Here is a 57671-nt window from a genome sequence, read left to right as displayed (position 1 = left end):
TCGGTCACCGCGCACACGGGTGCGTTCGTGCGGCCGGTCTGGCACGCGGACCTCGACTGGCTCGAGGCCCCGGTGTCGCGCGACCAGGACGGGCTCGTGGTCGTCGACCGGCTCGGCCGGACCGGCGTCCCCGGCCTGTACGCGGTCGGCGACGTCACGCCGCCGGGGCCGGAGCAGCTCATCGTCGCGGCCGGTCACGGTGCCTCGACGGCGGCTGCGGTGCACCGAGATCTCGTCGGTGGTCTCGAGGACCTCCGGGATGCTGTACAGTAGTTGATCGTGCCCCGGACAACGGGGAACGAAGGCCGCGAGGCCTTTGGGGTATGGTGTAATTGGCAACACAGCGGTTTCTGGTACCGTCGTTCTTGGTTCGAGTCCAGGTACCCCAGCAGATTCGAGAAGGCCCCCGGGATGTCCCGGGGGCCTTCTGCGTTCCCGGGGGCCTTCTGCGTTCCGGAGCGGGACCGCACGGCGGCCGACGCGCGCGCGCGTCCCGCCGCGGGACACGCCCGACCTGCCCGCCGACCGCAGATCGCACGCGGGCGGTGCGCCTCCTGACGGTCGGTGGTGCGGTCGGGAGGCGCGTGGCGGGCTGGTGCTGCGCCTCCTGTCCGGCGTGGGGTGCGGTCGGGTGGCGCGTGGCGGGCTGGGTGCACTCCTCCTGACGGTGGGCGCTGCCCACCGGCGCTGCGGGGCGGGCCGGTGGCGCGCCTCCCGGCCGGGTGCGGACCCGCACCCGGTTGCGGGTTTCCGTATCGGGCACCGGGGTGCCGCAAGGCGGTCGTCCGCAGATTGACCGTCCTGCGCGCCCCCGCGAGGGTGGGGAGCACGGACGAGGCGTACCCCCTCGTCCGGTCTCCCGGCGGCGTCGTACCCGCGCCTCCTGCCGGGCACCGGCGCCGCGCTCGCGGTCGACCGGCCTCCGGGGACCAGCGCGCTGCGCGGCCGTCCCGACCCGCAACCTGAACCCGACAGGAGCACCTCCCATGTCCGTCAGCACCGTCCGACCCGCAGACCCGCGCGTCTCCGTCGTGATCCCGGCGCGCAACGAGGCCCGCAACCTCGAGATCATCCTCCCCAAGCTCCCGCCGGTGTACGAGGTGATCCTGGTCGACGGCAACTCCGTCGACGACACCGTCGCCACAGCGCAGCGGATCATGCCCGACATCCGCGTCGTGCACCAGACCCGCAAGGGCAAGGGCAACGCCCTCGCGTGCGGGTTCGAGGCGGTCACCGGCGACGTCGTCGTGATGTTCGACGCCGACTGCTCGGCCGACCCCGACGAGATCCCGCGCTTCGTGCAGGCCCTCACCGACGGAGCCGACGTGGCGAAGGGCACCCGGTACTCGCTCGGCGGCGGCAGCGACGACATCACGGTGATCCGGAACCTCGGCAACCGCGGCCTGAACGTGCTGTGCAACATCATCCTCGGCACGCGCTACAGCGACCTCTGCTACGGCTACAACGCCTTCTGGGCCGACACGCTGCCGAAGATCGGCCTGCTGTCCTCGACGCTGCCGAAGCCGGCCGACGGCGGGATGCTCTGGGGCGACGGCTTCGAGATCGAGACCGTGCTGACCTGCCGGTGGTCGGCGGCCGACCTGCGCATCAGCGAGGTGCCGAGCCACGAGAAGCTCCGCGTGCACGGCACGAGCAACCTCAACGCCGTGACCGACGGCATCCGCGTGCTGAAGTCGATCATGCACGAGCGTCGCCGAGCCGCGACGGCGAAGACCCGCGCGGCGGCGGTGTTCGTGGGCGGTGCCGCACCGGTCTCGCCGGTGGACGCGCCGACCGCGCCGATCCTCGGTCTCGGTGCGTCGGCCGAGCCGGTCCGCGTGGACGCCGCGCGCGCCCGCGCGCTCGAGGGCGACGTCGTATGACGACCGTCGCGGTCGTGATCTGCGCCTACACGCAGCTGCGCTGGGGCGACCTGCAGGACAGCGTGGAGTCCGCCCGACGCCAGCCGGAGGCCCCCGAGGTCGTCGTGGTCATCGACCACGAGCCCGAGCTGTTCGCCCGGGCGCGCGCACGCTGGCCCGAGCTGCTCGTCGTCGAGAACACCGAGGACCGCGGCCTGTCCGGCGCGCGGAACACGGGCGTCGCGAGCACCGAGGCCGACGTCGTGGCGTTCCTCGACGACGACGCGACGGCCGACGCCGACTGGCTCGGCCACATGCTCGCCGCGCTCGAGGACCCGCAGGTCGTCGGGGTCGGCGGACACGCGACGCCGTCCTGGCCGACCACCACCGGCTCCGGGCCGTACGTCGGCGAGCTCCTCTGGATCGTCGGGTGCAGCTACACCGGGCTGCCCGAGGTGGCCGGGGACGTCCGCAACGTGATCGGCGCGAGCATGGCCTTCCGACGCGAGTCGATCCTGCGCGCGGGCGGCTTCCGGTCGGGCATCGGCCGGGTCGGCAACCAGCCGCTCGGCTGCGAGGAGACGGAGCTCTGCATCCGCATCGCCGCGATCCAGCCCGGTGCCCGGATCCGGCACGAGCCGCGGTCGAACGTGTCGCACCGGGTCTCGCCCGACCGCGTCACCATGCGCTACCTGCTGCGCCGCAGCTACTACGAGGGCATCTCGAAGGCCGTCCTCAGTCGCCGGGTCGGGACCGGGGACGCGCTCTCGAGCGAGTCCACCTACCTGACGCGGGTCATCCCGCGTGCCGTGCTCCGCGAGCTCCGGCACGTGGGGCGCGGCGGGCTGGGTCGGGCCGGCGCGGTCGTCGCCTCCGTCGTCACGACGATCGCGGGCTACGCGGTCGGTCGCGTCCTCGGCGGTGTCGTGGTCGCCGCACCGGCCCCGCAGCCGGTGCGTCAGCCGATCGGCACACCGTGACCCGCTCGACCGTCACCCGGGAGCTCCGTCCCGTCGTCCACAGCGCGCTCGTCCCGACCTGGGACGGTGCGCTGTGGGTCGGCGAGGTGGACCGTGCGGACCTGCGGGCCGCCGGGCCGCGGGACGCCATCGCGCTGGAGGGCGCCGCCGGCTACCGTCGGGCGCGCCTGCTGGTCCGTGACCACGGCGAGCCGGTCGGCTTCGTCGAGACCGACGTCGTCGCACGACGTCGCACCGGGGCGTCCCTCGACGCCCGCAGCCTCGAGCGAGCGGCACGGCACCTGCCCGTCCCCGCCCGACGGCCGGCCGCTGATCAGGCGTTGCCGTCCGTCACCGCGGTGCTGTGCACCGACGGGGCCGCCGCGGACACCATGCGGTCGGTGCTCGAGAGCACGGGCGTCGACCTGGACGTCGTGGTCGTGTCCGCACGAGCCGACGGCCCCGGGACGACGACGATCGACGGGCGCCGGGTCACCACCGTGCCGGCGCCGGCCGGCGGTCTCGCGGCCGCCCGCAACGCCGGCCTGCTGCTCGCGGAGGGAGACGTCGTCGCGTTCGTCGCCGAGGGCGCGCTGGTGGACCCCGCGTGGGCGTCCGCCCTCGCCACCGCCTTCGCCGCGGACCCGGACGTCGCCTGCGTCACCGGCCCCGCGCCGAGCGCCGAGCTCCGCACGCCCGCACAGCGCTGGCACGACGAGCACCACGGCGGCGGCCGGACCGTCGCGCGCCGGGTGTTCCGCGCCGAGGACGAACGCGGCACCGGTGCCCGGCACCCGTTCGCCGCGGCCGACTACGGGACCGGCGCGAACCTCGCGGTCCGCCGTCTCGCCGCCCTCGGGATCGGCGGGTTCGACACCGCCTTCGGTCCCGGCACCCACGTCGGTGCCGGTGACGACCTCGACCTCTTCACACGACTGCTCGTCGCGGGACACGCGATCGCCGTCGAACCCGCCGCCGTCGCCTGGCAGCGGACCCCGGACGACGTCGCGTCGCTCCGGCGGACCGCCGCGGCGCACGGCCACGGACTCGGAGCCTGGATGACCAAGAACGCCCTCGACCGCGACACCCTCGTCGCCACGGTCGACGCCGCCCCCGACGCGCTGAGCGCCTTCGCACGCCTCGGGCTCGCACCCGCCGGCACGCCCGCCGGGACCACGGACGTGGTCGGCGGTCGAGCCGTCGGCGACGACGGGGTCGAGGCCGAGTACGCCGCGACGAGCCGTCGCCTGCGCCGCGTCGAGCAGCGCTCGGTGGTCACCGGCCCGGTGCGCGCGCTGGCCGAGCGCCTGCGCGGCGGGGGGACCCTCGCCCGCACCGCACACGGTCGCCACGGGCTGGCCGAGGCCGGAGCCGAGCTGCCACGCGCCGCCGGGACCATGGGGCCGCTCGCCCGGCTCGTCGCCGCCGCGGTCGTCGTGCTGACCCTCGTCGCCGCGGCCGCCGGCGCGGCCCTGGAGATGCCGACCCTCCGGGGCGCCGCGATCGGCACGTTCCTGTTCGCCGTGGTCGGGGTCGCGCCGGTGCTCCTGCTGCGCCCGATGCCGCTCGCCCGCTTCGCGTTGTTCTCGGTCACGACGTCGATCGTCGCCACGATCGCGATCGGCTACACGATGGCGACCGTGGGCGTGTGGGTGCCCGCGGTGCCCTTCGCGGTGGTGGTCGTCCTGACGGCGGCGATCGTCGCCGGCACCGTGCTCCGCGACGCGCAGGACCTGCACCGGGTGCTCCTCGCGCGTTCCGTCGCCGGCCGCGCGGGCAGGACGGTCCGGTCGTGGTGGGGGACGTGGACGACGACCCGCTCGGTCACCGTCGCCTCGGTGGTCGGCGTCGGGATCGTCGTCGTCGCCGCGCTCACGCACGTCGGGGACCCGGTGCCCGCCGGCCTGTTCGGTTCGCTCGGCATCGGTCTGCCCGTCGGCCTGGCGGTCCTCGTGGCCGCCGCGGTCGTGGCGATCGTCCGTGGCCGCGGCGCCGCCGTGCCCGTGGTCGCGCTGGGCGGGGTCGTGCAGCTGGCGCAGGCGATCACCTACGGCATGCCGACGGTCACCGCGGCCGCGCGACACATCGGTGTCCTCGAGTACATCCGGCAGTTCGGGCGCACGAACCCCGCCGCCGACATCTTCCAGACGTGGTCCGGCCTGTTCGCCGGCGGCGCGTGGGTGGCCGACGTCGGCGGCATCGTCAACGCGATGACGATCGCCGCCTGGGTGCCCGTGCTCCTGGCGTTCGCCACCACGCTCGGCATCGGCGTGCTCGCGGCGAACTGGCTGCCCGGCACCCGTCGCCCGTGGGTGGCCGCCCTGCTCACCGCGATGACCGGGTCGCTCAACACGACCTACTTCTCGCCGCAGTCGACCGGCATCCTGCTCTCCGTCGTCGTGCTCGTGCTCGCCACCGGCCCCCTGCGCCGCGTGACGGTGACCGGCCGCGACGGGACGCCCGTGAGCGCACTCCGACCCCGCGCGGTGACGGCCTCGCGCGTCGTCGGCATCGCCCTGATCAGCGTCGTCCTCGCGGTCACGCACCAGATCTCGCCGTACCTCACCGTCGCGGCACTCGTGACCCTGCTCGTGTTCAAGCTCACGAAGCCGTGGTGGCTGCCGGTCGTCGTGCTCGTGCCGGCGGTGGTCTTCGCGGTGCTGAACGGCAGCGTCCTCGACCGCTTCCTGTCGCTCGCCGCCGTCGGGCGCGTGCTCGACAACGTGCAGCCGCCGTCGCACGACATGACGGTCCTGCCGAAGCCGCTCGTGACCCGGTTGGCGTTCGACGTGCCCGCCGCGGCGCTCGTGCTGCTCGGGATCGCCGCGGTCGTCACGGTGCTCGTCCGGCGTGACCGCCTGCACTGGGGCATGCTCGCGGCTGCTGCGAGCCCGATCTCGCTGCTCGTCGCCACGAACTACGGGCAGGAGGGCATCTTCCGGGTCGTCCTGTTCGCCACGCCGTGGATCGCGGTGCTCGCCGCCGCGCTGCCGGGCCCGTCCGGCCGCTTCGCCGGGGTCGACCGCGTCCTGCGCCGTGCGGCACGGCCGGTCGGTGTCCGCTTCGCCGCGGTCGGCGCCGCGGTCGCGCTGCTGGTCGCCGTGGGCGCCTTCGGGCAGACCGCCCTCGACTGGAACCGGGTGATGACCCGCAGCCAGTCCGAGGCGACGCAGCTGTACGACCGGACCGCGCCGAAGGGCTCGGTGATGCTGCTCACCGGTTCGGCGAACGCCGTGCCGAGCAACACCGGCGCCCGGTACTTCGACGTCGGCTACCTGTCCCGCGAGGCGCTCGGGCCGTACCCGTCGGACACCGACTACGACGCGCAGCAGGACGTCTCGGACCTGACCCGGCGGCTCGTCACCGACTGGACCGCGACGAAGTACTACGCCCTGGTCGCCCAGCCCTTCGGCGCGTACGACGAGCGTTACGGCTACCAGTCCGAGGCCGACTACCGCGAGCTGGCCGACGCGATGGCCTCGTCGCCGTACTGGGAGCGGGTCTGGTCGTCCGGTTCGACCGCGATGTACGAGCTCACCCCGGCCGGGATGCGGCATGCCGCCGAGTGAGTCGGCCGCCGTGTCGGCGAGTGCGTCGGCCGGCGCGCCGGCGAGTGCGTCGGTCGCCGTGTCGGCGAGTGCGTCGGTCGGAGTGCCGTCGCGTGCGTCGGTCGCGGGACCGCACGGCCGCCGTCGGGCAGGGCTCGCGTCCCTGCTCGGCGCGGTCCTCGCGGCGACCGCGCTCGTCACGGCCCTGGTCGTGGGCGTGCCCGGAGCCGCCCAGCGGGCCGACGCAGCCGCCGGTGCGAGCTGCGCCGCCGGCTCGGTGCTGAACGTCGTCGCCCACCCCGACGACGACCTGCTCTTCCAGGGCACCCAGCTCCGCTCCGACATCGAGGCGGGCCGGTGCGTCCGCTCCGTCGTGGTCACGGCGGGGGACGCCGGGTACCCGCGCTGGTACTGGGGCGAGCGGCAGACCGGCCTGATGGCGGCGTACGCCGGCATCGCCGGTGTGCCGTCCGACTGGACGACCGGGTCGACGGTCGTGGCCGGACACACCGTGCACACCGAGACGCTCACGGCGGCGCCGCGGATCAGCCTGGTGTTCCTCGAGCTGCCGGACGGCAACGTCGAGGGCAACGGGTTCTGGGCCGACGGCTACCAGAGCCTCGAGCACCTGTACGAGGGGTCGCTCGACGCGATCGACTCGGTCGCCGACGCGACCCACCCGACGTCGTACACGCTGTCCGACCTGCGGGCGACCCTGCTCGCGCTCGTGCGGTGGACCGCGCCGTCGTCGATCCACACGCTCGACCACGAGGGGTCCTACGGCGACGGCGACCACAGCGACCACCACACCGTCGCGTACCTGACCGACGAGGTGCAGCGGGCGTCCGGCACCTCGCACGGGTTCACCGGGTTCATGGGCTACCCCATCGCCGACCGGCCGGCCAACCTGACCGCTGCGCAGACGGACGCCAAGGCCGGTGCGTTCTTCACCTACGCGGCCCACGACGACCAGACCTGCACGTCGCGTGCCGCCTGCGCGGACCGCTGGGAGGACGCCTGGTTCAGTCGCCAGTACACCGTCGGCACGCCGGCGACCGACCCGGGCACGACCCCCGACCCCGGTTCCGGGTCCACGCCCGGGACCGGGACGGGCACCCCGGGGACGCAGCCGACGACCACGAACGTCGCCGGCAGTGCAGTCGTCACCGCGAGCGCCGAGAACCCGGCCGACGGGCAGACCGCGCGCGGGGCCGTCGACGGCGTCGTGAGCGGGTACCCGGAGGCCCCCACCGCCGAGTGGGTGGCGCCGGGCGGGGGAGCGGGGACGTGGATCCAGCTCGACTGGCCCGCGGGGACCGCTGGCGGTGCCGGGGCCGCGGGGACCGCTGCCGGTGGCGCCGGTGGCACGGGTGGCACGGCTGCCGCGGGCGTCGCCCTGCAGGCGGTCGAGCTCGCGGACCGTCCGAACACCGACGACCAGGTCACCGCCGGGACGCTGACGTTCTCCGACGGGTCGAGCGTGGCGGTCCCGTCCCTGCCGAACGGCGGCACGGTGCAGCGCGTCAGCTTCACCTCCCGCCAGGTGACCTGGGTGCGCTTCACGATCACCGCGGTGAGCGCGACCACGAAGAACACCGGCCTGGCCGAGCTCCGAGCCCTCGCCGCGACCACCACCGCCACCGAGCCGACGCCGTCGACCCCGTCGGTGAACGCCGCCCGCACGGCCGTCGTGACCGCGAGCGCCGACAACCCGGCCGACCGACAGACCGCCGCGAAGACGGCCGACGGCGTCGTGTCCGGGTGGCCCGCCGACCCCTCCGCCGAGTGGGCGGCACCGGGCGGTGGCGTCGGCACCTGGGTGCAGGACGACTGGCCGTCGGGCGTCGCCCTGCAGTCCGTCGACCTGGCGGACCGTCCGAACACCGACGACCGTGTCACCGGCGGGACCCTCACGTTCTCGGACGGCTCGAGCGTCGCGGTCCCCGCCCTGCCGGACGACGGCACCGTGATGAGCGTCGCGTTCGCCGCGCGCCAGGTCACCTGGATGCGCTTCACGGTCACGGGCGTGAGCGGCACCACGAAGAACACCGGTCTCGCCGAGCTCCGGGCCTGGACCGTCCCCACCGGCACCGGCACCGGCACCGGCACCGGCACCGGCACCGGCACCGGCACGGGGTCGACACCGCCGTCCTCGACGCCGCGTGACGTCACGGCGGCCGCCGCGCCGACCGCGTCGTCCGACAACCCGGCCGACGGCCAGACCGTCGCGAAGGCGGTCGACGGCGTCGTGTCCGGGTGGCCGGACCGCGCCGACGCGGAGTGGGTCGCGCCGGGCGGCGGGACCGGCACGTGGCTGCGCCTCGACTGGACCAGCCCGGTCGCCCTGCGACGGATCGTGCTGCACGACCGTCCGAACACCGTCGACCGGGTGACCGGCGGCACCCTGACGTTCTCGGACGGCACGAGCGTCGCGGTCGGCGCACTGCCGGACGACGGGGCGCCCGCCACCGTCGAGTTCACCCCGCGCTCGGTGACGTGGGTGCGGTTCACGGTCGACCGGGTCGCCGCCGGCACGGAGAACGCCGGGCTCGCCGAGTTCCGCGCCTGGGCGGCGTCGTGAGCGACCGGACCGACACCGGGGCCGCGACGGGTGACGTCGAACTCCCGCCGCCCCCGACACCAGGACCGGCCGGGGCACGCGTCGACGGCGACCGCGCTCCCGCCGCCCACGGAGCGGGGTCGACCCGGCACGGACGCGGACGCCGACGCGGCGCACGACGGTTGGCGCTCGCCGCGGGGGCGCTCGTCGTCGCCGCCGGATCGGTCGTCGCGGCCACGACCGGCGGCGGGACCGCGGCCGACCCGAGCGGCGAGGCGATGCCCGCGGCCGACGGCGGCGACTGGCGGCGGGTGTTCTCCGAGGACTTCGCCACACCCACCGCGACCGGCGCGTTCGAGTCCCGGTACGGCGAGCGGTTCTCGGTGTACCACGGCTTCGCGGACACCGCGGGGACGGGCCGGTACTCCGCCTCGGCGCTCACCGCGCGAGACGGCGTGCTCGACGTCCGGCTGCGGACCACCGCGGCCGGCACGCCCCTGGCCGGCGGCATCGTCCCGCTCGTCGACGGTCGGTGGGGCGGCCAGACCGCCGGACGGTACAGCATCCGGATGCGGAGCGACCACGTCGACGGCTACGGGGTCGCGGTGCTGCTCTGGAGCGACGAGAACGTCTGGGCCGACGGCGAGATCGACTTCCCCGAGGGCGACCTCGGGACGCCGGCGTTCCTCAACGTGCACTGCCTCGCCGACCCCGCGGAGAAGTGCATCCACCACCAGACCGAGGCGTCGCTCGCGGACTGGCACACCTACACGATCGAGTGGACCCCCGAGCGCATGTCGTTCCTGGTGGACGGGCGCGTCGTGGGCAGCACCACGGAGGACATCCCCACCGCGCGCATGCACCTCGTCGTGCAGGCAGGTTCGAACGGCGGGGTGCCGCCGCGCGAGGCCGCGGGGTCGCTGCTCGTCGACTGGATGACGATCGACGTGCCGGCCCCGGGGCGGACGCCGCGGGCGACCATGCCGGGTGCGGGCGCCGTCGGCGACTGAGCCGTCGGCGGCCGAGCCGTCGGCGGCCGAGCCGTCGGCGGCCGAGCCGCGACTCGGCCGTGCGCCTCAGCGCGCGTGCGTCACGAGGGCGTCGAGCAGTGCGCGCTCGTGCGGCGCCCGGTCGTACCGTTCCCGGACCCACGCCCGGCACCGTGCCGGCAGGGTCGGGTCGGTGGTGGCCTCGTCGAGGGCCGCGGTGACGGTCCGGGCGAGGGCGGCCGTGTCGGTCGGGTCGACCGTGAACCGCTCCCACTCGTCGGCGAGGACCTCCGCCGTGCCACCGGATGCCGCGGCGACCGCGGGGACGCCGGCGGACATCGCCTCGACGACCGTGCGGCCGAACCCCTCGGGCTCGATCGACGGCGCGACGACGAGGTCGGCTGCGTGCAGGAGCGGCAGGACGTCGTCCCGCTCGGGGAGGACGAGCACGCTGCCCGCGGGCAGGGCGTCGACGGCGCGGCCGACCGGACCGCGCTCCTCGGGGTAGAGCGCCCCGGTGAGGACGAGCAGGGGCACCGACGACGCGGGGACGGCGGCGTCGTGCGCCGCCGGACCGGAGCTCGCGGCCACCGCGACCGGGGCCGCCGCCGACCGCCGTGCGGCGTCGGCGAGCACGAGCTGCCAGGCTTCGAGCAGTGCCACGACACCCTTCGACCGGCTGAGCCGCCCGTAGTACAGGACGACGGGACGGTCGGTGTCGATGCCGAGCGTGCGTCGGGCGTCAGCCGCCTGCTCGGTGGTCGCGGGTGGGAAGGCGTCGGTGTCGACGCCGTTCGGGACCACCGTGATCTTGTCGACGGGCGTCCCGGCGGCGGCCCACGCCCGCGCCATCGCGTGCGAGACCGCGAGGAACCGCGACCGGCCGCCGGCGATCGGACCGAGCCGTCGGTAGTTCGGGGCGTGGTGCAGGTGCACCGCGAGGGGGATCCCGGACACGGCGGACACGACACGGCCGTAGGGCAGGTACTCGGGCCGGTTCAGCCACAGCACGTCGTACCCGGCGCGACGGAGCCGGAGCCCCTCGCGGGCGAAGCGCAGCGCGTCGCGCAGCGCCGTCCTGATGCCGAAGCGCGGGTCGGTCGCCTCCAGGAGCCGGACCCCGAGGCCGTCGTAGGCCGCGCGGCCCTCACCGGCGCGGGCCGCGGTGCTGTCGCGGTGCCAGAGCTCGACCGTGTGGCCCGCGGCGACGAGCGCACGGGCGTCCTCGAGCACACACCGTTCGAGGCCGCCGGTGAGCGCGAGCCCGCTGACGAGCCCGCCGATGCGCAGCGCCCGTCCCGGTGCCGCCGGGGACGGACCCGGGGCGGCGGAGGCCGCCGGGGACGAGCCCGGGGAGGCGGAGCGCGCCGGGGACGGGGACGGGCGGTGGGTCACGATGCACCTCCACGTGCGGTCGTGAGGCGACGGAGGAACCACGGCAGGCACGCGACGACACCGACCACGCGGACGACGTTCCACAGGGTGTCCTGGGGGAGCAGCAGGGAGGCCCCGGCGACGGCGAGTGCACCGACCAGCGGCAGCACCACCCGCGCGCGCGGACCGACCCACTCGCGGCGGTCCGGCAGCACGAGCAGCTGCGCGACCGCCAGGAGCGTGTAGGCGACGACGGTCGCGAGCCCGGCCCCGACGATGCCGAGCAGCGGCACGAGGACGAGGTTCGCGCCGATGTTCAGCACGCCCGCGCCGGCCGCGATCACGCCGACGGCGACGCCCTTGCGCTCGACGAGGAGCAGCCGACCGGTCGCTCCACTGGCGACGACCGGGAGCGCGGTCAACGCGACGACGAAGACGACGACGCTGAGGTCCTGCACCCGGTACGACGCCGGTGCCAGGATCGGCAGGGCGACCGGCGACACGAGCGTCACCGCGAGCAGCACCGGTGCGAGCATCGCGTAGAGCTCGTCACGGGCGTGCACCGCGAGGCGTCGGCGTGCGGCGCGGTCGCGGAGGGCGGCGAAGTGCGGTGCCCAGGCCTGGTTCGTGAAGGTCAGGAGGAGGATCACCGCGGAGCCGACGACGTAGGCGATCTGGTAGCGGGCGACCTCGTCCGGGCCGAGCAGCCGCTGCACGACGACCCGGTCCCCGGCGTTGAGCACGAAGTACGACAGGTTGCCGAGGGCGACCGGGATCCCGAGTCGGAACGCGCGCGCGGTGGTGCGGCGGTCGAACAGCCCGGCGATGCGCGGCCGCGTCGCCGCGATGCCGATCACCATCGCGACGCCCTGCGCGACGACGCCGCCCCACGCGTAGGTGGTCGCGTCGGCGCTGACCCAGACGAGCAGGCCGAGACCGATGATCGAACCGCCGACGGAGGACAGCAGGCTCGTGACGGCGAAGACCCGGATCCGGTCCTGCGCGACGAGCAGGGACAGCGAGAGCTGGACGATCGCGGCCGGGGCGACCCACAGGACCGCGACGAGGAGCAGCGGGTGGGCGCCGACGAACCCGGCGGCGTCGGCCCACGACGGGATCGTGACGAGGGCGGTCCCGGTGACGACCACCGCGGTCGTGATGCCGACGACGAGCAGCCCGCGGGCACGACGGTCGTCGCCGCCGTCCTCCGCACGTTGCAGGACCGCCGCCTGGTCGAGACCGGCCACGGACAGCACGACGAAGGCCTGGAACAGCGCGATGGCCGAGGCGAGCAGGCCGAACTCGGCTGGCGGCATGAGGTGCGCCAGCACGGGCGAGATGAGCGACGACACGACGAGCTGCATCGACCACACGACGACGTACAGCAGGCCGCGGCCGAACAGTGCGTTCGACCCCTTCGCGACCGCGCTGCTGCCCGTGCCGGGCGCCGCGTCGGACGCAGCCGACGTGGCGGGGGTGACCGACGCCTCCCGGCCGTCGGCGGGATCGGTGGCGACGGACGTGGCGGGGGTGACCAGCGCCTCCCGGCCGTCGTCCGTGCCGCCCGTGGCGCGGGCGAGCGGACCGGACGAGGACGGGCGGACCCGTCCCTCGGCCGCGCGGGCCTCGCGTCGGGTCTGCGGCAGCGTCACGAGGCGGCCCCGTCCGCCGCGACGGACCCGGCGACCGGCGCGCCGGCAGCGGCCACGGCGTGCGGTGCCGCACGCGGCTCCCGCAACCCGAAGGCGCCGTCGATCAGGTCGAGCAGCTCACCGCTCCGCTCGGTCGAGAACTTGCGCGCGAACAGGTTCGGCGTCGTGGCGTCCGGGGTCGCGCGGCGCTCGAACAGGCGGCCGGCGTCGGGCAGCGTCAGCCACGGCGGGCTCTTGCGTGCCGCACCGTCCCAGCCGATCCACCAGAGCGACTCCGGCACGTGCTCCTCGGCGAAGCCGGGCGTCAACGACGGGGTGTGCAGGACCGACGGCACGAAGGTCTCGTCGGCGATCCAGCTCCGTCGCCAGAACCGGACGAGGTCGGGGCGGCGGTCCACGGTGTCGACCACGGCGGCCGCGTGGCGACGGGCGAGGACCTTGAGCTGGGAGCCGCCGGTGAGGGTGACGCCTCGGGGCAGGCGACGGGGGAGCGGGACGCGGAGCATGTGCTTCCGCCAGGCCCAGTGCGGGTACCGCAGCCGGGCGAAGCCGCCGTCGCGACCCCAGCGGTCGTAGGGGAGCGGGAACGACGCGACGAAGGACTCCTCGCGGTGTGCCCCGAGGTGCGCGCTGATCTCGCTCGGGTGTGCGAGCAAGTAGTCGCTGCCGGTGAGGACCGCGACGTGCGTGGCGTCGGTGGTGGCGAGGGCAGCACGGTAGCCGGCGACCTCGGCGGCGACGTTCTCCCAACGCGCCCACCCGGTGCGGATCCGTGGCAGCAGCCGGACGCGTTCCGGCAGGCCGTCGACCATCGCGCGGTGCACCGACTCCGGGGTGCGTGCGTCGACGTGCAGGAACACCGGGAACGGGTCGAGCGTCTCGACGAGGCGACGCACGTGCTCCGGGTCCTCGTGGGCGAGGACGATGCACGCGGGGACCGCGGGGGAGATGGCCATGGCGGGACGCTAACCCGGGGCCGTGGTGGCCCACAGCCCCGTGCCGGACCGACTGCGGGGAAGCGGCGGTTTCCCGCAGTCGGGCGTCTGACCGGCGGTTCCCGTGGTGCCCGCGCGGTGCGGGGCGTCGTCCCGGACCAGCGCGACCGGACGGCGCCGGCTCAGCGTGCCCGGCGGAACTTCGGGCAGTCGCAGAGCGCGCAGTCGGTGCCGGGGCGGTAGTGCTCGTGGGCGTCCTCGGCGTGGCCGCAGACGCACGTCGACGCGTCGAGGACGAGCACCGTCCCGTCGGTCGCGAGGTCGGCCCAGCGGTCGCCCCCGCGGTCGGTCAGCGCGGGGGCTTCGGGTCCGGACGAGGGGGCGCCGCCACTGGTCGCAGCGGACTCGTTCCCGGTCCAGGGGGCGTCCGACATGCGTCCTCCTCGTGCCCGACGCGCGGTCGTCGGGTCATCGACGCCGAGCCTACTGGTCGACACGCCGCGCACTGGCGGCAAACCGCAAGACGCGCGGCCGTCGCCGCAACCACCCGGAGGCCGCGTTGACCCCCGCCGGCGCCGATCGGAGCATCGGACCATGACCGACACCAGTGCGACCTCCACCCGCGTGCTCACGCTCGCGCCCGCGATGCCGTCGCCGGACGGACCGACCTGGTCGGGTGCCGCCTGGGTGGGTGCGGTCGACCGGGCCGAGGCGCTCGCCGCCGACGCCGTCGCGCTCGCCGGCGCGGCGGGGTTCCGTCGTGCGCGCCTCCTCGTGCGAGACGGGCTCGAGGTCGCCGGCTTCGTCGACGTCGCGGTCGACGCGGACGGGGACCTGGACCCGGCCGAGCTGGGACCGGCCCTGCGCGCGGTGCGTGCCACGGGCCTCCCGGCCGCCCCGACGGGCACGCCCGTCGGACGCGTGTCGGTCGTCATCGGCACCCGCGACCGTCCGGAGGACGTCCGCCGGTGCGTGCGCTCGGTCCTCGCCTCGGCGTACGACGACCTCGAGGTCCTCGTCGTCGACAACGCGCCCAGCTCGACCGCGACCCGCGACGTCGTGGCGGCCGTCGGTGATCCTCGGGTCCGGTACGTCCTGGAGGCCCGACCCGGCGTCTCGCGCGCACGGAACGCCGGTCTCGCCCTCGCCACCGGCGAGGTGGTCGCCTTCGTCGACGACGACGTGGTCGTCGACCGCGACTGGGCGTCGGCGCTCGCCGCGGCCTACGCCCGCGACGCCGACGTCGTCTGCGTGACCGGCCTCGTGCCGAGCGGCGAGCTCCGGACGCCGACGCAGCGCTACTTCGACGAGCGCGTCACCTGGGCGCGCAACACCGACCGCCGGGTGTTCCGCACCGCGAGCCCGCCGGCCGACCTGCCGCTGTTCCCGTTCTCGGTCGGGGCGTTCGGCACCGGCGCGAACATGTCGATCCGCCGGGACGCCGGGCTCGCCCTCGGCGGGTTCGACGTCGCGCTCGGCCCCGGTACCCCGACCCGCGCGGGGGAGGACCCGGACCTGTTCACCCGCGTGCTGTTCTCGGGCGGGGCGCTCGCCGTCGAGCCGTCCGCCGTCGTCTGGCACCGGCACCGTTCCGACCGCGAGGCCCTGCGTGCGCAGGCGCTCGGGTACGGGACCGGGCTCGGTGCCTGGGTCGCGAAGCTCGTGCTCCGGCCGCGGACCGCGGTGGCGGTGCTCCGGCGGGCGGTCGGGGCGCTGCGGCAGCTCGGGGCGCTCGGGCAGGGGAACCGTGGCGGTGGTGCCGGTGGTGCCGGTGGTTCCGGTGGTGCCGGTGGTGCCGGTGGTTCCGGCAGTGCCGGTGGTGCCGGTGCGGACCAGGTGACGGCGGCGGTCGCGGCGATCGCGGCGTGGCCGGTGGACGACGACTTCCGCGCCGCGGCCGCGGGGCTGCAGCGCGTCGAGCTCGTCGCGGCGCTCGGTGGGCCGTGGCGGTACCTCGTGTCGCGAGCTCGCGCGCGGCGCTGAGGGGCGCGGCCCGGGCGCGGTGGCTCGGGGTCCGGGTCGGGCCGGCACGGGGCCGTGCGACATCGTGGTCGTCGTGCGACAGCGGAGGTGTCGCTCGCGGGCGGCGCGGCCGGGCCGTACCCGCGCGTGCGACATCGTGGTCGTCGTCCGACAGCGGGGGTGTCGCTCGCGGGCGGCGCGGCCCGGCCGTACCCGCGCGTGCGACATCGTGGCCCTCGTGCGACAGCGGGGGTGTCGCACACGCGCCGCCCCGGACCGCGCGGACCAGTCCCGGCCCGAGCGACCCCGCCGACTACGGGCGGAAGCGACCCTGCTCGACGTCGCGCCAGAAGCGCCGGCTGCGCAGGTACGCCGCGGGCCCGGCCGGGAAGCCACGGAACTCGTGGAACGCCAGGGAGCGCGGGATGCGCGTGGTCGACGCCTCGGTGAGTGTCTCCGGCGCCGCGTCGCGCTTCCCCGCCAGCCGGGACACGAGCTGCTTGCCCTTGATCTTCACGGCGACGGGCATCAGGCGGGCCAGCGCGACGAGGTGCCGGCGGTCCTTCGCCACGAGCGCGCACATGAGCGCGGTGAAGCCGACGCCGTTCGAGTGCAGCTGGTGGTGCAGCCCGTCGAGGTCACGACGGTGGCGGTGGTGCACGACGGCCTTCGGCTCGAAGCCGATGCGCCCGCCGCCCCACAGCAGGTCGATGAAGATCGCCAGGTCCTCGCCGCCGCGGGCCGGGACCCCGGCGCCGAGCGTGTTGTCGAAGCCGCCGACCGCGTCGAACGACGAGCGCCGGACCGACCAGTTCGCACCGGCCCCGTACCCGCCGATGCCGTACACCGCGAAGTGCTTGCGCACCGTGCCGTCGGGGGCCACCGCGGAGACCCGGGCGTTGCGCATCGCACCGGGGACGTCGTCGGGGACGATCGTCACGGGCTCGAAGGTGCGCTCGCCGCTGAAGCCGCCGTAGTACGCCTCGTACCAGATCTGCGCGGGGGTCTCGAGCTCGACCGGGAGGATCATGCCGGTCACCGCGTCGAGCTCGGGCTCGCGGACGTACCGCGACCCGATCATCCGGAGCCACTGCGGGTCGACCCGGACGTCGTCGTCGGTGAACGCGATGACCTCGCCACGCGCGGCCGCGACGCCGGCGTTGCGACCGGCCGAGCAGCCGGGGCGGCGCTCGACGACGAGTCGGACGTCCCGCCCGGCGAGCAGCCCGGGGAGCTCGTCGACCTCGGGCAGCCGCACGCGGTTGTCGACGAGGACGACCTCGTGCCGCGGGTAGTCGAGGTGCTCGAGCACGTCGAGCAGCTTGCCGAGGTCCTCGACGCGGGCGACGACGGTCGACACCACGATCGAGATCATCGGCAGCTGGTCGTCCGGGACGGGGGCGTCGTCGGCACCCACGGGGCTGCCCACGGCGCGGAGCGGCGCGAGGGCACGCTCGGCGTCGGCCGGGTCGTCGGTGAGCAGGACCTCGAGCGTGGTCACCGGGTGCCCGTCGCGGTACCCGACGACGAGCGCCGAGGAACCGTCCGCACCCGCGACGAGCTCCGGGAGCGGAGCGTCGAGGTCGACGCTGACGACACGGCGCGGGCCGGGGACGGACACAGGGGTGAGCAGGGCCATGGCACGGACGCTACGAGCACGGTGCACCGCGGACAACGCCCGTGTGCTCCCGTGGCGGGGATCGTGCGGAACCCCGCAGACCCCCGCAGCGGGACCGGCGACCGGGTCCCGCGACCGGGCCCGGCGACCGGGCCCGGCGAACCGGACCGGCGGACCGGACCGGCGACCGGGTCCCGCGACCGGGACGACCGGCCGAAGTGAGCGCTCACCAGGGGAAACCGACCGGCGGGCGGAGGTCACGGCCCGGTCACGAATCCGATGCAACCGGTTGCGCTCCGCCCGACGACGGGCGTAGCTTCCTCCACCAGCAGGCAGCGTGGCCTGCTCCAGGCAGCGTCGTCGGGTCCCCGATCGGCGCCGTCTGGTGATCTCGATGAGGAGACAACGCTGTGACCAACACTCGCGCCAGGGTGCGCCTGGCCTCCGTCGCCGGGCTCGCCGCCGTCGGCCTCGTGCTCACCGGCTGCTCGGCGGGCGGATCGTCCGGATCGGGCGACGCCTCGAACGGTCAGGACAGCCGCGGACCGATCACGTACGTGCAGGGCAAGGACAACTCGAACGTCGTGCGCCCGCTGATCGAGAAGTGGAACGCCGCCCACCCGGACGAGAAGGTGACCTTCAAGGAGCAGTCCGACCAGGCCGACCAGCAGCACGACGACCTCGTGCAGCACTTCCAGGCCAAGGACGAGAACTACGACGTGGTCGACGTCGACGTCGTCTGGACCGCCGAGTTCGCCGCGAAGGGCTGGCTCACGCCGCTCACCGGCAAGATGAAGATCGACACGTCGAAGCTCCTGCCGTCGACGGTGAAGACCGCGACGTACAACGACACGCTCTACGCCGCCCCGCAGACCTCCGACGGCGCACTCCTGTACTACCGCAAGGACCTCGTGCCGACGCCCCCGACCACCTGGGCCGAGATGATGCAGGACTGCTCGATCGCGAAGGAGAAGGGCATCGGCTGCTACGCCGGCCAGTTCGCGAAGTACGAGGGCCTGACCGTGAACGCCTCCGAGGCGATCAACGGCTCGGGCGGCTCGGTGCTCGACAAGAGCGGCAAGCCCGACGTCGACACCAGCGACGCGAAGGCCGGCCTGCAGAACCTCGTCGACGCGTTCAAGGACGGCAACATCCCGGCCGAGGCGATCACCTACCAGGAGGAGCAGGGCCGCCAGGCGTTCGAGGACGGCAAGCTGCTGTTCCTGCGCAACTGGCCGTACGTCTACAACCTCGCCAAGACCGACGGGTCGAGCACGGTGAAGGACACCTTCGGCGTCGCCCCGATCCCGGGCAAGGACGGCACGGGTGCCTCGACGCTCGGCGGACACAACGCGGCGATCAGCGTGTACTCGAAGCACAAGGCGACCGCGCACGACTTCCTCGAGTTCCTGGAGTCGGACGAGACGCAGAAGTTCTTCGCGACGCAGGGCTCGCTCGCCCCGGTCGTCGGTGACCTGTACACCGACGAGGAGCTGACCAGCAAGCTGCCCTACCTGCCGACGCTGCTCAAGTCGATCGAGTCGGCCGAGCCGCGCCCGGTGACGCCGTTCTACCCGGCCGTCACCAAGGCGATCCAGGACAACAGCTACGCCGCGCTCAAGGGATCGAAGAGCGTCGACGAAGCGGTCAAGGACATGCAGTCGGCACTGAAGACCGCCACCGACGGCAGCAACTAGCGCCGGGACGCGGCTGTCGCCGCGTCGGACGGGAGGCACGGTGCCAGCGTGCACCGTGCCTCCCGTCCGCCACCACCTGCGTCCAGACACCCGGCAAGGAGGCCGTCGAAGTGTCAGCAGCAACCGAGATCCCCGCAGCGATCCCGAACCCACGGGGGACCGAGCCGCCGCGGCGGCGGAAGGGCGGGCTCAACGCCGAGCACGGCCGCTGGGCCGTGTACCTGATCGGGCCGACGATCGCGCTCCTCGCGATCGTCATCGGCTACCCGGTCGTCAGCGCCGTGATCCAGTCGTTCCAGCTCGACGCCGGGCTCGACAAGGCCACCGGCCTGTTCGTCCAGGGCGGCTTCGCGGGCGTCGCGAACTACGTGCACTGGCTCGGCCAGCGGTGCGGTGAGACCGCCTGCCCGCCCGGCAACCTCGGCGCCCAGTTCTGGGTGTCGATGGGCAACACGTTCTTCTTCACGGTCGTGACCGTCGCCCTCGAGACCGTCATCGGCGTGTGGATGGCGATCATCATGAACCGCAACTTCCGGGGGCGCGCCCTCGTCCGCGCCGCGATCCTCGTGCCGTGGGCCATCCCGACCGCCGTCACCGCGAAGCTCTGGTACTTCATCTTCGACGCGAACGGCGTGCTCAACCACGTGATCGGGCAGCAGGTCCTCTGGACCTCGAGCGAGTGGGCGTCCCGGTGGGCGATCATCATCGCGGACACCTGGAAGACGACGCCGTTCATGGCGCTGCTCATCCTCGCCGGGCTGCAGCTCATCCCGGAGGAGGTCTACGAGGCCGGCAAGATGGACGGCGCGTCGACCGTGCAGCGCTTCGTGAACATCACGCTCCCGCTCATCAAGCCCGCGCTCATGGTCGCCGTGCTGTTCCGCGTGCTCGATGCGCTGCGCATGTACGACCTGCCCGCGATCCTCACCGGCGGCGGCGGTGGGTCCGGCAACGCGACCACCACGCTGTCGATCCTGGTCGTCGACCAGATCCGGCAGGGCTTCAACTCCGCGTCGGCCCTCTCCACGATCACGTTCCTGGTGATCTTCGTCGTCGCGTTCGTCTTCGTGCGGTTCCTCGGCGCCAACGTGGTGCAGACGCAGGCCGCCCAGCAGAAGGGTGAGCTCAAGTGACGCTCGCAGCAGACCGACCCCGGTCGACGGCGCGTTCGCGCGACCGTGCGACCGACCGCCCCCGGGTCCGCGTCCAGCGGCACACCGGGCAGCGGCTCCGCACCGGCATCCAGGCCGTCGTCATCGCGGTGTGGTGCCTGCTGCCGTTCTACTGGATGGTCGTCACGAGCTTCCGGGACGTCGGCTTCACCTTCGACGCGACGCCCTGGCCGACCCACGTCACGCTCGACAACTACACGACGGCGTTCTCGACCGCGCTCGGCAACCACCTCGGCCGTGCCCTGGCGAACAGCCTGCTCATCGGCGGCGTCGTGACGGTCATCGCGCTGCTCGTCGGCACGAGCGCCGCCTACGCCCTGGCCCGGCTCGAGTTCCAGGGCAAGTCGGTGATCGCCGGCGCGATCCTGGCCGCGTCGATGTTCCCCGGTGTCGCGCTCATCTCGCCGCTGTTCCAGCTCTTCACGGACATCGGCTGGATGGGCACGTACCAGGCGCTCATCCTGCCGAGCATCTCGTTCGTGCTGCCCCTCACCGTCTACACACTCGCGAGCTTCTTCCGCGAGATGCCGTGGGACCTCGAGGAGGCGGCACGCATCGACGGGTGCACCCGGGTGCAGGCGTTCCGGCGGATCATCCTGCCGCTGGCCGCACCCGCCGTGTTCACCACCGCGATCCTGGCGTTCATCTCGTCCTGGAACGAGTACCTCATCTCGTCCCAGCTCTCGAGCGACGCCACCCAGCCGGTCACGGTCGCGATCGCGTCGTTCGCCGGGTCGCAGCCGCACCAGGAGCCGTACACCGCGGTGATGGCGGCGGGCACGATCGTCACGATCCCGCTCGTCGTCCTGGTGCTCGTGTTCCAGCGGCGGATCGTGGCCGGCCTCACCGCCGGCGGCGTGAAGGGCTGAGGCCGGTGGCACAGCGCGGGCCGCAGCGGCCCACCGCCCGGATCGAGGAGGCGATCGGCTTCGTCGGTGCGTTCGGCGTGCTGTTCCTCGGCGTGACGGTGTTCTGCGAGGTGAACGGACGCCCGGCGCTCGGGTGGGCGATGGTGCTGCTCGTGTGCGTCCTCGCGGTGGTCGGGCTCGACCGGTGGCGGCGGACGGTGCTCCGCCGCGGTGCCGGGACCGGCCACGTCGCGGAGGCGACGCACGGCGGTGCCGGGACCGGCCACGTCGCGGAGGCGACGCACGGCGGTGCCGGGACCGGCCACGTCGCGGACGCGACGCACGGCGGCGACGGCTGACGGGCCTCCCGACCGATGCCCAGCGGGATCCAGGAGATCGCGAGCCGGACCGGACTGTCGAAGTCGACGGTGTCCCGCGCACTGCGCGGGTTGCCGACCGTGGCGGACGCGACCATCGGCGAGGTCCGACGGGTCGCCGACGAGCTCGGCTACGTGCCGAGCTCGGCGGCGGCCGGGCTCGCGACCGGACGCCAGCGGGCGGTCGGCGTCGTCGTCCCGGTGATCGACCGGTGGTTCTGCGTCCGGGCGCTCCGCGGGGTCGACGCCGAGCTGCGGCAGGCCGGGTACGACCTGGTGCTCTACAACCTCGGCGGGCCCGGCGGTGACCGCGACCGGGCGTTCCGACGGTCGATGCTCCGGCACCGGGTGGACGGGCTCGTGCTCCTGTCGCTCGTGCTCGACGAGACCGAGCGGGCCGAGCTCGAGCTCAGCGACCACCCCATCGTCGTCATCGGCGGGCCGGCGCCGGGCCTGCGGAACGTCGGGGTGGACGACCTCGCGGTGACCGACACCGCGGTCGCGCACCTGGCGGAACTCGGGCACCGGGAGATCGCCTACCTGGGCGGGCAGGACGAGGACGGCATGAACGTCGCCGTGCCGTACCTGCGGCGGGACGGCTTCGCGGACGCCATGCGCAGGCGGGGGCTCGACGTCCGTGCGGACCGGCTGCTCGACGGCCGGTTCTCGTTCGCCGGCGGGGCCGCCGCGGGGGAGCACCTGCTCGGGCGGACACCGGGGGACCGACCGACCGCGGTGTTCTGCGCATCGGACGAGATGGCGCTCGGGGTGCTGCTCGCGGCCTCCCGCGCAGGGCTGTCGGTCCCCGGGGACGTCTCGGTGATGGGGATCGACGGGCACGAGTACGGCGCGGTCGTCGGGCTGACGACGGTCGCGCAGGACCCCGAGGCCCAGGGGCGGGCGGCCGCGCGGGTCGTGCTCGCCGAGGTCGACGGGGCGTCGGCGGGGCCGTTGCCCGCGGCGCCGGCGGAGTTGGTGGTGCGGACGTCGACGGGGGCGCCGCGGGCGTAGGGGCGCCGGGTTCGGGGCGGGGTGGGGCGGGGCGGCCGCCCCGGGGCGGCGTGGCCGCCCCGGGTGGCGTGGCCGCCCCGGGTGGCGTGGCCGCCCCGGGTGGCGCGGCCGCCCCGGGTGGCGCGTCCGCCCCGGTGGCGCGGCCGCCCGGGTGGCGCGTCGCGGTGCGGCGTGCTCGCGAACAAGGGAGAGCACGTCGCGCCACGGGAATCCGTGGTGCGACGTGCTCCCCGTTGTGCGGCGCACACCGGGCGCGTCCGACCGGCCCGCACCGGGCGCGTCCGGCCGGCCGGCCCGCGGCCGCCGCCGGGCGCGTCCGGCCGGCCCGCCCGCGGCCGCCGCCGGGCGCGTCCGGCCGGCCGGCCCGCGGCCCGCACCGGGCGCGTCCGGCGACCCCGCCCGCCGGCCCCCGCGCGTAGGGTCGCCCGCATGGAGGTCACCAAGCTCGAACACGCCTGCCAGGTCGTCACCGACGGCGAGGCCCGGCTCGTCCTCGACCCCGGCGGACTCACGCGGCCGGTCGACGCCACCGGCGTGGTCGCCGTCGTCGTCACCCACGAGCACCCCGACCACGTCACGCCCGAGCAGCTCCACCGCATCCTCCGCGCGAACCCGGGCGCCGTCGTCCTCGGCCCGGCCGGGGTCGCCGACGCGCTCGCGGACGCGGGCATCCCGGTCGAGGTCGTCACGGACGGCGACCACCGCACGGTCGGCCCGTTCACGCTCGACTTCCACGGCGCGCGGCACAACGTCATCCACGCCTCGGTGCCGGTCGTCGACAACACCGGCGTCCTCGTCGGCGGTCGGCTCTTCCACCCCGGCGACGCGTACACGGTGCCGGGGGTCCCGGTCGAGGTGCTCGCCGCGCCCGTCGGTGCACCGTGGCTCAAGGTCGCCGAGATGATGGACTGGATCGCCGCCGTCGCACCGCGCCGGGCCTACCCGGTGCACGAGGCGACCCTCTCCGAGGTCGGCTTCGGCATGCACGTCGACCGCCAGCGCGAGGCCCTCGGCGACGGCGGGGACCTGGTGGTGCTCCGGCCCGGCGAGTCGCTCACGATCTGACGTCGGGACGGCCTGGAGGCACGCCCCGCGTCCGCCCCGCGGCGCACCTCGAGCGCGGCACACCCGGGCGACACGCCCCGTTTTGGCAGTCTGCTGCTGCTGTGCCATACTTATCGGGTTGTCGGAACGGCCCCATCGTACAGCGGCCTAGTACGTCGCCCTCTCACGGCGGTAACGCGGGTTCGAATCCCGCTGGGGTCACCACGGTGGCTTTCCTCCGAGTCCGACAACACGTGTGCTCCGTCTCGACGGAACCACGGCCCCATCGTACAGCGGCCTAGTACGTCGCCCTCTCACGGCGGTAACGCGGGTTCGAATCCCGCTGGGGTCACCACACCGACACCCCCGACGAGCTCCCGCTCGCCGGGGGTTTCGTCGTTCCGGGCCCGGGCCCGTGTCCGCACGCACGCACACCCGTACCCGCGCGCGGCCGCCGCCCCGCGGATGGAGCAGTCGACGTCGGATGGCCGGGCCCGACCCGACAGTTCCTGCTCCGTCCAGGGGCGGGCGTCGCTCTCCGCTCAGCGCCCGCACCCGGGCGTGGCTCGGCGGACGGAGCAGTCGATGTCGGATCGCCGGGCGCGACCCGACAGTTCCTGCTCCATCGACGGGCTCGCCGCGGGAGGGCGCCCGGGCGCGCTGCGCTCAGCCGCCCGTCCGCGCGCGCCGGGCCAGCCGCGCGTTCGCCGTGGTCGCCGCCGCGGTCATCCGGTCGAGGAAGGCCAGCGCCGCCCGGGTCTCCTCCGACGGTGCCGCACGGAGCGACCCGGCGATCTCCCGCCCGGCGAACCCGAGGAACGCCGCGTTCGCCCGCTGGGCGGCCTCGGTCGTGCGGAGCGTGACCCGGCGTCGGTCGGTGCTCTCACGATGTCGTGTGACGTGCCCGGCCGCCTCGAGGCGGTCGACGAGCCCGGATGACGTGGACCCGCGCGACCTCGGCGTGACCATGGCGTTCGGCACGATCCCACGCACCGCCTCCGACGACGACCGCTGGCGCTGGTACACGGCCGTCGGCGAGCGTCAGGTGCACCTCCGCCCGGACCCGTACGGCACGACCCGGGCCGTCCTCGCCTACGCCGGACGCGACGACCTGGTCGGCAAGGACCGTCCGGACGTCGTCGCGGCGCTCACCCGCCGGTACGAGGGCGTCGGCTGGGAGACCGCGCGCGTGCTCGACGCCTTCGCCGACACCGAGGACCTGTACGTCGACCAGCTCACGCAGATCCGGATGCCGTCCTGGCGCCGCGGACGGGTCGCGGTGATCGGGGACGCCGCGTGGTGCGTCACGCCGATGGGAGGCGGTGGAGCCTCACTCGAGCTGACGAGCGGGTACGTGCTCGCGGCCTCGCCCGCCGACGCCGTGGAGGGCGCCGCTCCGGACGGACCGGGACACCTCGACCGCGCAGCGCTCGACCGGGCCCTCGCGGCGTTCGACGACTGGATGCGCCCGCTCGTCGACGCGGTCCAGGGCATCCCGGACGGCTCGGTCCGGTTCGCCTACCCGCGCAGCCGGGTCGGCGTGGCCGCCCGGTGGGTCGCGGACGCGGTCCTGCTGTCGACGCCGCTCCGCAGGCTCGCGGCGCGCATGACGCAGGTGGCGGACACCGACCGACCGCTGCCGCCGCTCACGATGACGGTCTGGCGCGCGGCGCGCGGCGCGCGGACGCCGGACGGGAGGCGCGGGGCGGGCCCGCCCCGCGCCTCCCGTCCGGCCGGGGTCACGTCGACGACGGGACGGGCGCCTCATCGACGCGCCTCCTGTCCGGCCGTGGTCACGTCGACGACGGGACGGGCGCCTCCCCGAGGAACCGCGCGACCTCGCGGGCGGCCGCGCGTCCCGCGCGGTTCGCGCCGATCGTCGACTGCGACGGCCCGTACCCGATCAGGTGCACGCGGGGGTCGGCGGCGACCCGGGTGCCGACCATCGGGATGCCGCCGAGCGGCCCGCGCAGGCCGAGCGGCGCGAGGTGGTCGAGGTCGGCGCGGTACCCGGTCGCCCACAGGACGACGTCGACAGAGGTGGACGAGCCGTCCTCCTCGACGACCCCGTGCGGGCGCATCGCGGTGAACATCGGTCGGCGCTTGAGGACGCCGCGGTCACGGGCGGCTCGGGCGTACTCGGTCCAGAGCAGCCCGGTGTACGACACGATGCTGCCCGGGGGCCGCCCGGCAGCGACGTCCGCGGCGACCCGGCGCTCGACGTCGACGCCGTCGGTCTCGTGCACGAACGCCCCGGACAGGAACACCGGCTCGCGGCGGGTGTACCAGACCGTGTCGGTGACGCGGCTGATCTCCTCGAGGAGCTGCACCGCCGAGATGCCGCCACCGACGATCGCGACGCGACGGCCGCGGAAGCGCTCGGCGTCGACGTGGTCGCGGCTGTGCAGCTGCTCGCCGAGGAAGTCCTCGGCACCGGGGACCCGCGGCACGATCGGGGTGTTCCAGGTGCCGGTGGCGTTGACGACCGCGCGCACCCTCCAGTCGCCGTGGTCGGTCTCGACCAGGAGTGGGGGCATCGGGGGCGTGGCGCCCGGGTCGGCGCGGATGACCGCGGCGTCGGGGCTGGTCGGCTCCCCGGGATCGGTCGGCGTGCCGGTGTGGGCCCGCTCCTCGTCCCCGTCGAGCGAGCGCACGGCCGTCACCCGGACGGGGCGGAGCACGGGCAGGTGCTCGTGCTGTTCGTACGCGGCGAAGTAGCGCGGCACGGCGGTGCGGCTCGGCTCCTCGGGGTCGATCGGGGGCAGCGGCATGCCCGGCAGGTCGAAGATCCCGTTCACGGTGCGCATCCGCAGGGACGCCCAGCGGTGCTGCCAGGCTCCGCCGGGCTGCCGGTCGGCGTCGAGCACGACCACGGTGCGGCCGGAGCCGGTCGGGTCGCCCTTGCCCTTGCCCTTGCCCTCGCCCTCACCCCCGCCGGTGACCGGCGTGAACCCGCGCTGGAGCAGGTGGTGCGCGGCCGACAACCCCGCCTGACCGGCCCCGATGACCGCCACGGTCGCGGAGTGCGGGGCGCTGGACACGACCCCGAGCGTAGCCGCGCCCGGGGGACATCCCGCGTGGACCGATCGTTCTTCCCCCCATCCGAGGTACCGCGAGCAGGGCAGTTAGGTTAGCCTCACCTAACGTGAACAGCACCACGTCATCACTGCTCGAGATCCTCGACGCCGGCACCGCCGAGCGCTACCGGGAGGTCGTCGGCGACGCCGTCACCCGCACCGCCGAGCGCTTCGCCACCGTCGGGACCCCCACGACCGACACCCCGGCGGCGACGCTGCGGGACCGTGTCGACGCCGTCGACCTGGACGTCCCGCTCGGGACCGCCGACGCCGCCGTCGCGGAGGTCGACCGACTCTTCAGCGCCGAGGCCGTCTGGTTCCACCAACCGGGGTACCTCGCCCACCTCAACTGCCCGGTGGCCCTGCCCGCGGTCGCCGCCGAGGCCGTGCTCGCCGCCGTGAACCCCTCCGTCGACACCTGGGACCAGTCGCGCATCGGCACCGAGATCGAGCGCCGCGTCGTCCGGTGGGCGACCGAGACGATCGGGTTCCCCGCCGGGGACGGCGTCTTCACCTCCGGCGGGTCGCAGTCGAACCTGCACGCGCTGCTGCTGGCCAGGCAGGCGGCGACCGCGACCGCACCGCAGGGCGGACCGGCGCTCGACGACCTCGTCGTGTTCGCCAGCGCGTCGAGCCACTTCAGCGTCCGCAAGTCCGCGATGGTGCTCGGCCTGCCCGAACGGGCCGTCGTCGACGTCGCCACCGACGGCGCGGGACGGATGCAGCCCGACGCCCTGGCACACGCGATCGCCGCCGTCCGACGCGAGGGTCGGGTGCCGACGGCGGTCGTCGCCACCGCCGGCACCACCGACCGCGGTTGCATCGACCCGCTCGGGCCGATCGCCGACGTCTGCGACCTCGAGGACGTCTGGCTGCACGTCGACGCCGCCTACGGGTGCGGCCTGCTCGTGTCCCCGACGCGCCGACACCTGCTCGACGGCATCGAGCGCGCGCGGAGCGTGACCGCCGACTTCCACAAGTCGTTCTTCCAACCGGTGTCCTCGAGCGCGTTGCTCGTGCGGGACCCGGCGGACCTCCGTCGCGCGGCCTGGCACGCCGACTACCTCAACCCCGAGGACGCCGACGAGCCGAACCAGGTCGACAAGTCGCTGCAGACCACGCGGCGCTTCGACGCGCTGAAGCTCTGGGCGACGCTCCGGGCGAGCGGCGCCGCGGCGATCGGGCGGGCGTTCGACACCGTGATCGACGTCGCCGAGCAGGTGCACGAGCACGTGCGACGGCACCCGGACCTGGTGCTCGTCGCACCGACGCAGCTCAGCACGGTGCTGTTCCGGTGGCAGCCGGAGGGCGTGTCCGACGCCGAGGCGGACGCCCTCGTCGCTCCGCTCCGCGCCGCGCTGCTCGCCGAGGGGCGGGTGCTCGTCGCGAAGACCGTCGTCGACGGCCGACCGTGCGACAAGCTCACGCTGCTCAACCCCGCCACGAGCGTCGAGCAGGTCGTCGCGGCACTCGACCACGTCGTGGCGACCGCCGCGCGACTGCACGCCGGGCGGACGCACGCCGACCGCGGCGAGCGCACCGCGCACACCACCGAGACGACGGGAGCGATCCGATGACCACCAGCACCAGCACCACCAGCCCCACGACGACCGGCACACCCGTCCACGACCTCGTCGGCATCGGCATCGGCCCGTTCAACCTCGGGCTCGCGTGCCTGACCGACCCGATCGACGACCTCGACGCGGTGTTCCTCGACCAGGCCGACGGCTTCGCCTGGCACCACGGCATGATGCTCGACGACGCCACGATCCAGGTGCCCTTCCTGGCGGACCTCGTGACGATGGCCGACCCGACCTCGCGCTGGTCGTTCCTCGCCTGGCTCAAGGCCACCGGGAGGCTCTACCCGTTCTACATCCGCGAGGACTTCCACCCCCTGCGCCGCGAGTACGACGCCTACTGCCGGTGGGCCGCCGAGCAGCTCGACACCCTCCGCTGGGGCCGCCGGGTCGTGGCGGTCGAGCACGACCCGGACACCGACCTGTTCACGGTGCTCGCCGAGACCACGGACGGACCCGAGACCTACCGTGCCCGGCACGTCGTCACCGGCATCGGCACCGAGCCCGCCGTCCCCGAGGCCCTCCGCGGTCTGGACGGCCCGGTGGTGCACTCCGCGGGCTACCTCCCCGCGCGCGAGGACCTCCGTCGCGCCGACTCGATCGCCGTCGTCGGCAGCGGGCAGTCCGCCGCCGAGGTGTACCGCGACCTCCTCGAGGGCATCCGCGACGGCGGGTACCGCCTCGACTGGATCACCCGCTCGCCGCGGTTCTTCCCGATGGAGGACACCAAGCTCACGCTCGAGATGACGAGCCCGGAGTACACCGACCACTTCCACGGGCTGCCCGGACCCGTCCGGGACCGTCTCGGTCGCGAGCAGCGCGGCCTGTACAAGGGCATCAGCGCCGACCTCGTCGACACGATCTACGACACGCTCTACCGCACCAGCGCGACCGGTCCCGTCCCCACGACGCTCCGCACCGACACGAGCGTCGTCGCCGCCACCTGGATGCCCGACCGCGACCGGTTCCGCCTGACGCTCCGGCACGCGCAGCTCGGCACCGAGGCCGAGCACGAGGTCGCCCGCCTCGTCCTCGCGACCGGGTACCGGCCGCGCACGCCCGACTTCCTCGCCCCCGTCGAGCACCTCGTCGCCCGGGACGAGCGCGGTCGGCTCGCGGTGGCCCGCGACCTGCACGTCGACACCCTCGGCGGCCGCATCTGGGTGCAGAACGCGGAGGAGCACACGCACGGCCTGACCGCACCCGACCTCGGGATGGGCGCGTGGCGGAACGCGTCGATCATCCGGTCCGTCACGGGGCGCGCCGTGTACGGCCTGGAGGAACGGATCGCCTTCCAGGAGTTCGGCCTGCCCGGTGGGCGGCCGGCTCCCGACCCGACGGGGCCGGCCCCGGACGCACCGCCCGCGACGGCGGCCGGCCCGGCCACGGACGACCCGACGGCGGACGAACCGACGGCGGCGAGCGCCACCGGTGCCCGCGCCGGGCAGCACACGGGGGTGTCGGCGTGAGCGCCCCGGGGACGACGGCCGCATCGGCGGACGCGGCCACGGGCCTCCCGTCCGTCGTGCCGGTGGACCCGGGACGGGACGCCGCACTCGTGCACGCGTGGCTCGCGGACCCGGCGTCCTCCTGGTGGGGGATGACCGACCGCGACGTCGACGCGGTCCGCGCGTCCCTCCGCGCCGTGCAGGAGGACCCGGCGCAGGCCGGGTGGATCGTCCGGTCGGACGACGCACCGATCGCCTACGCGGAGACCTACGACCCGTCGGCCGTGCTGCTGACCGACGTGTGGGACGCCGAGCCGGGGGACGTCGGCATGCACCTGCTCGTCGCCCCACCACCCGTCGACGGGCGCGTGCACGGGCTCACGAGCCGGGTGATGTGGGCGGTCGTCGAGCACTGCCGTGACGCCCTCGGCGCCCGCCGGGTCGTCGTGGAACCGGACGTGCGGAACACGGCGGTGCAGCGCAAGAACGCCGAGGTCGGGTTCCGTGCGCTCCGCGTGGTCGACGTCGACGGGAAACGCGCGCTGCTCTCGGTGCTCGACACCGACCGGATCGGCACCCCGGACGACGACGGGCCCGCCGCGCACCTCCGGCCGGAGCACCTCGAGCCCGCCGAGCGGCACCTCGTCGCGAAGGCGATCGCGGAGTTCACGCACGAGCGGCTCGTCACCCCGCGGGCCGACGGCGACGCGTGGGTGCTCGACGCGGGGGACTCGACGTACCGGTTCCGGGCGCGGGTGCACGCCCTCGAGCACTGGGTGCTCGACGAGGCGTCCCTCACCCGGACCCGAGCGGGGGCGGGTGCCGCGGCCGAGCCGCTGCCGCTCGACGCGCAGGCCTTCGTGCTCGCGCTGCACGAGGTGCTCGGCATCCCCGACGAGCTGCTCGGCACGTACCTCGAGGAGGTCGCGTCGACGCTCGCGAGCGCCGCAGCCAAGCACCGGCGGGGCGGCCCCTCCGCCGCGCAGCTCGCGCGGGGCCGGTCCGACGGCGACGTCGTCGCCGCGTTCCAGGACGCCGAGGCCGCGATGACCGAGGGACACCCGGCCTTCGTCGCCGCGAACGGGCGGATCGGCTTCGGCCTCGACGAGTACCGGGCGTACGCGCCGGAGTCCGGCGGCCGGTTCCGCTACCGGTGGCTCGCCGCCCGCCGGGAGCACACGCACCTGGCGCTCGCCGCGGACCGGACGGAACCGGAGCACTGGGCCGCCGAGCTCGACCCCGCCACCGTGGCCGGGTTCCGCGCGACCCTGGAGCGCCGCGGTCTCGACCCCGACGCGTACACCTGGATCCCGGTGCACCCGTGGCAGTGGCAGCACCGGATCGCCGTGACGTTCGCGCCGGACCTCGGGCGGCAGGACCTCGTCGACCTCGGCGAGGGCCCGGACGAGCACCAGCCGCAGCAGTCGATCCGCACCGCGTTCAACCGCACCCACCCGGACCGCTCGTACGTGAAGACGGCGCTCGCCGTGCAGAACATGGGCTTCCTGCGCGGGATGTCGCCCGCGTACATGCGGAGCACCCCGGCGGTGAACGACTGGGTGGCAGGCCTGGTCGCGACGGACCCGGTGCTCGTCGCCGCCGGGTTCGGGGTGCTCCGCGAGCACGCCGCCGTCGGGTACACCGGCGACGCGTACCACCGGGTGGACGTCGCGTCCCCGCAGCGGAAGATGCTCGCCGCGCTCTGGCGCGAGAGCCCCGTGCCGCGCCTGACGCCGGGGGAGCGGCCGATCACCATGGCCGCCCTCCTGCACCGCGACGCGCGGGGACGGTCGGTCGCCGCCGCACTCGTCGCGCGGTCCGGGCTCGACGCCGCGACCTGGGTGCGGCGGTACCTCGACGCCTACCTCCGCCCCGTCGTGCACTGCCTCACCGAGCACGAGCTGCTGTTCATGCCGCACGGCGAGAACCTCGTGCTCGTGCTGCGGGACGGCGTGGTCTCCCGCGCGTTCGTGAAGGACATCGGCGAGGAGGTCGTGGTCGTCGGCGACGTCCCCGTCCCGGCCGGCACCGAGCGGATAGTGCACCCGGTCGACGACGCCGAGGCCGCACTCGGCATCCACACCGACGTGTTCGACGGCGTGCTCCGGTACCTCGCGGCGATCCTCGACGAGGACGGGGTGCTGCCGGCGGCGGCGTTCTGGCGGCTCGTCGGGGCGTGCGTGGACGACGCGGCGGCGGGACGCACGCGTGCGATCGACCTGCGCGCGCCGGACTTCGAGCACTCCTGCCTGAACCGGCTCCAGCTCCGGAACACCCTGCAGATGGTCGACCTGTCCGCGCAGACCGAGTCGCTCGTGCGCGTCGGGCGGATGCCGAACCCGATCGCACGCTGAGGGTCCGTACACCGAGCGGGCCCGCCGGGCGGTGGCAGCCGACCCGGCAGACCCGCTGTGTCAGGCTGGCGGGGTGACCACCGACACCCTCCGCCCACCGCACCGCAGCTGGCGGTTCCTCGGCCTCGTCGCACTCGGCGGCGCGATCGGCACCGGCGTCCGGGCGGCGCTCGCCGCGGGGTTCCCCGCGGTCGACGGGATCAGCTGGACGGTCTTCGCGATCAACGTCGTCGGGGCGTTCTGCCTCGGCGTGCTGCTCGGGACGCTCGCGCTCCGCGGGCCCGACGAGGGACGGCGCCGGACCGTGCGCCTGTTCGTCGGCACCGGCGTCCTCGGGGGCTTCACGACCTACTCCACGCTCGCGGACGACACCGCGCGACTGCTCGACGTCGGCCGGTGGGGTGCGGGCAGCGGGTACGCGCTCCTCTCGGTGGTCGCCGGGCTCCTCGCCGCTGCCCTCGGTGCCTGGCTCGCCGGCCGCCGCGGGGCGGCGCGTGCCCGGACGGCGGGGCCGCGATGACCCCGCTCGCCCTCCTGCTGGTCTCCCTCGGCGGTGGGGTCGGGGCCGCGCTGCGGTTCTGGCTCGACGGCGCCGTGAAGGGCCGCACCGCCCGGACCGCCGCCGCCTGGTTCCCGCTCGGCACCCTCGTCATCAACGTGACCGGGTCGTTCGTCCTCGGCGTCGTCACCGGGCTCGGCGAGGCCGGGACGCTCGGCCCCTCCGCGGTCGCCGTCCTCGGGACGGGCATGATGGGGGGCTACACGACGTTCTCGACGGCGAGCACCGAGACCGTCCAGCTGTTCCGGTCCGGGAGGACCGGTGCCGCCGTGCTGAACGGCCTCGGGATGCTCGTCGTCTCGGTCGGCGCCGCCGCGCTCGGCCTCACCCTCGGAAGGAACACATGACCTCGGAACGCCCCGGCGAACTCGTCCTCGTCCGCCACGGAGAGACGGAGTGGTCGAAGAGCGGTCAGCACACCGGTCGCACCGACATCCCGCTCACCGACCACGGCGTCGAGCAGGCGGAACGCGCGGGCCGGTACCTCGCCGACCGGGAGTTCGCGCTCGCCCTGTCCAGCCCGCTGCAGCGCGCCCGCGAGACCGCGCGGCTCGTCGGCGTCGACCCCGAGCTCGACGAGGACCTGTACGAGTGGGACTACGGCGCGTACGAGGGACTCACCACCCCGCAGATCAAGGTGCAGCGGCACGGGCCGTGGGACCTCTGGACCGACGGCGTGCCCGCCGGTGACACCCCGGGGGAGAACGCCGCCGAGGTCCGCGTCCGCGTCGAGCGGGTCCTGAACCGCGTCCGTCCGGTGCTCGCCGAGGGCGACGACGCGATCGTGGTCGCCCACGGGCACGTGCTCCGCGCACTCGGTGCCGCCTGGATCCGGCTCGCCCCGCAGGACGGCGCCGTGCTCAAGCTCGGCACCGCGACGATCAGCTCGCTCGGCTACGAGCACGGCCGCCCGGTGATCGACTCCTGGAACATCGCCCCGCGCGACTGACACCCGCTGGTGCGACGTGCTCCCGCACAACGCGGGTCACGTCGCGCCACGTGATCCCGCGGCGCGACGTGCTCGCGGTGGTGCGGCGCGCCGCACCACCGCCGCACCGCCGCACCGCCGCACCGCCGCACCGCCGCACCCCGTCAGACCGTGTCCTGACGCGGCGCGCCGCGTCAGACCGTGCGGATCGCGCTCGTCGCACCGAGCGCCCGGCCCCGCCGCCGCTCCACCGCACGCCCGACGACGAGCAGCGCCACGCTCACGACCGCACCGAGCGTCGTCTGCGCGATCCGGTCGAGCGCGAGCAGCTCCGGCGCCTCCGGCAGGCTCAGCCACGACACCGCGAGCGCGAGCGGCGTGAGGAACAGCAGCGTCACGGCGTAGTGCCGCGCGACGAAGATCTCCGCGAAGAACTGCCCGACGACCGCGATCACGACGATCCACCAGGCCGAGGGCTCGAGCAGCAGGATGCCGACGGCCACCACGGTGCCGCCGACCGTGCCGACGACACGCTGGGCCGCACGCGCGACGGTGTGCCGCTGCCGGATCGCCGGGAGGGTCGACACCACCGCGATCACCGCCCAGTAGGGGTGCCCGAGCCCGGTGACCGCCTCGGCGAGCGCCCCGGCGACGAGCGCCCCGACGACGTTGAGCGCGACGGTCTCCCACAGCGCCGCGGTCCGCAGCACGGCGGTGGTCCGGTGCTTGCGCGGCGCGATCGGCCGGAACACGTGCGGCGCGTGCGGGTGCAGCACGAACCGGACCACCGCGCCCGACATCGCGACGAGCCACGCCCAGGCGACCGAGCAGACGATGATCGTCGCGACGAGCGGCAGGTCGGCGGGCCGGACCGGCACGAGCGCCGAGACGCAGAACGCGAACACCGGGAAGATCGGCTGCGCGGGGATCGTCTGCAGCGTGCTCAGGGTGCCGATCGCGACCACGAGGACGACCACGAGCCCGACCGCCTGCAGCCAGAGCGCACCGCCCGACAGCGACACCGCCAGGCCCGCCGCCATGCACGCCGCCTGCAGGGCACCCGCGACACCCGTCGTCACCATGCGCTGCCGGTAGGGCTCGGTCGCCCCGAAGATCGCGGTGAACCCGGCGAACATCGCGAAGGCCGCGTACCCGGGCATCCCGAGCGCGATGAGCAGTGCGAGCGGCACGCCGCCGGCGATCGCGGCGCGGGCTGCGCCCTCGAGGTTGGTGGTCCGGGTCGAGTGCGCAGGCGTCGTCATGTCGCGTCCATCATCCCACCGCGACAGGTGTCGCCCGACGGGCTCTCGCACCACCGGGAGCACGTCGAGCCACGGAACGACGTGGTGCGGGGTGCTCCCCGTTGCGCGGGAACACCGCGCGACGCGACGGACGGCCCAGTGGGCCGGGCCCGGAGGCGCGCGGCGGGGCCGACCCGAGCCTCCCGTCTGCCACCCACCGGGCCGGGAGGCGCGTGGCGGGGCCGACCCGCGCCTCCCGTCCGCCACCCACCGGGCCCGGAGGCGCGCGGCGCGGCCGACCCGCGCCTCCCGTCCGCCACCCACCGGGCCCAGCGCGCGTGGCGGCCCGACACCCCGCCTCCCGCCCGACCCGCCTTGGTATACCAAGCTGCTACACTCGCCCCACCGAGCGGCGGACGCCGCGACGGACGTCGACGAGGAAGGGCCGGGCCGATGGGAAAGACGCTCGCCGAGAAGGTGTGGGACGACCACGTCGTGGTCAAGGGCGAGGACGGGAACCCGGACCTCCTCTACATCGACCTCCACCTCGTGCACGAGGTCACGAGTCCGCAGGCCTTCGACGGGCTGCGCCAGGCCGGCCGCCCGGTCCGACGCCTCGACCTGACGATCGCGACCGAGGACCACAACACGCCGACCCTCGCGATCGACCGTCCGATCGCCGACCCGACGAGCCGCACCCAGATCGAGACCCTGCGCCGCAACTGCGCGGAGTTCGGGGTCCGCCTGCACTCGCTGGGCGACGAGGAGCAGGGCATCGTCCACGTGGTCGGCCCGCAGCTCGGCCTGACCATGCCCGGCATCACGGTCGTCTGCGGCGACTCGCACACGAGCACCCACGGGGCGTTCGGCGCGATGGCGTTCGGCATCGGCACCTCCGAGGTCGAGCACGTCCTCGCCACGCAGACCCTGCCGCTCAAACCCTTCAAGACGATGGCGATCACGGTCGAGGGCACCCTGCGTCCCGGGGTCACGGCGAAGGACATCATCCTGGCGGTCATCGCGAAGATCGGCACCGGCGGCGGGCAGGGCTACGTGCTCGAGTACCGCGGGTCGGCGATCCGGGCGCTCTCGATGGAGGGCCGCATGACCATCTGCAACATGTCGATCGAGGCCGGTGCCCGCGCCGGCATGGTCGCCCCGGACCAGACCACCTACGACTACGTCCAGGGCCGCGACCACGCCCCGACGGGCCAGGACTGGGACGACGCCGTCGCCTACTGGGACACCCTGGCGACCGACGACGACGCGGTCTTCGACGCCGAGGTGTTCATCGACGCCGACGAGCTCGAGCCGTTCGTCACCTGGGGCACGAACCCCGGCCAGGGCGTCTCGCTGTCCGAGTCGGTGCCCTCGCCCGACGACTACAGCGACCCGAACGACCAGGCCGCCGCCCGGCGCGCGCTCGAGTACATGGACCTGGCCGCCGGCACGCCGATGAAGGACATCGCCGTCGACGCCGTGTTCATGGGCTCGTGCACGAACTCCCGCATCGAGGACCTTCGCGCCTTCGCGTCGGTGATCCGGGGCCGGAAGAAGGCCGACGGCGTCCGCGTGATGGTCGTGCCGGGGTCCGCCCGGGTGCGGCTCGAGGCCGAGGCCGAGGGGCTGGACCGCGTGTTCACGGACTTCGGCGCCGAGTGGCGGTTCGCCGGCTGCTCGATGTGCCTCGGCATGAACCCCGACCAGCTCGCACCGGGGGAGCGGTGCGCGAGCACCTCGAACCGGAACTTCGAGGGCCGCCAGGGCAAGGGCGGCCGCACCCACCTCGTGTCGCCGCTCGTCGCCGCCGCGACCGCGGTGCGCGGGACCCTCTCCAGCCCGTGGGACCTGGAGACCGACGACGCCCTGGCGTCCGTTACCGATGCCGAGACCGCCGCACGCGCCGAAGGAGTCAACTGATGGACAAGATCTCCACCGTCACCGTCACCGGGATCGCCGCACCCCTGCAGCGCTCGAACGTCGACACCGACCAGATCATCCCCGCGGTCTACCTCAAGCGCGTCACGAAGACCGGCTTCGAGGACGCCCTGTTCTCCGGGTGGCGCCAGGACCCCGACTTCGTGCTCAACCAGCCGGCCTTCCAGGGCGCGAAGGTCCTCGTCGCCGGGCCCGACTTCGGCACCGGGTCGAGCCGCGAGCACGCCGTCTGGGCGCTCCGTGACTTCGGCTTCCAGGTCGTGGTCTCACCCCGTTTCGCGGACATCTTCAAGGGCAACGCCGGCAAGCAGGGACTCGTCACGGCGATCGTGACCGAGCCCGACGTGGAGCGGATCTGGGCCGAGATCGCCGCCACGCCGGGGATCGAGGCGACGGTCGACCTGGTCACCCAGCGCGTGTCGATCGGCGCGGTGGACGTGCCCTTCGAGATCGACGCCTACACTCGTTGGCGGTTGATGGAAGGGCTCGACGACATCGGGCTCACCCTCCGTGACGAGTCCTCGATCACGGAGTTCGAATCCCGCCGCTCCCGATGGCGGCCGAAGACATTGCCGGTGAAGTAGTGAACTCTCTCGTACAGGACGCAGCAGCCGCAGGAGCCCGCGTCGGGCTCAAGTCGGACGAGATCGTGATCCGGGGCGGCAAGCCGCTCGTGGGTCGGATCGAGGTCCGTGGCGCGAAGAACCTCGCGACCAAGGCGATGGTCGCGTCGCTGCTCGGTGACACCCCGTCGATCCTCAAGGACGTGCCGGACATCTCCGACGTCAAGGTCGTCCGCGGCCTGCTCGAGGTGCACGGCGTGCGCATCACCGACCCTGCACGAGGCGAGCTCATCCTCGACCCGGCCAACGTCGAGTCGGCGCACTTCGCCGAGATCGACGCACACGCCGGCTCGAGCCGCATCCCGATCCTGTTCTGCGGCCCGCTGCTGCACAAGCTCGGCGAGGCGTTCATCCCCGACCTCGGCGGCTGCCGCATCGGCGACCGTCCGATCGACTTCCACCTCGACGCCCTCCGCGCGATGGGCGCGGTCGTCGACAAGCAGGTCAACGGCATCCACCTGACCGCACCGGACGGGCTCAAGGGCGCGAAGATCGAGCTGCCGTACCCGAGCGTCGGCGCGACCGAGCAGGTCCTGCTCTCGTCGGTCCTCGCCGAGGGCGTCACCGAGCTGCGCAACGCGGCGATCGAGCCCGAGATCATGGACCTCATCGCGATCCTGCAGAAGATGGGCGCGATCGTCACGGTCGAGCCGAGCCGCACGATCTTCATCGAGGGCGTCGAGTCGCTCCGCGGCTACACGCACCGCGCGATCAACGACCGCAACGAGGCCGCGAGCTGGGCGTCCGCCGCGCTCGCCACGAACGGCGACATCTTCGTCGAGGGCGCCGACCAGCAGGACCTCATGACGTTCCTCAACGTCTTCCGCAAGGTCGGCGGCGGGTTCGACATCCAGGAGGACGGCATCCGCTTCTACCGCGAGCGCGAGGTCCTGCGCCCGGTCGTCGTCGAGACCGACGTCCACCCCGGCTTCATGACCGACTGGCAGCAGCCGCTCGTCGTGGCGCTCACCCAGGCCGAGGGCACGAGCGTCGTGCACGAGACCGTGTACGAGAACCGCTTCGGCTTCACCGACGCGCTCAACGAGATGGGCGCCGACATCGTCGTCCACAAGGAGGGGCTGCCCGGTCACGACCGTCGCGTCGCCCGTCGCCCGTTCGAGCAGGCCGCGGTCATCACCGGCCCGACCACGCTGCACGCCGCGAACGTCCGGGTGCCCGACCTGCGCGGCGGCTTCAGCCACCTCATCGCGGCGCTGACCGCCGAGGGCGAGTCGCACATCACCAACGTCGGCATCATCAGCCGCGGCTACGAGCACTTCATCCCGAAGCTGCGCAAGCTCGGGGCCGACTTCGACTTCGCGGGCTAGACCCGTGTCGCGTTCGTCGCAGGGTCCCGGTGACGGCCTGGAGGCGCGGGGCGCGTCCGCCTCGCCGGTCACGACCGGTCTGCCCACGCCGGGGCGCCGGTGGCGCAAGGGCGAGCTGAACACCGCGTTCCGCATCACCGCGTCGGTCGTCATCCCGGTCTTCCGCTTCACCGCGCGCTACCACTGGCACGGGTCGAAGCGGCTGCCCGAGGGCGGCGCCTTCGTGCTCGCACCGAACCACTTCACGAACATCGACCCGCTCGTGGTGGGCACGGCCGTCTGGCTGTCCCGTCGCGCGCCGCGGTTCCTCGCGAAGGCGTCGATCTTCCGGGTCCCGGTCGTCGGCAAGCTCATGGCCGGCATGGGCCAGATCCCCGTCGAGCGCTCGGGCCGCACGCGCCTGAGCGACCCGCTCGGCGGCGGCCGGTCGCTCGTCGAGCAGGGCGGCGCGATCATCGTCTACCCCGAGGGCACGCTCACGCGCGACCCCGACCTGTGGCCGATGCGGGGCAAGACCGGCGCGGTGCGGATCGCGCTCGAGAACGACGTGCCGCTCATCCCGATGGCCCACTGGGGCACCCAGAACATCATGGCGCGGTACTCCAAGAAGCTCCGGCTGTTCCCGCCGTCCCGGGTCGACGTGATCGTCGGCGACCCGGTCGACCTCTCCGCCTACCGGGGGCGTCCGCTCGACCAGAAGATGCTGCTCGAGGCGACCGACCTCGTCATGCAGCGGATCACCGAGCTGCTCGAGGAGCTCCGCGGCGAGCCCGCACCCGCGACGCGGTGGGACCCCGCCGCGAACAACCAGAAGGAGACGGGCCGGTTTGAGTGACCTCCGACCCCACGACGACCACGCCGACCCCTCGGTCGCCGCACGCGGCGCGGTGGACACCGCCGCCATCCGGGTGGTGATGCAGTCGACCGACAAGCCGCGCGTCGCCGTGATCGGTGCCGGCAGCTGGGGCACCACGTTCGCGAAGGTGCTCGCCGAGGGCGGTGCCTCCACCGTGCTGTGGGCGCGCCGACCCGAGGTTGCCCGCGAGATCACCGAGACGAAGCGCAACTCCGAGTACCTGCCGGGCATCAACCTGCCGCGCACGCTCACCGCGTCGACGTCCCTCGCCGCGGTGCTCGACGGCGCCGAGCAGGTGTACGTCTCGGTGCCGTCGCAGTCGCTCCGGTCGAACCTGTCCGCGATCGCGCCGTTGCTCGGCGACGGCGTGCCGGTCGTCAGCCTCATGAAGGGCGTCGAGAAGGCGACCGGCCTGCGGATGAGCGAGGTCCTGCACGAGGGCCTCGGCATCGACCGTGACCGCATCGCCGTCGCCAGCGGCCCGAACCTGGCGCTCGAGATCGCCCGTCGGCAGCCCACCGCCGCGGTCGTGTCGTCGACGTCGATCGACACCGCGACCGCCGTCGCCGCGGTCGCCACGAACCCGTACTTCCGCTCCTTCACGAACACCGACGTGATCGGCACCGAGTTCGGCGGGGTCCTCAAGAACCTCATCGCCGTGGCGATCGGCATCGTCGACGGCGTCGGCTACGGCGAGAACACGAAGGCCTCGATCATCACGCGGGGGCTCGCCGAGATGACCGACTTCGCGGTGTCGCTCGGGGCGCAGCCGTCGACGCTGTCCGGGCTCGCCGGGCTGGGCGACCTCATCGCCACGTGCCAGTCGCCGCTGTCGCGGAACAACACCGCCGGGCGGCTGCTCGGCCAGGGGTACCGGTTCGACGAGGTCGTGCGGCAGATGAACCAGACCGCCGAGGGCCTGGCCTCGGTCGCGCCGATCCTCGAGCTCGCGGCCGCGAACGGGGTCGACATGCCCATCGTGGGGCAGGTGGCCGAGGTCCTCGCCGGTAGGCTCGATCCGCGCAACATCGCGCCGCACCTCACCGAGACCGACGAGCCACAGGGCGAGTGACGGGTCCGGTCCCGACCAGCAAGGTGACTGCCATGCCCACGATCGCTCCCGCGCCCACCACCGTCGCCGTGCTCTTCGGCGGTCGGTCCAGTGAGCACGAGATCAGCTGCGTGACCGCCGGCGGGATCATGGACGTCGTCGACCGCTCGGCGTACGACGTCGTGCCGATCGGGATCACCGCGGAGGGTGCCTTCACGCTGCAGACCGACGACCCGGCGCAGTGGGCGCTGCGGGACGGTGTCCTGCCGACCGTGCCCGACAACGGCACCCGGGTGGCGTTCCCGACCTCGCCCGCGACGAACGAGCTGGTCGTGTCGCACCCGGACGGCACCGTCACGACCATCGCGGTCGACGTGGTCTTCCCGATCCTGCACGGGCCGTTCGGCGAGGACGGCACGATCCAGGGGCTCCTCGAGATCGCCGGGCTGCCGTACGTCGGCGACGGCGTGCTCGCGAGCGCCCTGGCGATGGACAAGCACACCGCGAAGGCCGTGCTCGAGCACGCCGGGCTCCGGGTCGCCCCCTGGACCACGGTGCTGCGCCGCGAGTGGGCCGCCGACCCGGTCGACGTCGCCGAGACGGTCGCGGCGCACGGGTGGCCGCTCTTCGTGAAGCCGGCGCGGGCCGGGTCGAGCATGGGTGTGTCCCGTGTCGACGAGCCGTCGCAGCTCGGCGCCGCGATGGACCTGGCGTTCGAGCACGACTCGAAGGTCATCGTCGAGCCGCGGGTGGTCGGCCGCGAGGTCGAGGTCGCCGTGCTCGAGGGCCGTGACGGCGTCCCGCGCACGAGCCTCCCCGGCGAGATCGTCGTGGCGGAGGACGGCTTCTACGACTTCGCGTCGAAGTACCTCGGCGGCGACGAGGCCCTGCTCTGCCCGGCGCCGCTCACCGACGACGAGACCGACGGCATCCGGTCGATCGGCGCCCGCGCGTTCGAGGCCATCGGTGGTGCCGGCCTCGCGCGCGTCGACTGCTTCCTGACCGACGACGGGTTCGTCGTCAACGAGGTCAACACCATGCCCGGGTTCACCCCGCTGTCGATGTACCCGCGGTGCTGGGCGGCGTCCGGGGTGTCCTACGCCGAGCTCGTCACCGAGCTCATCGAGCTGGGGCGCGCGGCGGTCCGCTGACCCGACCGGTGCGGCCCGTCCGGTGGTGGGCCGTCAGCCCTGCACCTGTGACGGGTCGAGGCACTCGTGCCCGTCCTTCGGCAGCGTGGACACGGCGTCGGTGAGGTCCTGCACCACCTGCGAGGTGGTGCGCTTCGTGTCGATGACGACCTGCACCGCGGGGGACCGGCCGAACGTCGTGTAGACGATCTGCGCCCCGCGGTCGTCCCGGATCCAGTCCACCCCGCTCAGGGCGAAGCACGGCAGGTCGGAGACGGTCGGCACGGCGACACCGCAGTGGTAGACGGCGGCCTCGGGGTCGCCCCAGGCAGCGGTGGACTGGGCGGTCGTCTCGCGGAGCGCGTACTTCGTGTCGACCGTGGCCGGCAGCCGGACCTGCACGGCGGCGCACGCGGCGTCGTCGGCGGACGGTGCGGGCGACATGGCGACGGCGTTCGTGCAGCCGGTGAGGCCGGTGGCGAGGGCGAGGAGCACGCCCGTGATCGCGGTCCAGCGGAGGGGGCGGCGCACGGTGTCCATCGCCGTCAAGGGTACCGTCCGCGCGTCGGCTCCGGGCCTGGCGGCCGTCGTCCGCGGGTCGGTCCCGGGCCGGGCGGCCGTCGTCCGTGGTTCGGTTCCGGGCCGGGCGGCTACCGTTCTGGTGTGGACGCGACGCAGGACCCCTGGACCGGACCGACCGTGGGCGAGGCCGGCGAGCTAGCGGTCCTCGACCGCATCGTCCGACGCCTGCCCGCGGGGACGCCCGAGCTCGGCCCCGGCGACGACTGCGCGGTCGTCGTGGCCCCCGACGGCCGGTTCGTCGTGACGACCGACATGATGGTGCACGGCCCGGACTTCCGCTGGGCGTGGTCGTCGCCCGAGGACGTCGGCTGGAAGGCCGCCGCGACGAACCTCTCCGACGTCGCCGCGATGGGCGCGGTGCCCACCGGGCTCGTGATCGCCCTCGCCGCGCCGCAGGACACCCCGGTGGCCGTCCTCGAGTCCTTCGCCGACGGGGTCCGCGCGGCCGTCGACGCACTCGCGCCCGGCTGCGGCGTCGTCGGTGGCGACCTCAGCACGTCGGCCACCTTCACCGTCTCGGTCACCGCGTTCGGCGACCCGGGCGGCACCGGGCCGGTGCTCCGTTCGGGCGCGCGCCCCGGCGACGTCCTCGCGGTGTCCGGCGAGCTCGGTCGTGCGGCGCGCGGCCTCGCCCGGTTGTTCCGTGACGGCGTCGACGCACACGGCGAACCGTCCCGGGCCGCGACGGTGTCGAGCGGCGCGGACTCCGATCCGGACGTCGGCCGGCAGCGCCGACCCGTCCCGCCGATCGGCGACGGACCGGCAGCCGCGCGGGCCGGGGCGACGGCGATGCTCGACCTCAGCGACGGCCTCGCGATCGACGCCGGACGCCTCGCCCGGGCGAGCGGGGTCACCCTCGCGTTCGACGTGGACGCGGTGCCGGACGGCGCCGCGCTGCACGGCGGCGAGGACCACGGACTCCTGGCGACGTTCCCCGCCGGCACGGCGCTCCCGGGGGGCTTCCGGCGGGTCGGAGCGGTGCTCGAGCGGGGCGCGCACGACCTCGTCCGCGGGGGCGCGCCCGTCCCGACCACCGGCTGGGACCCCTACGCCGACTGGGACGGCGCCGCCGGCTGACCCGCGGCGGCCCGCCCGGGCGTCGCTGTCGAGCGACATCGCGGCGGTCGTCCGACAGCGGTGATGTCGCACGTTCCACCGCGCAACCGGTGCGTGCGCATGGTGCGTCACCGTGGTCGTCGCACGACAGCGGCAGTGTCGCACGACGTCGACGACGCACACCACTCCGCGACGCCAGCCGCGGCGGCCCGGGCCACCCGCACCCCTCAGCTCGGCGTCACGGCCTCCCACGCCACCGTCTCGCCGTAGCTCCGCTTGCTGAACGGCGCGAGCCCCGCGGGCCACGCCGGCTCGGGCGACCGCTTGCTCCGCTCCACCACGACGACCGCACCCGCGGTCAGGCGCGGCACCAGGGCCTCGAGGACCTCGGCGATCTCGTGCTCCGTGACGTCGTACGGCGGGTCGATGAACACCAGGTCGAACGTCCGCACGGTGCCGCGCAGGAACCCGAGCGCGGGCTGCGGGTGCACGTCGATGCGCACGCCCGGCACGCGCTGCTGCACGGCCCGCGCGTTCGCCCGGCAGGCCTGCGCCGCCGCCGACGCCCGGTCGACCAGGACGACCTCGACGGCACCGCGCGACGCCGCCTCGAGGCCGAGCGCCCCGGTCCCCGCGTACAGGTCCGCGACCGCGGCGTCGTCCACCAGGCCACGTGCCTCCAGCGACGAGAAGAGCGCCTCGCGCACCCGGTCGCTCGTCGGTCGGGTGCCGGACTTCGGCACACGGAGCGTCGTGGAACCGGCGGCGCCGGCGATGATGCGGGTCATGCAGCCACCGTAGCGGCCGTCCCGTCGCCGCCGGGCCCCGCTCCGACGCCCGCCGGGTCGGTCGGCCGGCGTGCGTCCCGCGCTCCTCCACAGGACGGCCGGGAGGCACGTGGCGCGTCGGACGCGCCGGGTACCGTGGTCGCGTGCCCACCTCCGCGACCCCCGCACCGGCCGCCGCACCCGACCTCGGTCCGGCGCCCCTCGACGCACGCCTCAGCGGCGTGCTCGGCGGTCGGACGGCCAGCGCGATCGAGAAGGCCTTCGGGTACCGCACGGTGGGCGAGTTCCTCGAGCACGCGCCCCGCCGGTACGCCGAACGCGGGGCGCTGACGGCGCTGGACTCGCTCGCGATCGGCGAGTCCGTGACGATCGTCGCCGAGGTCATCGACGTCCGCGAACGCACCATGCGCGCCCGCCGCGGCTCCATCCTCGAAGCGAAGATCGGCGACGGGTCGGGCATCCTCACGCTCACGTTCTTCAACCAGGGGTGGCGGACGAAGGACCTCGTGCCCGGCGCCCGCGGCATCTTCGCCGGCAAGGTCGGCGACTACCGCGGTGCCCGGCAGCTCGCCCACCCCGACTACGAGCTGTTCGACCGCGACGACCCGCGCGCCGATGCCGACCCGCTCGACGACGAAGCCATCAGGTGGTCCCGCCAGCCGATCCCGATCTACCCCGCGACGGCGTCGCTGACCTCGTGGCAGATCGCCAAGGCGATCGCGGTCGTGCTCGACACCCTGCCCGACGTGCCCGACCCGATCCCGGCGTCGGTGCGGACCCGGCTCGACCTCGTCCCGTTCCGTCGCGCCCTCGAGCTGCTGCACCGCCCCGAGAAGGTCGCCGACTTCAAGCGGGCGCAGGACGCGCTGCGCTACCGCGAGGCGTTCGTCCTGCAGACCGCCCTCGTCCAGCGGCGGATCGCGGCACGGGCGACCGCCGCCACCCCGCGCCGCGCCGAGCCGGGCGGCATCCTCGAGCGGTTCGACGCGACGTTGCCGTTCACCCTGACCGACGACCAGCAGGCGGTCGGCGCCGAGATCGCCCACGACCTCGCGGGAGACTGGCCGATGCACCGGCTCGTCCAGGGCGAGGTCGGGTCCGGCAAGACCCTCGTGGCGATCCGGGCGATGCTCACCGTGGCCGAGTCGGGCGGCCAGTCGGCGCTCATCGCCCCGACCGAGGTGCTCGCCGCCCAGCACCTGCGCTCGATCGTGAAGTTCCTCGGGCCGGACCTCGCCGCGGAGCTCCGGCCGGTCATCCTCACCGGCTCGCAGTCCACCGACGAGCGACGCCGGGCACTGCTCGCCGCGGCATCGGGCAGCTCGCGCCTCGTCGTCGGGACGCACGCGCTGCTCGGCGACCGCGTGGACTTCGCCGAGCTGGGCCTCGTGGTCGTCGACGAGCAGCACCGGTTCGGCGTCGAGCAACGCGAGGCCCTCCGCACGAAGGGCACCACGCCGCCGCACGTGCTCGTGCTCACCGCGACGCCGATCCCGCGTACGGTGGCGATGACGGTGTTCGGCGACCTCGACGTCTCCACGATCACCGGTCTGCCGTCCGGTCGTGCAGGGGTCGAGACCTTCGCGGTCGGCCTCGCCGAGCACCCCGGCTGGGAGTCGCGCATCTGGACCCGGATGGCCGAGGAGCTCGCGGCGGGCCGGCAGGCGTTCGTGGTCTGCCCCGCGATCGACGAAGCCCACACCGAGGACGACGGCGAGCCCGACCCCGAGGACGACACCCCGAAGCGGGCACCGGCGACCGTGCTCGCGACCGCCGAGCGGATGCGGGCGATGCCCGTGCTCCGTGACCGCCGGATCGAGGTCCTGCACGGTCGGATGACCGCCGACGAGAAGGACCGCGTGATGACCTCCTTCGCGGCGGGCGACGTCGACGTCCTCGTCGCCACGACCGTCATCGAGGTCGGTGTCGACGTGCCGAACGCGTCGATGATGGCGGTGCTCGACGCCGATCGGTTCGGGGTCTCGCAGCTCCACCAGCTCCGCGGGCGCATCGGGCGCGGCCAGTACGCGGGCGTCTGCCTGCTCGTCACCACGGCCGAGGCCGAGACGACCGCCCGCGAACGCGTCGACGCCGTCGCCGCGTCGGACGACGGGTTCGAGCTCGCCCGGGTCGACCTCGAGCTCCGCCGCGAGGGCGACGTGCTCGGCGAGCGGCAGTCCGGCGGCCGGTCGTCGCTCAACCTTCTGCGCGTGGTCGAGCACGCCGACCTCATCGTCGACGCGCGCGAGGAAGCCGAGCGCGTCCTCGAGCCGGACCCCCGACTGGAGCACCACCCCGCCCTGCGCGAGGCGCTCGCCCGACGCCTCGACGAGTCCGACGCGGCCTTCCTCGGCAAGAACTGAGCCCGTCGGCCGGTAGCGTGGCGGTCATGGCGCAGATCGCGGTCGTCCCCGGTTCCTTCGACCCCGTGACCCTCGGGCACCTCGACGTCATCGGTCGGGCCGCCCGGCTCTTCGACGAGGTGCACGTGCTCGTGGTCCACAACCCCGACAAGCAGCCGGCGATGTTCGACGCGGCCGACCGCGTGCGGCTCATCCGCGACTCCTTCGCCGAGACGGGGATCCCCGACTCGGTCCGCGTGGGGGAGTGGACCGCGGGCCTGCTCGTCGACTACTGCCGACAGGTGGGGGCCGGCGTGCTGGTGAAGGGCGTGCGGTCGGGCGACGACGTGGCGTACGAGACGCCGATGGCGATCATGAACCGGCACCTGGCCGACGTCGAGACGGTGTTCCTGCTGCCCGAGGCGTCGCGGGCGCACGTGTCGAGCTCCCTCATCCGCCAGGTCTCCTCGCTCGGCGGGGACGTCACGCCGTACGTGCCGACCGTGGTCGCCGAGGCCCTCGCCGCACGCACCGGCCGCTGACACGCCCCGCTGCTGCCTCGACTCCCCGCCCGGATCAGGCTAGGATCGTCGATCGTGTCTTCCCCCGTGAACAGCCCCTACGCCCTGCGCGTGCGTGACCTCGCGCACCGCCCGGGCGAGATGCGCGAGCACTCGCTCGACGTCGAGGTGCCGGACGCGATGGGTGCCGGCGTGATCGCCGTCCGCGAGGGCGCCGAGCTCCACCTGGACGTCCGGCTCGAGGGCCTGCACGAGGGCGTCCTCGTCTCCGGGCACGCCTCGGGTGAGGCGACCGGGGAGTGCTCCCGCTGCCTCATCGACATCAGCGAGCCCGTCGAGGTCGATTTCGCCGAGCTGTTCGCGTACGATGTCTCGGAGGATTTCGACTTCTTCGTTCGCGATGACCACGTGGACTGCGAACCGGTCGTTCGAGATGCGGTGGTGCTGTCGCTGCCGTTCCAGCCGGTCTGCCGACCGGACTGCCCAGGACTCGACCCGGAGACGGGTGAGCGCCTGGCCGACCTCGAGGACCACACGCCTCGCGAGGTCCTGGACCCGCGTTGGGCCGCCCTGGGCGGCTTCCAGAGCGACGACAGCGCTGACAGCCCGGCTGGCAGCACACCGAACCAGAGCCCCGAGGACGACGGCCGCACGGCCTGACGCTCCTCGCACACCGACCACCGACCTACCGAAAGAGAACCACCATGGCCGTTCCCAAGCGCAAGCAGTCCCGTGCCAACACGCACGCCCGTCGTTCGCAGTGGAAGGCCGCGCCGGTCCAGCTCGTGAAGACGATCGAGAACGGTCAGGTCACCTACAGCCTCCCGCACCGCGCGAAGGTCGTCGAGGACTCGGCCGGCACGCCCCTGTACATGGAGTACAAGGGCCGCAAGGTCGCCGACGTCTGATCGGACTCCACGCATGACCGCGACGTCCGGCACCACGGGGTCCCGCCCCGTGGGGCCGGACGTCGTCCGTCTGCAGGGGCTCCTCGAGGCCGACATCGACCTCGAGCTCCTGCAGCTCGCCCTGACCCACCGCTCGTACGCGTACGAGCACGGCGGGATCCGGCACAACGAGCGCCTCGAGTTCCTCGGGGACTCCATCCTCGGCCAGGCCGTGACCGTGAAGCTCTTCCGGTCCTTCCCCGACCTCGACGAGGGCGAACTCGCCAAGCGGCGTGCCAGCCTCGTCTCGACGGTCGCCCTCGCCGAGATCGGCCGCATGATCGGCCTCGGCGCGTACCTGCGCCTGGGCAAGGGCGAGGAACAGACCGGCGGCCGTGACAAGGCGTCGATCCTCGCCGACACCGTCGAGGCCGTCATCGGTGCCACGTACCTGTCCGCGGGCCCCGACGCCGCCACCGCGCTCGTGCTCCGCCTGGTCGAGCCGCTCATGGTCGACCCCGACCGGTTCGGCGCCGCGATGGACCCCAAGACGAGCCTGCAGGAGCTCGCCGCGACCCTCTCCCTCGGCAACCCGTCCTACCGGGTGACCGAGGAAGGTCCCGACCACGACAAGACCTTCCACGCGACCGTCGTGCTGCAGGGCGAGTCGGTGTCGACCGGCTCCGGGTCGAGCAAGAAGACCGCCGAGATGGCTGCCGCGCTCCAGGCGTGGACGCGGCTGTCCGGCCGGGCGGCCTGACCGCGTGCCCGAACTCCCCGAGGTCGAGGTCGTCCGCGCCGGTCTCGAACCCGCCGTCAGCGGCGCCCGGGTGCTGCACGTCGACGTCGCCGACGACCGGGCACTCACGCGCCACGACGGTCCGGCGGAGGACTTCGCCGAGCGCCTGACCGGCCGCACGATCGCCGCAGCCGTACGCCGCGGGAAGTTCATGTGGTTCCCGCTGACGTCCGCGCACGACGACGCCCGGCCGGAGGCGCTCGTCGCGCACCTCGGCATGAGCGGCCAGATCCTGCTCGGCCGCGACCGGCCGCCGTCGAGGCACCGCCGCATCACGATCGACGTGCAACCGGCGACCGTCCGCCCCGACGGCCGCGTCGAGGACCCCGTCGAGCTCGAGTTCGTCGACCAGCGCACGTTCGGGTCGATGGCGATCGACGCGATGGTGCCCACGGTGGACGGCGCACCCGCCGGGTCCGCGGGCGCGGTCGACGCCCGGGAGCCGGACGCTGCGTGGCGTCGGACCATCCCGACGCAGGTCTCGCACATCGCCCGCGACCCGCTCGACCCCGCGTTCGACGACGACCGGTTCGTCGCGGCGGCGCGCAGGCGTTCGAGTGGGATCAAGCGCGTGCTCCTCGACCAGGGCGTCGTGAGCGGCATCGGCAACATCTACGCCGACGAGTCCCTGTGGGCCGCGCGACTGCACTTCGACCGCCCCGCCGAACGCCTGCCCCGCGCCGACCTGCACGGGCTGCTCGCCGAGGTCCGCAGCGTGCTCCGCCGGGCCCTCGAGGACGGCGGGACGAGCTTCGACGCGCAGTACGTCAACGTGAACGGCCAGTCCGGGTACTTCTCCCAGCGCCTGGCCGTGTACGGGCAGCAGGGCGAGCCGTGTCCGCGCTGCGGGACGACGATCGTGCGCGAGGCGTTCATGAACCGGTCGAGCCACCGCTGCCCCGTGTGCCAGCCCGCTCCGCGGCAGCGCAGGCGCTAGCCTGACGCCGAGCAGCACCGTCAGCAGCAGCGCAGCAGACCGCCCGGAGACCCGCATGTACTTGAAGAGCCTGACCATCAAGGGGTTCAAGTCCTTCGCGCAGCCGACGACGTTCGCGTTCGAGCCCGGTGTCACGTGCATCGTCGGCCCGAACGGCTCGGGCAAGTCCAACGTGGTCGACGCCCTCGCCTGGGTGATGGGGGAGCAGGGGGCGAAGACCCTCCGCGGCGGCAAGATGGAGGACGTCATCTTCGCCGGGACCTCGACCCGCGGTCCGCTCGGCCGCGCCCAGGTGCTCCTGACGATCGACAACAGCGACGGCCTGCTGCCGATCGAGTACTCCGAGGTGACCATCGCCCGCACGCTGTTCCGGAACGGCGGCAGCGAGTACGCGATCAACGGCGAGAACTGCCGCCTGCTCGACGTCCAGGAGCTCCTGAGCGACACCGGCCTCGGCCGCGAGATGCACGTCATCGTCGGGCAGGGGCAGCTCGACAAGGTGCTGCACGCCACCCCCGAGGACCGCCGCGGCTTCATCGAGGAGGCGGCCGGGATCCTCAAGCACCGGCGTCGCAAGGAGAAGACCCTCCGCAAGCTCGACGCGATGCAGACGAACCTCACCCGCCTGTCCGACCTCGCGGGCGAGATCCGACGGCAGCTCAAGCCGCTCGGACGGCAGGCCGAGGTGGCTCGGCGGGCCCAGTCGGTCGCGGCCGTCTTCCGGGACGCCAAGGCCCGCCTGCTCGCCGACGACGTCGTCCGGCTCCGCCGCGAGCTGCACGAGCACCAGGAGGTCGAGACCGGGCGCAAGTCCGAGCGCATCGTCCTGCAGGAACGGCTCGAGCAGACGCGTGCGCGGCAGCAGCAGGTCGAGCAGAGCCTGGTCGGCGACGACGTCGACCGCGCCCGGACCGTGGTGCACCGGCTCGAGAGCGTGCAGGAGCGCCTCCGCGGCCTGTCGAGCCTGGCGAACCAGCGGCTGATGTTCCTCGCGCAGCAGGCCGACGCCCCGCAGCAGGGCCCGACGATCACCCCGGAGCGCGTGCAGGGCGTCCGCGCCGAGGCCGAGCGGTTGGAGGCGCGTGCCGCCGAGACCGCCGCGGGGGCCGGTGCGACGGCCGCCGCGGTGCAGGATGCCCGTGACCGGCTCGACGCCCTCGACGAGCAGATCGCGGCGCAGGCCGCCCGGGTCTCCGCGCACGACCTCGAAGCGCAGCGCCTCCGCGGCGCCGTCGAGGTCGCCCGGTCGCGCCGCGGGTCCGTCGTCGCCGACCGCGACCGCCGCGCCCGTGCCCTCGCCGAGGCCGAGGAGCGTGCCGAGCGCGCCGCCGCAGCGCTGACCGACGTCGGCGTCGACCCGGCCGAGGGCGTGGACGCCGACGCCCTCGCCGCGACGCTCGACGCCGCGCGGCAGGCGCTCGAGACGGCGCAGGCCGACCGTGACGCCCGGCGTGACCGGCTGCACGCCCTGGAGCGCGAGCGCGACGCCCTCGACGCACGGGTCGCCGCCCTCGGCATGTCGATCGACGTCCGCGACGGCTCGCAGGCCGTCATCGACGCCGCGCGCGAGGGGGTCCTCGGGCGCCTCGCGGACGCCCTCACCGTCGAGCCCGGACACGAGGCCGCGGTCGCCGCCGCGCTCGACGGGCTCGCCGACGCCGTCCTCGCGGCGGACCGCGGCACCGCGCTCGCGACCGTCGAGCACGCCCGCGCCGCCGACCTCGGCCGCGTCGACGTCGTCGTCGCCGACGTCGCCGACGGCAGCGGCGACGCACCGGGTCTGCCCGCCGACCTGCCGCCGGGCGTCCGCCCGGCCCTCGACCTGGTGCGGGGACCGGCGGCGATCACCGCGCTCCTGCGCACGACGCTCGTCGCACTGGACGACGGGGTCGACCTGGAGGCCGTGCTCACCGCCGCCCCGCAAGCGACGGTCGTGACGCCCTCCGGCGACCTCGTGGGCCGCGTCCGCGTCACCGGCGGCGGGGAACGCGCCGTGTCCCGCATCGAACTCGTCGCGGAACGCGACGACGCCCGGAGCCGCCGCGACGCCGTCGCGAGCGACGCCGAGGACGCGGCCACGGGCCTCCAGGCCGCGCGCAGCGCCGTCGAGGACGCACGCCGCCGGACGGACGAGGCGGACCGGGCGCTCCGCGCGCACACCGCGGCCAAGGCCGAGTACGACCGGTCGAGTGCGTCGACGCGAGCGCGGGCCGAGAACGCGGCGGCGGAGGTCGAGCGGCTGCGCGCCGCGCTCGGCGAGACCGACGGCGGCGTCGAGGCGGCCGAGCAGGCCCTCGCCGAGGCCGAGCAGGCGCTGGCCGCCTTCGACGCGCAGGAGCGACCGACGGTCGACGCCTCGGGTCGGCCCGCGCTGCTGGACGCCCTCGAGGCCGCGCGTGCCGCCCAGATCGAGCACCGCATCCAGGTGGAGACGATCCGCGAGCGGGCGCGGTCGGAGCGGAACCGGGCGGCGGGGCTGCAACGGCAGCTCGAGGCCGAGCGCGCCGCTGCCGAGGAGGCCGCCCGGCTCGCCGTCGTGCGTCGCGGACAGATCGCCGTCGCCGAGGACGTGCTCGCCGACCTGCCCGTGGTGCTCGGTGCCGTCGACCGCTCGCTGGCCGAGGCTCGGGTGCGCCTGGCGACCGAGGAGTCCGAGCGGACGAAGCGCAACACCGAGCTCCAGGCGATCCGTGCCGAGGAACGCGGGCTCCGTGACCGGCTGCAGACGATCACCGACGGCGTGCACTCCCTCGAGATGGAGATCTACGAGAAGAAGCTGCACGTGTCCGGGGTGCTCGACCGTGCCCAGAGCGAGCTCGGGCTGGGGGAGGCCGTGCTCGTGGCGGAGTACGGGCCGCACGTGCCGGTCCCGGTCGACGTCCTGGTCGACCCGCGGGTGCTCGCGCGGCGGCACCGGGACGCCGAGCGGGCACGTGCGGCGGCCGAGGACGGCGAGCGGGACGACGACGCCGCTGCGTCCGACGGTGCCGCTGCGTCCGCCGGTGCCGCTGCGTCCGCCGACACCGCCGCTGTGTCCGAGGACACCGCCGCGTCCGACGACGACGTCCCCGCGCTCGTCCCGGCCGAGTCGACGCTGCCGGGCGGCCCCGCGCTGCCCGAGTACGACACCACCGAGGGCATCGACCCCGGCGAGGTCGAGACCGTCCCGTACGTGCGCGCCGAGCAGGAGCAGCGCCTCGCCGCCGCCGAGCGGGACCTCGGTCGGCTCGGCAAGGTGAACCCGCTCGCGCTCGAGGAGTTCCAGGCGCTCGAGCAGCGGCACGCGTTCCTCGCCGAGCAGCTCGACGACCTGCAGAAGACCCGCGCGGACCTCCTGACGATCATCGAGGAGCTCGACACGAAGATGCAGACGATCTTCGAGTCCGCGTTCAACGACACCCGCGATGCCTTCGACGTCGTGTTCCCGATCCTGTTCCCGGGCGGCTCCGGGTCGATCTCGCTGACCGACCCCGACGACCTGCTCGCCACCGGGATCGACGTGCAGGTGAAGCCCGCCGGCAAGAAGATCGACCGGCTGACGCTGCTGTCCGGCGGGGAGCGGTCCCTCGCGGCCGTGGCGCTCCTCGTGGCGATCTTCACGGCGCGCCCGTCGCCGTTCTACATCATGGACGAGGTCGAGGCGGCGCTCGACGACGCGAACCTCGGGCGGCTGCTGACCGTGTTCGAGCGGCTCCGCGAGTCCTCGCAGCTCATCGTCATCACGCACCAGAAGCGCACGATGGAGATCGCCGACGCGCTGTACGGCGTCTCGATGCGGCAGGACGGTGTGTCGGCGGTCGTCGGCCAGCGCGTGCAGCAGCGCCGCGGGTCGGAGCCCGCCGACGCGGTCGCGTAGCGCCGGTCCCGGTCCCGGCCCCGGCCCCGTCGCGGTCCCGGTCCCCGTCGCGGGCCCGGCCCCCGTCGCGGTCGCGGTCCCGGTCCCCGTCGCGGTCGCGGTCCCGGTCCCCGTCGCGGTCGCGGTCCCGGTCCCCGTCGCGGTCGCGGTCCCGGTCCTGGTCCTGGTCCTGGTCGCAGGCCACGTCAGCGGCGGATCGCGCCTCCCGGCCGCCCGGGTGTGCTCCGCGAAAGCGACAGTTCGCGGGTCCCGTCCGTCGGCTGGTGCGCGAAAGCGACACATGGGCGCGAACAGTCCGGAGCGATCTGTCGCTTTCGCGAGGGCGCCGCAGACAGAGGGCGCCGCAGACAGAGGGCGCCGCAGACAGAGGGCGCCGCAGACAGGGGGCACCGCAGACGGAGCGCCCGGCAGACAGGACGTGCCGCAGACGGACTGGAGGCGCGGTGCCAGCTGGCACCGCGCCTCCCGTCCCTCAGGCGGTGGCGACTACTTCGCGTCCGCCTCGACGGCCGTCTTCGGCTCGCCCGTCGGGGTCAGCCCGCGCTCCTGGCGCTTCTTCGAGACCACGAGCGACGCGATCGTCGCGACGGTGATCGTCAGCGCGATGAAGCTCAGCGAGAACCAGATCGGGATCTCCGGGGCCCACTCGATGTGCTCGCCGCCGTTGATGAAGGGCAGCTCGTTGACGTGCATGGCGTGGAAGACGAGCTTCACGCCGATGAAGGCGAGGATGACCGCCAGCCCCTGACCGAGGTAGATGAGCCGCTCGAGCAGTCCCGCGATGAGGAAGTACAGCTGGCGGAGACCGAGGAGCGAGAACGCGTTCGCGGTGAACACGATGAACGCGTCCTGCGTGAGACCGAAGATCGCGGGGATCGAGTCGAGGGCGAACAGCACGTCGGTCAGGCCGATGGCGACCATGACGAGCAGCATCGGGGTGAACAGGCGCTTGCCGTCGACGCGGGTGGTGAGGCGGTCGCCGTCGTAGTCCTTCGACGTGGGGATGATGCGACGCAGGACCCGGATCAGGCGGGAGTCGCCCTCGGACGCGTCGTGCTCGCCGCTGCTGCGGGCCTGCGACCAGGCGAGCCAGAACAGCAGGGCGCCGAACAGGTAGAACACCCACGAGAAGTTCTCGATGATCGTGACGCCGAGGGCGATGAAGACACCGCGGGCGACGAGGGCGATCGCGACGCCGACCAGCAGCACCTTCTGCTGGAACTCCTTCGGCACCGCGAAGGTCGTCATGATGATGAGGAAGACGAACAGGTTGTCGACCGACAGGGCCTTCTCGGTCAACCAGCCGGCGAAGTACTCACCGCCGGCCTGCCCGCCGCCGAACACGAGGATGCCGACACCGAACAGGATCGCCAGGCCGACGTAGAACGCCGACCAGAAGGCGGACTCCTTGATGTGCGGGACGTGCGGCGTGCGCACGTGCGAGTAGAAGTCGAACACCAGCAGCGCGAGGATGCCCGCGAGGGTGATGAGCCATACGTACAGGGGGACGTCCAACAGAGTTCCTTCAGGGAGGGGCGCACCACGAGGAGTGGGTACGCCGAAGCCTGAAGGTCTCTTCCGCCGCCTGACCGTGCCGCCGGGATCCGACGGGCCGTGCAGGAGACCGGTGCCCCGGGCCTGGATCGTCCCAGACCGTACTGACGGGCACACCGCGAGAGGAATACTCCCCTTCTCACGACGAGCGTAGCGGGCGACCGGCACCTCCGCCGCGGCCTAAGCTGGGAACATGGCGAGTTCCTGGTCCCTGTCCTCCCGGCTCCGCGGTCTGTTCCAGCGGAAGACCATCGACGAGACCACGTGGGACGACCTCGAGACCGCGCTCATCGGTGCGGACTTCGGCCCCGACATCGCGGACGAGGTCATCGAGGACCTGCACGCCCGCGTCGACCGGTACGGCACGACCGACCCGGCGGACCTCCAGCGCATGCTCCGCGAGGTGCTCGAGGAGCGCCTGTCGAAGCTCGACACCACCCTCAAGCTGAGCAACCGCCCCGCGGTCGTGCTCGTGGTCGGGGTGAACGGTGTCGGCAAGACCACGACGATCGGCAAGTTCGCCAAGTTCCTGAAGACGTACGACCGCACCGTGCTCGTGGGCGCGGCGGACACGTTCCGCGCCGCCGCGGTCGAGCAGGTCGCGACGTGGGCCCAGCGCGCCGGCGTCGACGTCGTCCGTCCCGCACAGCCCGGGCAGGACCCGGCGTCGGTGGCGTACCAGACCGTCGAGAAGGCCATCCACGACGGCACCGAGATCGTCGTGATCGACACCGCCGGCCGCCTGCACACCAAGGCCGGGCTGATGGACGAGCTCACCAAGATCAAGCGCGTGGTCGAGAAGCAGACCGAGATCGCGGAGGTCCTGCTCGTCCTCGACGCCACGACCGGCCAGAACGGCCTCGCCCAGGCGCAGGCGTTCATCGAGGGCGCGGGCGTCACCGGGCTCGTCATCACCAAGCTCGACGGCTCCGCGAAGGCCGGCTTCGTCCTCAGCGTGCAGGAGAAGACCGGCATCCCGATCAAGCTCATCGGGCAGGGCGAGGGCATCAACGACCTCACGGGCTTCACGCCGCACGTCTTCGTGCAGAACCTCGTCGGCTAGGCGCTGCGGTCACCAGGCCTCGGGGTACGACAGCCTGACGATCGCCTGGGCATCGCCTGTGCGACACGTGTACCGTCATCGCCGTACTGCCCCGTGAGACCAAGGAGACACCCCATGCCCGCTCTGCTGATCATCGCGATCATCGTCGGCCTCGTCCTGCTCTTCAGCGGCATCTTCGTCGGTGCCCTCAAGTTCCTGCTGTGGATCGGCATCGTCCTCATCCTGCTGTCCGTCATCGGCTGGCTGCTGCGGAGCATCCGCGGTCGCGCGTAGCGATCGCGGGTCACGTCGCGACGTGACCGCTTGACGGACGGGAGGCGCGGTGCCAGCTGGCACAGCGCCTCCCGTTGCGTCGTCCGGTCGCGTCCGTCGCCTACACGGCCTGGCGACCCGGCGATGCGTCGAGCAGGTGGGCCAGGTGCGGCGGCACCGCGCCGCCGCGCGCGACGGTCGCCCGCGCCCACAGCCGGCCAGCGCGGTAGGACGAGCGGACCAGGGGTCCGGCGAGGACGCCGGCGAACCCGATGCCCTCGGCCACCTCGCGGAGCTCGACGAACTCCTCCGGGCGGACCCAGCGCGCGACCGGCAGGTGACGGGGTGACGGCCGGAGGTACTGGGTCAGCGTGATGATGTCCGTCCCGGCGTCGTGGAGCTGGTGCAGGGCGTCCTCGACCTCGGCGCGCTCCTCGCCCATGCCGAGGATGAGGTTCGACTTCGTCACGAGTCCCGCGTCGTGCCCCTGCGTGATGACGTCGAGCGACCGGTCGAAGCGGAAGGCGGGTCGGATGCGCTTGAAGATCCGCGGCACGGTCTCGACGTTGTGCGCGAAGACCTCGGGCCGGGCGTCGAACACCTGCCCGAGCTGGTCGGGCCGGCCGGAGAAGTCGGGGACGAGGATCTCGACGCCGGTGCCGGGGGAGTGCTCGTGGATCGCTCGGATGGTCTCGGCGTAGAGCCAGGCGCCGCCGTCCTCGAGGTCGTCGCGGGCGACCCCGGTCACCGTGGCGTACCGCAGGCCCATCTCGGCGACGGAGTCCGCGACCCGCCGCGGCTCGTCGCGGTCGAGCGGCTCGGGCTTGCCGGTGTCGATCTGACAGAAGTCGCACCGCCGCGTGCACTGGGAGCCACCGATGAGGAAGGTGGCCTCGCGGTCCTCCCAGCACTCGAAGACGTTCGGGCAGCCGGCCTCCTGGCAGACGGTGTGCAGCTGCTTGTCCCGGACCAGGCCGGACAGTTCGCGGAACGCGGGGCCCTGCACCGCGCGGGTCTTGATCCACGCGGGCTTGGTCTCGATCGGGGTCTCCGCGTTCCGGGCCTCGACGCGGAGCATCCGGCGGCCCTCGGGGGCGAGTGTCATGCGGTGGTCTCCTGTCGGGCGGTGCTGCTGATGCGTCGGCCGGCGCGCATGCCGTCGACGGCGTGCTGGACCCGGTCGGCGACGACGCCCGCGACCTCGTCCACCGTGACGGTGCGCCCCGCGGCGGCGCTCAGCGTGGTGACGCCGGCGTCGGCGATGCCGCACGGGACGATGGCACGGTAGGCGTCGAGCGCGTTCGTGCAGTTGAGCG

Annotated in this window: 48 protein-coding genes and 3 tRNA genes (2 of these 51 only partly in view); 38 read left to right on the top strand and 13 right to left on the bottom strand. The window is 74.0% G+C overall.

Features of this window, described 5'->3' with window-relative positions; genetic code table 11:
- The 7 genes from QOL16_RS10645 to QOL16_RS10615 all read left to right on the top strand — a co-directional run.
- Positions 1-273: the final stretch of an NAD(P)/FAD-dependent oxidoreductase gene (locus tag QOL16_RS10645; RefSeq protein ID WP_065964696.1), read on the top strand. 711 nt of this gene lie to the left of the window's left edge; only the last 273 of its 984 coding nucleotides appear in the window; its start codon lies off the left edge, out of view; the stop codon is at positions 271-273.
- A gap of 44 nt (positions 274-317) precedes the next feature.
- Positions 318-389: transfer RNA gene (locus tag QOL16_RS10640), tRNA-Gln, on the top strand.
- Positions 390-986: 597 nt separating this feature from the next.
- Positions 987-1883: a glycosyltransferase family 2 protein gene (locus QOL16_RS10635; protein WP_083230405.1), complete on the top strand. Its 897-nt coding sequence runs from the start codon at positions 987-989 to the stop codon at positions 1881-1883.
- Positions 1880-2842, top strand: coding sequence for a glycosyltransferase family 2 protein (locus tag QOL16_RS10630; RefSeq protein ID WP_071285164.1), 963 nt, complete (start codon positions 1880-1882; stop codon positions 2840-2842). Before QOL16_RS10635 ends, QOL16_RS10630 begins: the two co-directional genes overlap by 4 nt.
- Entirely contained in the window at positions 2839-6390 is a 3552-nt protein-coding gene (locus QOL16_RS10625) for a glycosyltransferase (RefSeq protein WP_071285163.1), read from the top strand. Before QOL16_RS10630 ends, QOL16_RS10625 begins: the two co-directional genes overlap by 4 nt.
- A complete protein-coding gene (locus tag QOL16_RS10620; RefSeq protein ID WP_071285162.1) occupies positions 6377-8950 on the top strand; it encodes a PIG-L family deacetylase in 2574 nt (857 codons plus the stop codon). Before QOL16_RS10625 ends, QOL16_RS10620 begins: the two co-directional genes overlap by 14 nt.
- Positions 8947-9939 carry a glycoside hydrolase family 16 protein gene (locus QOL16_RS10615; protein ID WP_071285161.1) on the top strand — a complete coding sequence of 331 codons (993 nt, stop codon included), beginning with the start codon at positions 8947-8949 and terminating at the stop codon, positions 9937-9939. Before QOL16_RS10620 ends, QOL16_RS10615 begins: the two co-directional genes overlap by 4 nt.
- Positions 9940-10005: 66 nt before the next feature.
- On the opposite strand, the gene QOL16_RS10610 is transcribed toward QOL16_RS10615, so the two are convergent.
- The 4 genes from QOL16_RS10610 to QOL16_RS10595 form a co-directional block, all read right to left on the bottom strand.
- Entirely contained in the window at positions 10006-11313 is a 1308-nt protein-coding gene (locus QOL16_RS10610; protein WP_071285160.1) for a glycosyltransferase family 4 protein, read from the bottom strand.
- Entirely contained in the window at positions 11310-12944 is a 1635-nt protein-coding gene (locus QOL16_RS10605) for a lipopolysaccharide biosynthesis protein (RefSeq protein ID WP_083395135.1), read from the bottom strand. Before QOL16_RS10605 ends, QOL16_RS10610 begins: the two co-directional genes overlap by 4 nt.
- Positions 12941-13900, bottom strand: a complete 960-nt coding sequence (locus tag QOL16_RS10600; RefSeq protein WP_071285159.1) for a beta-1,6-N-acetylglucosaminyltransferase — start codon at positions 13898-13900, stop codon at positions 12941-12943. Before QOL16_RS10600 ends, QOL16_RS10605 begins: the two co-directional genes overlap by 4 nt.
- Before the next feature lie 161 nt (positions 13901-14061).
- Entirely contained in the window at positions 14062-14313 is a 252-nt protein-coding gene (locus QOL16_RS10595; protein ID WP_065964328.1) for a hypothetical protein, read from the bottom strand.
- Positions 14314-14473: 160 nt separating this feature from the next.
- On the opposite strand from QOL16_RS10595, the gene QOL16_RS10590 reads away from it, so the two are divergent.
- Positions 14474-15862: a glycosyltransferase family 2 protein gene (locus tag QOL16_RS10590; RefSeq protein ID WP_071285158.1), complete on the top strand. Its 1389-nt coding sequence runs from the start codon at positions 14474-14476 to the stop codon at positions 15860-15862.
- 292 nt (positions 15863-16154) lie between these two features.
- On the opposite strand, the gene QOL16_RS10585 is transcribed toward QOL16_RS10590, so the two are convergent.
- Positions 16155-17480, bottom strand: coding sequence for a glycosyltransferase (locus QOL16_RS10585; RefSeq protein WP_065964333.1), 1326 nt, complete (start codon positions 17478-17480; stop codon positions 16155-16157).
- Between the two features lie 389 nt (positions 17481-17869).
- Between QOL16_RS10585 and QOL16_RS10580 the strand changes: the two genes are divergently transcribed.
- From QOL16_RS10580 to QOL16_RS10545, 8 genes are all read left to right on the top strand, one after another.
- Entirely contained in the window at positions 17870-19156 is a 1287-nt protein-coding gene (locus tag QOL16_RS10580) for an ABC transporter substrate-binding protein (protein ID WP_370692521.1), read from the top strand.
- Between the two features lie 110 nt (positions 19157-19266).
- Positions 19267-20289: a carbohydrate ABC transporter permease gene (locus tag QOL16_RS10575; RefSeq protein WP_065964336.1), complete on the top strand. Its 1023-nt coding sequence runs from the start codon at positions 19267-19269 to the stop codon at positions 20287-20289.
- The gene (locus QOL16_RS10570; RefSeq protein WP_071248907.1) at positions 20286-21197 is read left to right on the top strand and encodes a carbohydrate ABC transporter permease; all 912 of its coding nucleotides are present in this window, start codon (positions 20286-20288) and stop codon (positions 21195-21197) included. Before QOL16_RS10575 ends, QOL16_RS10570 begins: the two co-directional genes overlap by 4 nt.
- Before the next feature lie 5 nt (positions 21198-21202).
- On the top strand, positions 21203-21535 hold the full coding sequence (locus QOL16_RS10565) for a hypothetical protein (RefSeq protein ID WP_305410822.1): 333 nt from the start codon (positions 21203-21205) through the stop codon (positions 21533-21535).
- A 15-nt stretch (positions 21536-21550) separates the two neighbouring features.
- Positions 21551-22564, top strand: a complete 1014-nt coding sequence (locus QOL16_RS10560) for a LacI family DNA-binding transcriptional regulator (protein WP_071285155.1) — start codon at positions 21551-21553, stop codon at positions 22562-22564.
- Positions 22565-22993: 429 nt separating this feature from the next.
- The gene (locus QOL16_RS10555) at positions 22994-23629 is read left to right on the top strand and encodes an MBL fold metallo-hydrolase (RefSeq protein ID WP_071285858.1); all 636 of its coding nucleotides are present in this window, start codon (positions 22994-22996) and stop codon (positions 23627-23629) included.
- A gap of 128 nt (positions 23630-23757) precedes the next feature.
- Positions 23758-23833, top strand: a tRNA-Glu gene (locus QOL16_RS10550).
- 54 nt (positions 23834-23887) lie between these two features.
- Positions 23888-23963 (top strand) — tRNA-Glu (locus QOL16_RS10545).
- 311 nt (positions 23964-24274) lie between these two features.
- Here QOL16_RS10545 and QOL16_RS10540 read toward each other — a convergent pair.
- Complete coding sequence (locus tag QOL16_RS10540) at positions 24275-24577, bottom strand: MarR family winged helix-turn-helix transcriptional regulator (RefSeq protein WP_175473077.1); 303 nt, start codon at positions 24575-24577, stop codon at positions 24275-24277.
- 824 nt (positions 24578-25401) lie between these two features.
- Positions 25402-26649, bottom strand: a complete 1248-nt coding sequence (locus tag QOL16_RS10535; protein WP_071284114.1) for an NAD(P)-binding domain-containing protein — start codon at positions 26647-26649, stop codon at positions 25402-25404.
- Between the two features lie 104 nt (positions 26650-26753).
- Between QOL16_RS10535 and QOL16_RS10530 the strand changes: the two genes are divergently transcribed.
- The 6 genes from QOL16_RS10530 (at position 26754) to QOL16_RS10505 (ending at position 33572) form a co-directional block, all read left to right on the top strand.
- Positions 26754-28262, top strand: a complete 1509-nt coding sequence (locus QOL16_RS10530; RefSeq protein ID WP_254780227.1) for a pyridoxal-dependent decarboxylase — start codon at positions 26754-26756, stop codon at positions 28260-28262.
- Positions 28259-29731: a lysine N(6)-hydroxylase/L-ornithine N(5)-oxygenase family protein gene (locus tag QOL16_RS10525; RefSeq protein WP_083394992.1), complete on the top strand. Its 1473-nt coding sequence runs from the start codon at positions 28259-28261 to the stop codon at positions 29729-29731. Before QOL16_RS10530 ends, QOL16_RS10525 begins: the two co-directional genes overlap by 4 nt.
- The gene (locus QOL16_RS10520; RefSeq protein ID WP_071284111.1) at positions 29728-32064 is read left to right on the top strand and encodes a GNAT family N-acetyltransferase; all 2337 of its coding nucleotides are present in this window, start codon (positions 29728-29730) and stop codon (positions 32062-32064) included. The genes QOL16_RS10525 and QOL16_RS10520 overlap by 4 nt, the downstream gene beginning before the upstream one ends.
- A 73-nt stretch (positions 32065-32137) precedes the next feature.
- On the top strand, positions 32138-32584 hold the full coding sequence (locus QOL16_RS10515) for a CrcB family protein (RefSeq protein WP_065962710.1): 447 nt from the start codon (positions 32138-32140) through the stop codon (positions 32582-32584).
- Positions 32581-32970: a fluoride efflux transporter CrcB gene (crcB, locus tag QOL16_RS10510; RefSeq protein ID WP_071284108.1), complete on the top strand. Its 390-nt coding sequence runs from the start codon at positions 32581-32583 to the stop codon at positions 32968-32970. Before QOL16_RS10515 ends, crcB begins: the two co-directional genes overlap by 4 nt.
- On the top strand, positions 32967-33572 hold the full coding sequence (locus tag QOL16_RS10505; protein WP_065962715.1) for a histidine phosphatase family protein: 606 nt from the start codon (positions 32967-32969) through the stop codon (positions 33570-33572). Before crcB ends, QOL16_RS10505 begins: the two co-directional genes overlap by 4 nt.
- A gap of 173 nt (positions 33573-33745) precedes the next feature.
- Here the strand turns inward: QOL16_RS10505 and QOL16_RS10500 are convergent, their stop codons facing one another.
- Positions 33746-34813 carry an FUSC family protein gene (locus QOL16_RS10500; protein ID WP_071284105.1) on the bottom strand — a complete coding sequence of 356 codons (1068 nt, stop codon included), beginning with the start codon at positions 34811-34813 and terminating at the stop codon, positions 33746-33748.
- 432 nt (positions 34814-35245) lie between these two features.
- Between QOL16_RS10500 and leuC the strand changes: the two genes are divergently transcribed.
- From leuC to QOL16_RS10470, 6 genes are all read left to right on the top strand, one after another.
- Positions 35246-36712 carry a 3-isopropylmalate dehydratase large subunit gene (gene leuC, locus QOL16_RS10495; protein WP_065962720.1) on the top strand — a complete coding sequence of 489 codons (1467 nt, stop codon included), beginning with the start codon at positions 35246-35248 and terminating at the stop codon, positions 36710-36712.
- Positions 36712-37314 (top strand): 3-isopropylmalate dehydratase small subunit, encoded by a 603-nt coding sequence (leuD, locus tag QOL16_RS10490; protein ID WP_071284101.1) that lies wholly within the window; start codon positions 36712-36714, stop codon positions 37312-37314. The genes leuC and leuD overlap by 1 nt, the downstream gene beginning before the upstream one ends.
- Entirely contained in the window at positions 37314-38681 is a 1368-nt protein-coding gene (gene murA, locus QOL16_RS10485; protein ID WP_065962723.1) for a UDP-N-acetylglucosamine 1-carboxyvinyltransferase, read from the top strand. The genes leuD and murA overlap by 1 nt, the downstream gene beginning before the upstream one ends.
- 4 nt (positions 38682-38685) lie before the next feature.
- On the top strand, positions 38686-39516 hold the full coding sequence (locus tag QOL16_RS10480) for a 1-acyl-sn-glycerol-3-phosphate acyltransferase (RefSeq protein WP_139266374.1): 831 nt from the start codon (positions 38686-38688) through the stop codon (positions 39514-39516).
- Between the two features lie 79 nt (positions 39517-39595).
- The gene (locus QOL16_RS10475) at positions 39596-40609 is read left to right on the top strand and encodes an NAD(P)H-dependent glycerol-3-phosphate dehydrogenase (RefSeq protein ID WP_065962741.1); all 1014 of its coding nucleotides are present in this window, start codon (positions 39596-39598) and stop codon (positions 40607-40609) included.
- Positions 40610-40641: 32 nt separating this feature from the next.
- Positions 40642-41739: a D-alanine--D-alanine ligase family protein gene (locus tag QOL16_RS10470; protein WP_065962744.1), complete on the top strand. Its 1098-nt coding sequence runs from the start codon at positions 40642-40644 to the stop codon at positions 41737-41739.
- Positions 41740-41772: 33 nt separating this feature from the next.
- On the opposite strand, the gene QOL16_RS10465 is transcribed toward QOL16_RS10470, so the two are convergent.
- Positions 41773-42258: a DUF3515 family protein gene (locus QOL16_RS10465; RefSeq protein WP_071284098.1), complete on the bottom strand. Its 486-nt coding sequence runs from the start codon at positions 42256-42258 to the stop codon at positions 41773-41775.
- Between the two features lie 123 nt (positions 42259-42381).
- Between QOL16_RS10465 and thiL the strand changes: the two genes are divergently transcribed.
- Positions 42382-43377 (top strand): thiamine-phosphate kinase, encoded by a 996-nt coding sequence (gene thiL, locus QOL16_RS10460; RefSeq protein ID WP_071284095.1) that lies wholly within the window; start codon positions 42382-42384, stop codon positions 43375-43377.
- Positions 43378-43583: 206 nt separating this feature from the next.
- On the opposite strand, the gene QOL16_RS10455 is transcribed toward thiL, so the two are convergent.
- Positions 43584-44144: an RsmD family RNA methyltransferase gene (locus QOL16_RS10455; protein ID WP_065962728.1), complete on the bottom strand. Its 561-nt coding sequence runs from the start codon at positions 44142-44144 to the stop codon at positions 43584-43586.
- Between the two features lie 143 nt (positions 44145-44287).
- On the opposite strand from QOL16_RS10455, the gene QOL16_RS10450 reads away from it, so the two are divergent.
- The 7 genes from QOL16_RS10450 to QOL16_RS10420 all read left to right on the top strand — a co-directional run bounded on the left by QOL16_RS10450 (position 44288) and on the right by QOL16_RS10420 (position 53486).
- Complete coding sequence (locus QOL16_RS10450) at positions 44288-46507, top strand: ATP-dependent DNA helicase RecG (protein WP_071284091.1); 2220 nt, start codon at positions 44288-44290, stop codon at positions 46505-46507.
- Between the two features lie 26 nt (positions 46508-46533).
- Positions 46534-47028, top strand: coding sequence for a pantetheine-phosphate adenylyltransferase (coaD, locus tag QOL16_RS10445; protein WP_065962734.1), 495 nt, complete (start codon positions 46534-46536; stop codon positions 47026-47028).
- A 66-nt stretch (positions 47029-47094) separates the two neighbouring features.
- Positions 47095-47667: a DUF177 domain-containing protein gene (locus tag QOL16_RS10440; protein WP_065962735.1), complete on the top strand. Its 573-nt coding sequence runs from the start codon at positions 47095-47097 to the stop codon at positions 47665-47667.
- 44 nt (positions 47668-47711) lie between these two features.
- A complete protein-coding gene (gene rpmF / locus QOL16_RS10435) occupies positions 47712-47915 on the top strand; it encodes a 50S ribosomal protein L32 (RefSeq protein ID WP_056126067.1) in 204 nt (67 codons plus the stop codon).
- A gap of 13 nt (positions 47916-47928) precedes the next feature.
- A complete protein-coding gene (gene rnc / locus QOL16_RS10430) occupies positions 47929-48654 on the top strand; it encodes a ribonuclease III (protein WP_083230260.1) in 726 nt (241 codons plus the stop codon).
- Between the two features lie 4 nt (positions 48655-48658).
- Complete coding sequence (gene mutM, locus QOL16_RS10425) at positions 48659-49630, top strand: bifunctional DNA-formamidopyrimidine glycosylase/DNA-(apurinic or apyrimidinic site) lyase (protein WP_071284087.1); 972 nt, start codon at positions 48659-48661, stop codon at positions 49628-49630.
- A gap of 55 nt (positions 49631-49685) precedes the next feature.
- Positions 49686-53486 (top strand): AAA family ATPase, encoded by a 3801-nt coding sequence (locus tag QOL16_RS10420; RefSeq protein WP_071284083.1) that lies wholly within the window; start codon positions 49686-49688, stop codon positions 53484-53486.
- A gap of 486 nt (positions 53487-53972) precedes the next feature.
- Here QOL16_RS10420 and QOL16_RS10415 read toward each other — a convergent pair whose 3' ends face one another.
- On the bottom strand, positions 53973-55001 hold the full coding sequence (locus QOL16_RS10415; RefSeq protein ID WP_071284080.1) for a TerC family protein: 1029 nt from the start codon (positions 54999-55001) through the stop codon (positions 53973-53975).
- 232 nt (positions 55002-55233) lie between these two features.
- Here QOL16_RS10415 and ftsY point away from each other — a divergent pair, with 232 nt between their 5' ends.
- Positions 55234-56103, top strand: a complete 870-nt coding sequence (gene ftsY, locus QOL16_RS10410; protein ID WP_065961969.1) for a signal recognition particle-docking protein FtsY — start codon at positions 55234-55236, stop codon at positions 56101-56103.
- Positions 56104-56217: 114 nt separating this feature from the next.
- Positions 56218-56376 carry a hypothetical protein gene (locus QOL16_RS10405; protein ID WP_171898750.1) on the top strand — a complete coding sequence of 53 codons (159 nt, stop codon included), beginning with the start codon at positions 56218-56220 and terminating at the stop codon, positions 56374-56376.
- A gap of 100 nt (positions 56377-56476) precedes the next feature.
- Here QOL16_RS10405 and lipA read toward each other — a convergent pair whose 3' ends face one another.
- Positions 56477-57460: a lipoyl synthase gene (gene lipA, locus QOL16_RS10400; protein ID WP_065961971.1), complete on the bottom strand. Its 984-nt coding sequence runs from the start codon at positions 57458-57460 to the stop codon at positions 56477-56479.
- Positions 57457-57671 carry the end of a lipoyl(octanoyl) transferase LipB gene (gene lipB, locus QOL16_RS10395; protein WP_065961973.1) on the bottom strand. 469 nt of this gene lie beyond the right edge of the window, so the window shows 215 of its 684 coding nt (coding positions 470-684); its start codon lies off the right edge, out of view; it ends in the stop codon at positions 57457-57459. The genes lipA and lipB overlap by 4 nt, the downstream gene beginning before the upstream one ends.

The sequence above is a fragment of the Curtobacterium sp. MCBA15_004 genome (assembly GCF_001865055.2).
Lineage (GTDB): Bacteria > Actinomycetota > Actinomycetes > Actinomycetales > Microbacteriaceae > Curtobacterium.
This window is presented reverse-complemented; position numbering and strand designations above follow the sequence as displayed.

Excerpts from the sequence above, each read along its gene's own strand:
- QOL16_RS10620 (WP_071285162.1), top strand. The coding sequence starts at position 6,377 with ATGCCGCCGAGTGAGTCGGCCGCCGTGTCGGCGAGTGCGTCGGCCGGC.
- QOL16_RS10630 (WP_071285164.1), top strand. The coding sequence starts at position 1,880 with ATGACGACCGTCGCGGTCGTGATCTGCGCCTACACGCAGCTGCGCTGG.
- QOL16_RS10470 (WP_065962744.1), top strand. The coding sequence starts at position 40,642 with ATGCCCACGATCGCTCCCGCGCCCACCACCGTCGCCGTGCTCTTCGGC.
- QOL16_RS10635 (WP_083230405.1), top strand. The coding sequence starts at position 987 with ATGTCCGTCAGCACCGTCCGACCCGCAGACCCGCGCGTCTCCGTCGTG.
- QOL16_RS10540 (WP_175473077.1), bottom strand. The coding sequence starts at position 24,577 with ATGGTCACGCCGAGGTCGCGCGGGTCCACGTCATCCGGGCTCGTCGAC.
- QOL16_RS10505 (WP_065962715.1), top strand. The coding sequence starts at position 32,967 with ATGACCTCGGAACGCCCCGGCGAACTCGTCCTCGTCCGCCACGGAGAG.
- QOL16_RS10465 (WP_071284098.1), bottom strand. The coding sequence starts at position 42,258 with ATGGACACCGTGCGCCGCCCCCTCCGCTGGACCGCGATCACGGGCGTG.
- ftsY (WP_065961969.1), top strand. The coding sequence starts at position 55,234 with ATGGCGAGTTCCTGGTCCCTGTCCTCCCGGCTCCGCGGTCTGTTCCAG.
- rnc (WP_083230260.1), top strand. The coding sequence starts at position 47,929 with ATGACCGCGACGTCCGGCACCACGGGGTCCCGCCCCGTGGGGCCGGAC.
- QOL16_RS10500 (WP_071284105.1), bottom strand. The coding sequence starts at position 34,813 with ATGACGACGCCTGCGCACTCGACCCGGACCACCAACCTCGAGGGCGCA.
- QOL16_RS10600 (WP_071285159.1), bottom strand. The coding sequence starts at position 13,900 with ATGGCCATCTCCCCCGCGGTCCCCGCGTGCATCGTCCTCGCCCACGAG.
- QOL16_RS10555 (WP_071285858.1), top strand. The coding sequence starts at position 22,994 with ATGGAGGTCACCAAGCTCGAACACGCCTGCCAGGTCGTCACCGACGGC.
- leuD (WP_071284101.1), top strand. The coding sequence starts at position 36,712 with ATGGACAAGATCTCCACCGTCACCGTCACCGGGATCGCCGCACCCCTG.
- QOL16_RS10560 (WP_071285155.1), top strand. The coding sequence starts at position 21,551 with ATGCCCAGCGGGATCCAGGAGATCGCGAGCCGGACCGGACTGTCGAAG.
- QOL16_RS10455 (WP_065962728.1), bottom strand. The coding sequence starts at position 44,144 with ATGACCCGCATCATCGCCGGCGCCGCCGGTTCCACGACGCTCCGTGTG.
- QOL16_RS10420 (WP_071284083.1), top strand. The coding sequence starts at position 49,686 with ATGTACTTGAAGAGCCTGACCATCAAGGGGTTCAAGTCCTTCGCGCAG.
- QOL16_RS10595 (WP_065964328.1), bottom strand. The coding sequence starts at position 14,313 with ATGTCGGACGCCCCCTGGACCGGGAACGAGTCCGCTGCGACCAGTGGC.
- lipA (WP_065961971.1), bottom strand. The coding sequence starts at position 57,460 with ATGACACTCGCCCCCGAGGGCCGCCGGATGCTCCGCGTCGAGGCCCGG.
- QOL16_RS10525 (WP_083394992.1), top strand. The coding sequence starts at position 28,259 with ATGACCACCAGCACCAGCACCACCAGCCCCACGACGACCGGCACACCC.
- QOL16_RS10590 (WP_071285158.1), top strand. The coding sequence starts at position 14,474 with ATGACCGACACCAGTGCGACCTCCACCCGCGTGCTCACGCTCGCGCCC.
- QOL16_RS10475 (WP_065962741.1), top strand. The coding sequence starts at position 39,596 with ATGCAGTCGACCGACAAGCCGCGCGTCGCCGTGATCGGTGCCGGCAGC.
- coaD (WP_065962734.1), top strand. The coding sequence starts at position 46,534 with ATGGCGCAGATCGCGGTCGTCCCCGGTTCCTTCGACCCCGTGACCCTC.
- leuC (WP_065962720.1), top strand. The coding sequence starts at position 35,246 with ATGGGAAAGACGCTCGCCGAGAAGGTGTGGGACGACCACGTCGTGGTC.
- QOL16_RS10585 (WP_065964333.1), bottom strand. The coding sequence starts at position 17,480 with ATGGCCCTGCTCACCCCTGTGTCCGTCCCCGGCCCGCGCCGTGTCGTC.
- rpmF (WP_056126067.1), top strand. The coding sequence starts at position 47,712 with ATGGCCGTTCCCAAGCGCAAGCAGTCCCGTGCCAACACGCACGCCCGT.
- crcB (WP_071284108.1), top strand. The coding sequence starts at position 32,581 with ATGACCCCGCTCGCCCTCCTGCTGGTCTCCCTCGGCGGTGGGGTCGGG.
- QOL16_RS10405 (WP_171898750.1), top strand. The coding sequence starts at position 56,218 with ATGCCCGCTCTGCTGATCATCGCGATCATCGTCGGCCTCGTCCTGCTC.